The organism is Mycobacterium sp., from assembly GCF_035570115.1.
In the GTDB taxonomy this organism is placed as follows: Bacteria; Actinomycetota; Actinomycetes; order Mycobacteriales; family Mycobacteriaceae; genus Mycobacterium.
This window is the reverse complement of record NZ_DATMLH010000294.1, coordinates 1-47,652: the sequence shown is the minus strand read 5'-3', so window position 1 is coordinate 47,652 and position 47,652 is coordinate 1. Positions and strand designations below refer to the sequence as shown.

Genomic DNA, 47,652 nt, shown 5'->3' with positions numbered 1-47,652 from the left:
GCAGCACTGGCCACCGCCGAACCCGCCAAAGCCACCCAGGCCAACGCCCAGCGCCGGGTCAACAACGCCAACATCGAGAAGCCGACGCCGAAAACCAGGGCCAGCCAGGCGAATACCCTTGACGGCAGCGCCACCGCCGCCGCCGCGGAACCATTAGTGGAAAACAGCACATCCCATCCGCGGACGTGGCCGGTATGCGGCAGGATGAACGACGCAATCAGCACGAATACCAGGATGGCAACGACCAAAGCCCTTGCGCCCGGTTCGATTTCGCGGGCAATCCGTTGCTCTGCCGCCTCGATATCGGGCCGGAAAGCGTCGAACTCGCCGTCCTTGGGCTCGTTTTCGCTCATCGAGAGCATCCCGCGGGTTCCACCGCCGTCGCCGGTTGTCCGACGCCCGGCATGCCCAGCCCGACACCGCTGGGACGTTGCCCGCCGTCGTAAGCATCACCGGCGCGGGTGCGGCGATGGGTGATGACATCGCCGTCGGCGATGAGATGATGCGGCGCGGCATCGGTGATGATCGTTGTGACGATGTCGCCCGGACGTACCTGCTCCCCGCCGGGCGCGAAATGCACCAGGCGGCCGTCTCGCGCGCGCCCGCTCATCCGGGCGGTGCGGCTGTCCTTGCGGCCTTCCCCGGTGGCCACCAGCAACTCAACGCTGCGTCCGATCTGGTCGCGGTTCTCTTCCAGCGCGATCTGCTCTTGGAGCCCGACCAGTCGCTCGTAACGTTCCTGGACGACGGCTTTCGGCAACTGACCGTCCAGTTCCGCCGCGGGAGTACCGGGGCGCTTGGAGTACTGGAAGGTGAACGCGCCGGAGAACCGGGCCCGCCGCACGACGTCCAGCGTCGCGGCGAAGTCCTCCTCGGTCTCACCGGGGAAGCCGACGATCAGGTCGGTGGTGATGGCCGCGTGCGGCATGGCCGCCCGAACCCGGTCGATGATGCCGAGAAAACGCTCGGCCCGGTAAGACCGCCGCATCGCCCGCAACATCCGGTTCGACCCCGATTGCAGCGGCATGTGCAAGGCCGGGCAGACGTTGGGCGTCTGCGCCATCGCGTCGATGACGTCGTCGGTGAATTCGGCCGGATGCGGTGAGGTGAACCGCACCCGCTCCAACCCATCGATGCGTCCGCATTCGGTCAGTAGTTCGGCGAAGGCGCCACGATTGCGCGGTAACCGCGAATCGGCGAACGAGACCCCGTACGCGTTGACGTTCTGACCCAGGAGGGTGACCTCCAGCACGCCGGCCTGCACCAGCGACCGCACCTCGGCCAGGATGTCAGCCGGACTGCGGTCGACCTCCTTGCCGCGCAACGACGGCACGATGCAGAAGGTGCAGCTGTTATTGCAGCCGACCGAAATGGAAACCCAAGCAGCGTAAGCAGATTCGCGCGCGGCAGGCAGCGCCGATGGAAACTCCTGTAATGCCTCGGCGATTTCTACCTGGGCAACCTTGTTGTGGCGGGCCCGGTCAAGCAGCGCGGGCAACGATCCGATGTTGTGGGTGCCGAAAACGACGTCGACCCACGGCGCCTTGCGCAGCACCGCGTCTTTGTCCTTCTGAGCCAGACAGCCGCCGACCGCGATCTGCATGTCCGGGTCGCTGCGCTTACGCGGAGCCAGGTGGCTGAGGTTGCCGTAGAGCTTGTTGTCAGCGTTCTCGCGCACCGCACAGGTGTTGAAGACCACCACATCCGCGTCGGCGCCGTCGGGCGCGCGCCGGTAGCCCGCCGCCTCCAACAGGCCTGCCAGCCGCTCCGAATCATGGACGTTCATCTGACATCCGTAGGTGCGCACCTGATAGGTGCGCCGCGACGCCACCGGCGAGCGCTCAGCCGCCGCGTCCGATGCCACCGTCGAAGTCACGGGGCCATGGTACGGCGATCGGGCACAGCCTCGAACCGCAGGCGATCAGCCTCGACCGACCGAAGTGGTGAGTCGATTCTCGTCGGTGACCGACCGGGCATGCTTGATGGTCCGCGAGACGGTCGAAACCTCGACGTGTTCCACACCGTTGACTCGTCCGAGCGTGGCGGTGACGTACTCGTAGATCTCGGCCACGTCCCGGCACCGTATCGCGGCGACCATGTTGGCCGAACCTCCCACCGCGGCGACGAACGCGGTCGGCTGGTGGGCGGCAAGCAGCGCGCCGACCGCCGGCACTCTCGACGGGGTCACCTCCAGATACAAAGTCGCCCCGGCTGGATAGCCCAACATTTCTGGTGCGATGTCCACGTCGCTGTACAGGGCGCCCGAGCCCACCAGCAGCTCGACGCGTCGTGCCGCGGCGGATTCCGACATGCCGCCGACGTCGGCCAACCGTGCGTAAGTGGCCCGCCCGTCGGCGGCGAGCTCGTCGACCATTGGCTGATCGGCGCTTTCCGGGCGCATCGATGGCCGGTCGGGTACGTCGACCCGCAGTTGCGACCGCTGCTCCGCATCGAGCTGATCCGGAAACCCCGCCCAATCCGCCTCTCCCGGGGTGCGGAAATGGTGCAGCACGGAATAGACGGTCGTGCGTAATACCCTGCCGGTGCGTGGAAGCTGATCAAGCAGCAAGGAATCCCGCTCGGCTGGTGTGCGGGCACGGACACCGAACAGAAGCTCGGCACCCGCATTTATCAGCCGCAGCCACGACACGTCCGGCCGCCTGGCCAGCGCGTCGGCCACCGCGCGCACGGCCTGGGGTTGTACCTCGAGACGCACCAACTGCCCACGATCAGCGGGGTCCGGGGCCGGCAACATCAGCACCCGAACCACACCCGCATCTCGCAGACGACGGTAACGCCGCGCCGCGGTCTGCTCGGACACCCCGATCACCGAGGCGATCAGCCGAAATGATGCCCGGCCGTCGACTCCCAGAGCGTGCAGCAACCGGCGGTCAACCGCGTCGAGGGGAAATAGCGGAACGGTTGTTCTGACTATTTCCGTCATATCGCTCATTATTGCGCTAGTTTCCGTCGGATTCTCGCCGGTGCATAGCGCTTTCCAGGTCGCCGATCCAGTCTGGCGTCAACAGACAGTCACGGCGGAAGGAACTCCGATGCACGAATCAACCGGCGGCACTACGTATCTGGTCACCGGGGCGACCGGAAATATCGGTAGCCGGGTCGTCGAGCGTCTTCTTGCGCGCGACGAGCAAACGCGCGTTTTCGTGCGTAATGGCGACAAGGCGACCAGCCGTTACGGCGACCGGGTTGACGTGAGAGTTGGCGATCTCGCCGACCCGACCGCGCTGGCGCGCGCCGTCGACGGCGTCGACGTGGTCTTTCTGGTTACCACGGGCGTCGATCTCGCGGAGAAGGACAAGCTCGCGGCCAGCGTCGCGAAACTGGCAGGTGTCAGGTTGCTGGTGAAACTGTCGACCGACGACGTCGAACAAGGCGTCGGGACCGGCGTATGGCACCGGGAGGGCGAAGCCGCCGTCCGAAACAGCGGGATCGGGTTCGTTTTCGTGCGGCCATCCGGGTTCATGGACAACTTCCTGAATTGGGCCGACGCGATCAAAACCGATGGTGTGGTCCGCTGCGCCGCCGGCGACGGCACTATTCCGTTCATTCACTCCGACGACATCGCCGACGTGGCGATCGCGGCGATGACGAACCCCCAGTACGAGGGGCTATCGGTGCCGATCACCGGCCCCGAAGCGCTGAGCTTTGCCGACATGACCGCAAAAGTCGGTGCCGCCATCGGGCGGGAACTGCGCTTCCAGCCGGTGTCTGACGATGATGAGCGTCGACGGCAGGCCGCCTGGGGCAGTCCGGAACCCCTAATCGACGCCCGCCTGTCGATCTTCCGGGCAATGCGGGAGGGTCGGCTTGCCACCGTGACCAACAACGTCGCGTCAACCCTTGGCCGTGAACCGATTTCATTCGACCGTTGGGCACGACAGAACGCGGCCGCGTTTCGGTGATGCGCGCCTAGACGCGCCTGCGCTCCCGTTCGGCGGCCACCTCGGCGCTGACTACCTCGTAGGCCATCGTCTGACCGAACCCGCGGCGGGCCAGCATTGCCACCAGCCGACGGCTCACCCGAGCGTCATCGGCGTCGCCGAGGCTCTCCCGACGCAGCCTGGCCCGCACCAGCTGCTCGGCGCGGCCGCGCTCGGCAGCCGGGTTGATGCCGCCGAGCACCGAGGTGATGACGTCGTTGTCGACCCCTTTGGTGTGTAGCTCAGCGGCCAACGCGCGCTTGCCTTTTCCGGTGTTGGCCCGACGCGAATGCACCCACTGTTGGGCGAAGCCGGCGTCGTCCACCAACCCAACGTCCGTCAGCCGGTCTAGCACCCGAGCGCTGACATCGTCCGGATAACCGCGCTTGGCCAGCTGACCGGCCAACTCGGCGCGGGTGCGTGCCCGCGCGGTGAGCAGGCGCAGGCACAACGCCCGCGCCAGCTCCTCGCGAGACGGCTCAGAAATCGACGGGGGCGGGCAAGACGCTGTCATCGGTCAAACCATCGGTCACCACCGCGCCAATGCCGAGCTTTTCCTTGATCTTCTTCTCGATCTCGTTGGCCACCTCGGCGTTCTCCATCAAGAAGTTGCGGGCGTTCTCCTTGCCCTGACCCAGCTGCTCACCCTCGTAGGTGAACCAGGACCCGGACTTGCGGATGAAGCCCTGGTCCACGCCCATGTCGATCAGCGAGCCTTCCCTGCTGATGCCCTTGCCGTAGAGGATGTCGAACTCGGCCTGCTTGAACGGCGGCGACACCTTGTTCTTGACGACCTTGACCCGCGTGCGGTTACCCACCGCATCGGTGCCGTCCTTGAGCGTCTCGATCCGCCGCACGTCCAGTCGAATGGAGGCGTAAAATTTCAAAGCCTTTCCGCCCGTTGTTGTTTCAGGCGAGCCAAACATCACTCCGATCTTCTCACGCAGCTGGTTGATGAAGATCGCCGTGGTACCCGAATTGTTCAGTGCGCCGGTCATTTTCCGCAGCGCCTGACTCATCAGCCGGGCCTGCAGTCCGACATGGCTGTCGCCCATCTCGCCTTCGATCTCAGCCCGCGGCACCAGCGCGGCCACCGAGTCGATGACCAGAATGTCCAGCGCGCCGGAGCGGATCAGCATGTCAGCGATCTCGAGCGCCTGCTCGCCGGTGTCGGGCTGGCTGACCAGCAGCGAATCGGTGTCCACGCCAAGCTTGTTGGCGTAGTCGGGGTCCAGCGCGTGCTCCGCGTCGATGAACGCCGCGATGCCGCCGGCGGCCTGGGCGTTGGCCACCGCGTGCAGTGCGACGGTGGTCTTACCCGAGGACTCCGGACCGTAGATCTCCACGACGCGGCCACGGGGCAGGCCACCGATGCCCAGGGCAACGTCCAGTGCGATCGACCCGGTCGGGATGACCGAGATCGGCTGGCGCACCTCGTCGCCGAGGCGCATCACCGAACCTTTGCCGTAACTCTTCTCGATCTGGGCCATCGCCAGTTCGAGGGCCTTCTCGCGGTCGGGGGCTTGCGTCATGGTGCTACCTCTCGGTGTAGTCGTTGTTCGGTTGACCGGTATCGGTCAGTTGGCCGCGACGTTAAAGCAGCCCACCGACAAGTCGGCGCTGTCGAACGCTCACCACATTAGCGAACAGGTGTTCGAAAGCAAGCAGGCGCGCCGCGGCGTGTCTACGGCGGAATCCGCGAAGGCCAACCACTCATGCCTTGTTGATCTATTATCTACGCATGGACGCAGATAAGAGATCGTTGCCTGGCCTGCCCAGCGACGATGGCTCCGATCACGGCCACACCCATGGACACGACCATTCCCATTCCCACACCCATGACCATGACCATGACCATGACCACGACCACGACCATCCACGCGGATTGAGGGCTGCGGTCAAACAGATCTTCGTCCCCCACAGCCACGACGCGTCAGACAGCTACGACAGCGCCCTGGAGTCCAGCGCCAGCGGTATCCGAGCGGTCAAGATCAGCCTGGTCGCCCTGGGCATCACCGCATTGGCGCAGGTGGCGATCGTCATCATCTCCGGGTCGGTCGCCCTGGCCGCCGATACCATCCACAACTTCTCGGACGCCCTGACGGCGATCCCGCTGTGGATCGCATTCGCCCTGAGCAACCGCGCGCCCAGCCGCCGCTACACGTACGGATTCGGCCGCGTCGAAGACCTCGCGGGCCTGTTCGTGATCGCGATGATCACTTTGTCAGCGATCATCGCCGGTTACGAAGCCGTCATGCGCCTGATCCACCCGGTGCCGATCGAGCATCTCGGCTGGGTCGCCGCCGCGGGTCTGATGGGTTTCATCGGCAACGAACTCGTAGCCATCTACCGCATCAGCGTGGGACGCCGGATCGGCTCGGCCGCTCTGGTAGCCGACGGATTGCACGCCCGCACTGACGGATTCACCTCGCTCAGCGTGTTATTAAGCGCCGGCGGGGTGGCACTCGGCTTCCCGCTGGCCGACCCGATCATTGGCCTGCTGATCACCGTGGCGATCCTGGCGGTACTTCGCACCGCGGCGCGCGATATCTTCCGCCGCCTGTTAGACGGCGTGGACCCGGAGATCGTCGACGCCGCCGAAAGCTCGCTTGTTGCCAACCCCGGCGTCAAAGCGGTGCGCAGCATCAGGATGCGTTGGATCGGACACCGGCTGCACGCAGACGCCGAACTCGATGTCGACTCAGCAACCAGCCTCGCCGATGCGCACCGCATTGCTCACGACGCCGAACATGAGTTGATCCACCGCGTCCCGAGATTGAGCAGCGCGCTTATCCACGCGTATCCATCACACATCTGGCCAGCGTCCTAGCCGCGGACCACCCGCGCATCAGTGCCGGCTAGCCGCGATATAGGCCCGGGAACGTCGACTTGAGCGCGTCCAACTTGGGCAAGTCGTTTTGGACGATGTACGGGTTGTTCGGATGCAAGTCGAAGAAGTTCTGGTGGTAGGCCTCCGCAGGGAAGAACTGGGCTGCCGACGACACACTGGTGACGATCGGCGCGGGGAAAGCGCCCGCCTGGTTCAGCTGGGCGATGTACGCATCCGCAATGTTTCGTTGAGTCGGGTCCTGAGCAAAGATCACCGAACGGTACGAAGGGCCCACGTCGGGTCCCTGACGGTTGAGTTCGGTTGGATCTTGCACGACGGCGAAAAAGATCTGCAACAGCTGGCCGTAGGTAACCTGGGTCGGGTCATAGCTGATACGCACCGACTCGGCGTGCCCGGTGGTCTCGGTGCTGACTGCCTCGTAATTAGCTGTCGCCGCGTCTCCTCCCGCGTACCCGGACTCGGCCGCGTTCACCCCTTTGACGTGCTGGTAAACGCCCTGCACACCCCAGAAACAGCCGCCGGCCAGGACCGCGGTCTCGGCCTTGGGGCGTCCGGTCGCCGGTTCGTCGACCGCCGGTGCCGGAATTGCGCTCGACGCGCTCGCGGGCGGCATCATGGGATATCGGACGAGGAACACCGCCGCGGCGAGTCCCACCACTGCCAGTCCAGCCGCCAGGATCGCTCGCCAACGAAAAGTCGCAGTATTCACGCCAGCCTCCGCATTCGGTTGCACATCATGTTGCACATCATTGAGTACCTTTCGTGCACGAAATACCCGTAGAGAAGGTTCAGCAACCGGCGCCAAACTTCACCACTGTTCGCGGGGAACGTCGAAGTCGACGCAGAGCGCCCGCCACACGTCGCGCGGGTCGACGCCGTCCTCGATCGCCTGCGCGCCGGTGCGGCCGTCGAAGCCGGTCAGCACGTGATCGGACAACACCGAGGCGCCGTAGGTGGCCCCGAAACGCAACGTGACCCGCTCGTGAAATTCCGTCAGGCGCACGCCGACCAAGCTACCTGGGCCCAAGCCGCCCGGCGGGCGCGAGCGCATCGCGGCACACCCGTACCGGATCGGCGACATCGGTGACGCTGGCCGCGGCCCGCTGGGCGGCTTCGCGGTAGCTCGGCGTCGTAAGCACCTCATCGACGGCCTTGACCAACGCCTCGGCGGTCAACGGCCGAACCAGCCGTCCGCTGCCCTGGCGCGCCACCCGGTTGGCGATCTCCCACTGATCCGCGCCGCCGGGAACCACCACCAGCGGCACGCCGGCCAGCAGTGTCTTGGCCACCATTCCGTGCCCGCCGCCGCAGATCGCCAGGTCGGCATGCGCCAGCAGTTCGTCTTGACGCCCCAGCCCGGCCACCGCCCACGGCGGCACGGTCAGATCAGGACCGTTCAGCCGCGACACCACCACCCGTGCGCCGACGGGCAAACCGGTCCCGGGCGCCAGGCAGTCCAGCGCGGTCTGGGCCATCCCCTTCGTCCCGGTCAACGCCGTCGACGGCGCGACCACCACCACCGGGCCGGCGCCCGGCGGGATCGGCAGCAGTTGCTCGGTCGGCTCGAAGTGCAGCGGACCTACCAGCACGGCTTCGGCCGGCCAGTCCGGGCGGGGAACCTCCAGGGCGGGCAGCGTGGCGATCAGCCGTCGCAGGGGCCCGGGATCGGTGGCGGGCAAACCGATCTCGACGCGGACCCCCGCGCGCTGACGTATACCGGCGCGCCAGGATCGCGCGGTCAGCGCCCGCATCGCGGCGTCCCGCAGTCGGCCCTTGATACCGGTGCCCGGCGCAAGCCCGCTACCCAGCGGCGGCAGCCCCTTCGACGGCAGGTACAGCGGATGCGGGTTCAGTTCGATCCACGGAATCCCCAGCAGCTCGGCGGACATCCCGCCGCAGGCGGTGATGACATCCGACACCACGAGGGCCGGCGCCAGCTCCCGGAGCTGCGGAAGATTCAGCACCGCCATCCGCGCCGCGCGCTGGTGGATCTTGGCGCCGGCGTCCCGGTCGTCGTCGTCTGCGGTGGGGTCGAGCCCGGCCAGTTCGATGGCGTCGACGCCGGCGGCGCGGGCGGTTTCGAGCCATTCGGTGCCGGTGAGCAGGGTCGGCGCGTCGCCGGCTGCCGAAAAATGCCGGCACAGCGCGATGGCCGGAAACGAGTGCCCGGGGTCTGGTCCAGCGACCACGGCAACGCGCATCGCCCTACCCTGCCACAGCGCTCGGCGGCTCGAATCGCCGTTAGGCTGGTGATCATGACCGAGCAGACTGCTCAAGGCGACGGCACGGGGCCTGGTCGGGTTGGTGGTGCCGTCGCTCAGGGCGTCGTTCTGAGCCCCCGAGCCGAGAGGACAGTCCAGTGAGCGACAGCACACGGCCGAACGCGCTCCAGTATGTCCGGTACTGCTGCGGGCGGCGGCTACCCGACTCGATGCGGGACTGGGTGCGCAACGACCTGGCCGGCAAGGGCGCCGCCGCGCGGATGATGATCCGTGTCGCCATTCCGGCGGTGTTGGTGCTTGCCCCGTTCTGGCTGATTCCCACGACGCTGGACGTCCACCTGAGCATGACGCTGCCGATCCTCATCCCGTTCGTGTATTTCTCGCACGCGCTCAACAAGGTGTGGCGCCGCCACATGCTGCAGGTGCACAACCTCGACCCGGATCTCGTCGACGAACGACGTCGCCAGCGCGACGCGCACATCCATCAGGCCTACATCGAACGCTACGGCCCCAGGCCCGAGTCGACCCCAGACAGCCACAACAGCTAGCGGACGCGCGGCAACCCGCCGAGTTCGTCGAAAGCCTGCGACCAGCCGATCAGACGATCGGTCGCGCCGGCCAGCTCGTCGCGATAGCGCTGCCGTGAGGCCACCAACGCGACGCCGCGATCTGCGTTCGCCGACGAGACCAACTGCGCTGCGGCGGTGACCATTTCGTTGTACTGACGCACGCCGGCGCTCAACTGCGCGGTAAACGCGTTGATGGTGGGGGCCAGGTAGGACCGCGACTGCGGGGTGCCGTTGGCCGCCCGCTCCATCGACACCACCTCGGCGGCGGTAGCCGCCATGGCGGCCGAGCTCTTGTCAGCGGCTGCGGTCAGCTCACGAATCTCGTTGGCGGGCAGCATGTTTCCTCGTTGGATAACCCCGAGTAACGAGAAGAATCCCCGTTCGGAGGCTCCCAGCGCCGACATCGCCGATCGTGCCGCCGAACTAGGCGGTGGCAGGCGTCGGCCACCGGCCGGCCGCTGCGTGGGCAGTGGCTCGGCTCGCAGCCACCGGTAGCGAATCAGCAGCAGCGTCGCGATCATCGCCTGCCCGACCGCGATCCCACCGGTGATCTCGAGCAGCAACGCGAACCAGCCCCACGCCGCCAGGACCGCCGTCACCACACCCCAGAACACGCACCCGGCGGCGAATATCAGGCCCCACCGCAGTGCACGGCGGCGTCGGCGCAGCAGCTTTTCCCGCGGATCGGTGGCGGCGCTGATCTTCTGCGCCACCAACTCGGAGAGTGCGTCGGCCGTGTCGAGACCGCGCAGCAGCAATGCCCGCCACGGGGCGCTGCGACCGAACTCCACCGCCATTTCGCTCCGCTCGTTTACTGCTGGCCGATGGGCTTCTCGGCGTTGCCGGCTTGAGGGGCCGCCGCCGGTGTGGCCGAGGTAGACGTAGTGCCCGGGGTTGCCGCGCGGTCGCCGACCGCCCCTCCAGCCGGTAACGCCTCGCCGCGCATCGATGCGCGGATCTGCTCCAACCGCGAGTGGCCGGCCATCTCCACGCCGGCCTGCTCGACCTCGAGCATGCGGCCCTGCACCGAGTTCTGCGCCAACTCGGCCTCACCCATCGCGTTGGCGTAGCGGCGCTCGATCTTGTCGCGTACCTCGTCGAGGCTAGGAGTGGTGCCGGGTGCGGCGATCTCGCTCATCGACCGCAACGACTTGCTGACCTCCTCCTGCATCTTGGCCTGCTCGAGCTGGCTGAGCAGCTTGGTGCGCTCGGCGATCTTCTGCTGCAGCACCATCGCGTTTCGTTCGACGGCCTTCTTGGCTTGCGCGGCGGCGCCAAGCGCCTGGTCGTGCAATGCCTTGAGGTCTTCCACGCTCTGCTCGGCGGTCACCAGCTGGGCCGCGAAGGCCTCAGCGGCGTTGTTGTATTCGGTGGCTTTGGCGGTGTCTCCCGCGGCGGTGGCCTGGTCGGCGAGCGTCACCGCTTGCCGGACGTTGACCTGCAGCTTCTCGATATCGGCCAGCTGCCGGTTGAGCCGCATCTCGAGTTGGCGCTGATTGCCGATCACCTGGGCGGCTTGCTGGGTCAGCGCCTGGTGCTGACGCTGCGCTTCCTCGATGGCCTGCTGGATCTGAACTTTGGGGTCGGCGTGCTCGTCGATCTTCGCGTTGAACAGCGCCATGACGTACTTCCACGCTTTGACGAACGGATTGGCCATGGATTAGCTCCGCCTTCGTGTGTAGGTGTCTGCACTCGTGCTGAAGCTCAATTTATCGGTTCCACGCCGATTGCCACACCCTTGCGGTGCGGCTAGGCGCGGGCCGATAGGGCCAAAGCGACAGCCGGCGGGATGACGACCTTCGTGCTGACATCGATATTCGCCGCGCTGGCCGGAGCGACCGGGGCCTCGCGGCGTGCCAATTGTTCACCGGCCTCGACGAGCAGCTGTGCCAACGGGACATCCAGGGCAGTGCAGATCGCGCTCAGCAGCTCGCTGGACGCCTCTTTGCGACCTCGCTCGACCTCGGACAGGTAGCCCAAGCTGACCCGCGCAGCGTCCGACACTTCACGCAAGGTCCGGCCTTGTTTGGTTCGGGCGCGACGCAGCACGTCGCCGAGAACCTCGCGCAGCAATGACGCCATCGCGCTCTCCTTAAGTCCGCTCAGCCGAGATGGTTCATCAGATCAACGACCGCCGCGCGCCCATTGGTTCCCGCGCGCAGAACCTCGCTGGCGCCGGCCACTCCGGCGAGGGTGGCCGCGAGCAGCCCCGCGGTCAGCGACTCCGTGGTGGCGACAGCTTGCGGACGGTCAGATCCGCTACCAGTGCTCGGGCGTCGTCAGTCAGCAGCGGGTCGCGTACGGACATCCCGCACGGCGGAAGCGACATAGTCCACGCCGGTGACCAGGGTCAGCACGATCGCGGCCGCCATCACAACCGACGCGGCCACCGACCACGATCCCGACAGCGGCAGGATGAAGAGTCCGATCGCAACGGCCTGCACGAGGGTTTTGAGTTTGCCGCCGCGGCTGGCGGGGATGACGCCGCGGTGCAGCACCACAAAACGCAACACGGTGATGCCAACCTCGCGGGACAGGATCACCACCGTCACCCACCAGGGCAGGTCACCGAGCATCGACAGCCCGATCAACGCCGCGCCGACGAGTGTCTTGTCCGCGATCGGGTCGGCCAGTGTGCCGAATTCGGTCACCATGCCGTAATTGCGAGCCAACGAGCCGTCGAGGCGATCGGTGATAACGGCGACGGCGAAAACCACGAAAGCCGCAATTCGGCTGACGGTTTCGTGACCATTCCCGGCGAACAGCACCAGCAGAAACACCGGGACCAGCACCAGCCGCAAAAGCGTGAGCACGTTGGCGAGGTTGGTCACGCGGACGCGCGGGACCACCGGACCTGTTTGAGGCTGCCCCGACACGGCAACAGAATATCGGTTGCTGGTCCGATTAGCTGAAGCCATTACTGTGCAATTCGTGAACGCAGCAGGCGGACCACCGGCCAACCAGCCGGTTATCCGGCGCGCGCGGACCTCTGACGTACCGGCGATCAAGGGGTTGGTCGACACCTACGCCGGCCGGATCCTGCTGGAAAAGAACCTGGTCACGCTGTATGAAGCCGTCCAGGAATTCTGGGTGGCCGAACATCAGGACGAGGTGGTCGGCTGCGGCGCGTTGCACGTACTGTGGTCCGATCTCGGCGAGGTGCGGACCGTGGCCGTCGCCCCCACGATGACCGGGCGAGGCATCGGCCACGCCGTCGTCGACAAGCTTCTCGATGTCGCCCGCGAACTGCAGCTGCAGCGGTTGTTCGTGTTGACCTTCGAGACCGAGTTCTTCGGCCGGCACGGGTTCACCGAGATCGAAGGGACGCCGGTGACCGCAGAGGTGTACGACGAAATGTGCCGCTCCTACGACATCGGTGTCGCCGAGTTTCTCGATCTCAGCTACGTCAAGCCCAACATCCTGGGCAACTCGCGGATGCTGTTGGTGCTCTAGCCCAGCGAGTGTGCGGCTGGCCGCACGCTCGGCCCTAGTCGGCGTCTTCCTCGTCGTCGGCGCCGCTATCGGTGCCCCGGATGGACGCCAGGGTCACGGCCAGCTCATCGGGCTTGACCAGCACGTCGCGGGCTTTCGACCCTTCGCTGGGGCCGACGATTCCGCGAGTCTCCATCAGGTCCATCAACCGGCCGGCTTTGGCGAACCCGACCCGAAGCTTGCGCTGCAGCATCGACGTGGAGCCGAACTGGCTGGACACCACCAACTCGACGGCCTGCAGGAAGACGTCCATGTCGTCGCCGATATCGGGATCGACATCGGTGCGTTCCCCGGTGGGCTTGGCGGTGGTGACGCCATCGGTGTATTGGGGTTCGGCCTGTTCTTTGCAGGCGGCGACGACGGCGTGGATCTCCTCGTCGGTGATGAACGCTCCCTGTAGGCGGATCGGTTTGTTCGCGCCCATCGGAATGAACAGGCCGTCGCCCATGCCGATCAGCTTCTCGGCACCCGCCTGATCCAAGATCACCCGGCTGTCGATCAGCGACGACGTCGCGAACGCCAGTCTGGACGGGACATTGGTCTTGATCAGACCGGTGACGACGTCGACCGACGGCCGCTGGGTAGCCAGGACCAGGTGGATGCCGGCGGCGCGGGCCTTCTGGGTGATCCGCACGATGGCGTCTTCGACGTCGCGGGGCGCGGTCATCATCAGGTCAGCCAGCTCGTCGACGATCGCCACCACATATGGATAGGGCCGGTATTCACGCTGGCTGCCCAGCGGTGCGGTGATAGCGCCGGATCGCACCTTCTCGTTGAAGTCGTCGATGTGGCGCACCCGTGATGCCTGCATGTCCTGGTAGCGCTGTTCCATTTCCTCGACCAGCCACGCCAGCGCGGCGGCGGCCTTCTTCGGCTGGGTGATGATCGGGGTGATCAGATGCGGAATGCCTTCGTAGGGCGTCAGTTCCACCATTTTCGGGTCGATCAGGATCATCCGGACTTCTTCCGGGGTGGCCCGCGCCAGCAGCGACACCAGCATCGAGTTGACGAAGCTGGACTTGCCCGATCCGGTGGAGCCGGCGACCAGCAGGTGCGGCATCTTGGCGAGGTTGGCCGAGATGAAGTCGCCTTCGATGTCCTTGCCCAAAGCGATCACCAGCGGATGGTGGTCGCGACGGGTCGACGGCGCGGTCAGCACGTCGGCCAGCCGCACCATCTCGCGGTCGGTGTTAGGCACCTCGATGCCAACGGCGGACTTGCCCGGGATCGGCGCCAGCATCCGCACACTCTCGGTGGCCACCGCGTAGGCGATATTGCGTTGCAGCGCCGTGATTTTCTCTACCTTCACCCCGGGCCCAAGTTCCACCTCATAGCGGGTGACCGTCGGCCCGCGGGTGCAGCCGGTGACTGCCGCGTCGACCTTGAACTGCTCCAGCACCGACGTGATCGCTTCGGCCATGTGATCGTTTGCGGCACTGCGTTTCTTGGGCGGGTCCCCGGCCACCAGCAGGCTCAGCGACGGCAGCGTGTAGGGCCCCTCGACGACCCGGTCGAGCAGCACGGTGTCCTGCTTGCCGGCGGATTTGGCGCCCCGACGGCGGCCGCGCGAGACGGCGGGCTCCGGCACTGTCGGGCTGTCGTCCGCGGCGACGGGCGAGGGCCATGCCTGCGCCTCGTCGTCGCCGTAGGCCGACGGGTCGTCGTAGTAACCGTCGGAAAAGTCCTCGGCGACCGGGCTTTCCACATCTGCGTCGGCGTCGAAGGCCTCGGTCTCAGCTTCGGCGCCGTCGAACATCCGGGTACCGAACATGGACCGCAGCGTGTCCGGCACTTCCCGGATCGTGGTCCCGGTCAACAGCAGCAGTCCGAACAACGCGCCGATGAACAGCAGCGGTGCGCAGATCCATGCGGTCAACCCCTCCGAGAGCGGTCCCCCGATGGCGAAACCGATGAACCCGGCCGCGTGCGCGCGCCCGGCCGGGCTGTCCGGCGAGCCGGCCCACAGATGCCACAGGCCCAGCAGCGGCAGCGCCACCATCGCCGCACCCAGCACCAGCCGCGGACGGGCGTCCGGGTTGGGCTCGGTGCGCATCAACAGCAGCGCGATCGCCGCGGTGACCAACGGCAGCACCACGACCGCAGAGCCGATGAATATCCGCAGCACCGAGTCGACCCACGCGCCGACCGGGCGGGCGGCGTCGAACCAGGAACTGGCGGCGACGACGACGGCGAGCCCCAACAGGGCCAGGGCAATCCCATCCCGGCGGTGCCCCGGGTCGATGTCGCGGGCCCGCCCGACCGACCGCGCCGTGCTGCCGGTCCCCTTGGCGACCATCAGCCACGTCGCGCGCACAGCCCGCCCGCAGGTCAGACCGGCGCTGGTAACCAGCGAGTGATTGCGGCGTCTGGCGGGCCTGCGCGGTGCCTTGACGGGCCTTCTAGCAGGCTTCGGCCGAGGCTGCGCCGACCTGGACCCACTCCGCGAAGCGGCCTTTGACCTGCTCGTTCGAGCGCCGGACCGGGCGTCAGTCTTGCTAGCCATGTTGGCAAGCCTAATCGCAAATGCCTCATCTGCACCATCCGCCACACTGGTGAGCACCGTCTCGCGGCCCGACCGGGCGCTCAGGCCCTGCAACGGCGCAGTAGGGTGACAGCCGTCACGTAGCTATCCACTGCCTACCGGCCCACAAACCACCCAGGAGGCTCGCATGCCCGTCGTCGTTGTCGCCACCATCACCGCCAAGCCCGAATCCGTCGACGCCGTCCGCGAGATCCTCACCCACGCGGTCAGCGAAGTGCACGACGAGCCCGGTTGTCAGCTGTACGCCCTGCACGAATCGGGCGACAGCTTCGTCTTCGTCGAGCAGTGGGCCGATGCCGATGCGCTGCAGGCACACAGCACCGCGCCCGCCTTCACCACGCTGTTCAAAGAGGTCGGCGACCACCTGGCCGGCGCGCCCGACATCAAGACGCTCACACCCGTCGTCGCCGGCGATCCGGACAAGGGTCAGCTGCGCCACTGATGGGCCCGTCGCCGGACGGCAGCCTTAACGGAAAAGTCGCGCTGATCACCGGCGCGGCCCGCGGGCAGGGCCGCGCCCACGCGGTGCGACTGGCTTCCGAAGGCGCCGACATCATCGCCGTCGATCTCTGCGATCAGATCGCCAGCGTGCCGTATCCGCTGGCCACCCCCGACGATCTGGCCGCGACCGTCAAGCTCGTCGAGGACACCGGCGCGCACATCGTGGCCCGCCAAGCAGACGTCCGCGATCAGGCTGCGCTGGCGACTGCGCTGCAGGCCGGTCTCGACGCGTTCGGCCGGCTCGACATCGTGGTGGCCAACGCGGGAATCGCTCCGATGCAATCGGGCGCCGACGGTTGGCGCGACGTCATCGACGTCAACCTCACCGGCGTTCACCACACCGTGGAGGTGGCGATACCCACGATGATCACCCAAGGCGACGGCGGATCGATCGTCCTGATCAGTTCGGCCGCCGGCCTGGCCGGTGTCGGCAGCGCCGACGCCGGCTCCCTCGGTTACGCCGCGGCCAAACACGGCATGGTCGGGTTGATGCGCGTGTACGCCAATCTGCTTGCTCCACATAGCATCCGGGTCAATTCTGTGCATCCGGCGGGCGTCGATACGCCGATGATCAACAACGAGTTCACCCGCGGTTGGCTGGCCCGGCTGGTCGCCGAGTCCGCTTCGCCGCCGGACATGGGCAACGCGCTGCCGGTGCAGGTCCTCGCACCGGACGACGTCGCCAACGCGGTGGCGTGGCTGGTGTCCGATCAAGCGTGCTACATCACCGGCGTCACCCTGCCGGTCGACGCCGGCTTCCTGAACAAGGCCTAGCGTGGCGCGAAATCCCGCGGCGCAGACCGCGTTCGGCCCCATGATGCTGGCCGCCATGGAACAGCGCGAACCGCCGGGCCGGCGGCTGGTGGACGACGATCTGGCGGCGCGGTTTTTGCCGGCGCCGACCCGGTGGCTGGTCACCGCGACACCACCCGCCCTGATGCGACGTCTGATGATGGCGGCGATGGAGCGCGACGGTCCCGGGTTGTGGGCCAACTTGACCTGCCGTAAGCGCTATATCGCCGACAAGGTCACCGAAGCACTCGACAGCGTCGACGCGGTAGTCGTCCTGGGCGCGGGGTTGGACACCCTCGCTTACCGGTTGGCGCGAACAAGCGTCATCCCGATCTTCGAGGTGGACCAACCGGTCACCATCGAACGAAAGGCCGCTGCCGTGCGACGAGTGCTGGGCACGATACCGAGCTCGGTTCACTTGGTGCCGTTGGACTTTGAGCACGACGACGCCCTCGCTGCGCTGGCCGAACGAGGTTACCGCGCCGACTACCGCACGTTTTTCGTCTGGGAGGGCGTGACCCAGTACCTCACCGCCGACGCCGTCCACGCCACGCTCGAAAGCCTGCGGCCGGCGGCGCCGGGGAGCCGTCTGGTGTTCACTTATGTCCGGCGGGATTTCATCGACGGCGTCAACTTCTATCGCGCCAAGCAGCTGTATCGCAGGTTTCGGCAACGCCAACAGCTGTGGCGTTTCGGGTTGCAGCCCTCGGAGGTTGCGGCCTTTCTGGACGGACACGGTTGGCGGTTGGTGGAGCAGCTCGGACCTGAGCAGATCGTGCAGCGCTACGTCGAGCCGACGGGCCGCAACCTGACCGCATCGGAGGTTGAGTGGTCGGCGTACGCGGACAAGGCTTGACCATTTCACGCCACCGCGAGTCCGGGTCGGCGCAATCGCGACTCGCCACGACGTGAGCACTCCCAGGTCAGGCCTATAACGGTTTCATAATGACTATGTGGCCAGCAATGAGGCTGCCCGCTCGTACGGCCCGTCGGCGCCGCGTCTCGACACGAGGTGCTGGCTTCCGCCGACCCGCTCGGCTGACGCGACACGTAAACAGTTGCGACGACTCGCCGAGCGGAATCGCAATGGCTTAAGTCTCGGCGCAAAGGACTGGCCCTTGCGAGGCGCATGAAAGCTCAGACTTCGATGACGGTTGGCACAATCATCGGTTGCCGACGATAGGTCTCCCCCACCCACTTGCCGACCGTGCGGCGGACCGCCTGCGCGATCCGGATCGGGTCGGTGACGTTTTCGGCCGCCAACGATTCCAGCTCGGCCTCGACTTTGCGGACGGCCGGCTCCAACGCCTTGGGATCCTCGGAAAAGCCGCGCGAGTGCAGATGCGGCACCGCCGCCGGACGGCCGGTCCCGCGCCGCACTACCACGGTCACCGCGATGAAACCCGACGACAGGATGAGCCGTTCGCCCAACGTGATATCGCCGACGTCGCCGGTGATAAGCCCGTCGACGAACATCTTGCCGACCGGCACCGCACCGGCGATGGCGACCTTACCGCCAACCAGGTCGACGCTGACCCCGTTCTCCGCCAAGACAATCGAGGATTCCGGCACTCCGGTGCTGGCCGCAAGCTTGGCGTTTGCCCGCAGCATTCGCCAGGTGCCGTGCACCGGCATGACATTCCGGGGCCGAATCCCGTTGTACAGAAACAGCAGCTCGCCGGAATAGGCGTGACCCGAGACATGAACGCGGACTTGCTGATTGGTGACGACGCGGGCCCCAATTTTGGCCAGCGAGTCGATGACACCGTAGACGGCTTCCTCGTTGCCCGGTATCAGCGACGACGAAAGGATGATGAGGTCCTCGGCGGTCAGCGTGATGCTGCGGTGCTCGCCGCGGGACATCCGCGACAGCGCCGACATCGGCTCACCCTGAGTTCCCGTGGTGATCAGCACAATCTGGTCGGGCGCCATCATCTCCGCGGCGCCGATGTCGATCAAGTCGGAATCCGCCACCCGCAGAAAACCCAGCTCCCGCGCGATCCCCATGTTGCGCACCATCGACCGCCCGACGAACGACACCCGCCGGCCCAGCGCAACCGCGGCGTCGATGATCTGTTGCACCCGATCCACATTCGAGGCGAAACACGCCACGATAACGCGGCCGTGAGCACCCCGAATCAACCGATGCAAGGTCGGCCCGACCTCACTTTCCGACGGCCCGACACCGGGAATCTCGGCGTTGGTCGAGTCGCACAAGAACAGGTCCACGCCGGCGTCGCCGAGCCGGGACATCCCCGGCAAGTCGGTGGGACGCCCGTCCAACGGTGTTTGATCGAGCTTGATGTCGCCGGTGTGCAAAACGGTTCCGGCGGCGGTGCGCACCGCGATGGCCAGCGCGTCGGGAATGGAGTGGTTGACCGCGAAGTACTCGCATTCGAACACCCCGTGCGTGCTGAGCTGTCCCTCCGCCACCTCCACGAAGACCGGTTTGAGCCGGTGCTCACGGCATTTCGCGGCGACTAACGCCAAGGTGAACTTCGAGCCGACGACCGGAATATCGGGACGCAGCTTGAGCAGAAACGGAATCGCACCGATATGGTCCTCGTGCGCGTGGGTCAGCACCAGCGCCTCGACGTCGTCGAGCCGGTCCTCGATGTGACGTAAATCGGGCAGGATGAGGTCGACGCCCGGCTCGTCGTGGGTGGGAAACATCACACCGCAGTCGATGAACAACAACCGGCCCAGATGCTCGAAAACCGTCATGTTGCGGCCGATTTCGCTGATCCCGCCCAACGCGGTGATCCGCAGACCGCCAGTGGTCAGCGGACCCGGCGGCCGAAGGTCTACATCCACTGATGAGCCACTTTCCGACTTACCTGAGCACCGAGGCGGCACGCATGTCGACGGCCAGTGCGTCAATCTGCTCGGCAGTCGCGGCCACCTGCGGCAGCCGTGGGTCGCCGACCTCAACACCCTGTAGGCGCAACCCCGCCTTGGACAGCGTCACCCCGCCGAGGCGGCTCATGGCGTTGCACAGCGGGCTGATCGCGACGTTGATCTTGCGGGCAGTGGTGACATCTCCGGAGGCGAAGGCGGACAGCAGGTCCCGGAGCTGACCTGCCGCCAGATGGGAGACCACGCTGATGAATCCGGTGGCGCCCATCGCCAGCCAGGGCAGGTTCAAGGCATCGTCGCCGGAGTAGTAGACCAGACCGGTTTCCGCCATCAGCTGCGCCCCGGCGTGCAGATCACCCTTAGCGTCCTTGACCCCGACGATGTTCGGGTGCGCGGCCAGCGCACGGAGAGTCTCGGACTCGATCGGTACCACCGAGCGTGACGGGATGTCGTAGAGCAGCACCGGCAGCGGCGTTGCGTCGGCGACCGCGGTGAAGTGTGCGATCAGCCCGGCCTGCGGCGGTCTCGAGTAGTACGGCGTCACCACCAGCAACCCATGTGCGCCCTCGGCGGCGCACGCCTTGGCCAAATGGATGCTGTGCGCGGTGTCGTAGCTGCCCGCCCCGGCGATGATCCGGGCCCGGTCTCCCACCGCCTCCAGCACGGCCTGCAGCAGAGCGAGCTTCTCCGCATCCGTCGTGGTCGGCGACTCGCCGGTGGTGCCCGATAGCACCAGGCCATCGCAGCCCGCGTCGACGAGGTGATTCGCCAGTCGCACCGCGGCCGGGATATCCAGGGAGCCGTCGGGTCCAAACGGCGTCACCATGGCGGTCAACAGCGTGCCCAAGCGTGTATAGACGTCGAATCCGCTGGTGCTCACGACCCCAGATTACCTGGCGGCGCCAACCCTATTTGTCAGCGCAACACGCTTGGGTCACGCCTCGGTGGCCAACGGACTGGTCGCCACCTCGGTGCCGTCGGCCAGCGTGGCGATCTGGAAATCGCCGAAGACCGCGGGCGCCACGTCGACGAGCCGGCGCAGGCACTCGATCGCCAGCCGCCGGATTTCCACATCGGCGTGCTCGCTGGCCCGCATGGCGATGAAGTGCCGCCAGGCTCGGTAGTTCCCGGTGACCACGATGCGGGTCTCAGTCGCGTTGGGCAACACGGCGCGGGCGGCCTGACGGGCCTGTTTGCGCCGCAATATCGCGTTGGGTTGATCGGCGAACTTGGCTTCCAGCCTGCTCAGCAGCTCGGTGTAGCTGGCGCGGCTGGCGTCGGCGGCCTCGGCGAGGATCTGCTGCAATTCGGCGTCGTCTTCCATGCCCGGCGGCACGACGACCTGGGATTCTTTCTCCGGCACGTAGCGCTGCGACAGCTGCGAGTACGAGAAGTGCCGATGCCGGATCAGCTCATGCGTGCAGGAGCGCGAGATGCCGGTGATGTAGAACGACACACACGCGTGCTCGAGCACCGAAAAATGGCCGACGTCGATGATGTGGCGCAGATAGTCGGCGTTGGTCGCGGTCTTGGGGTTGGGCTTCGACCAGCTTTGGTAGCACGCCCGGCCGGCGAACTCGACCAGGGCCTGGCCGCCGTCGGCGTCGGTGGTCCACGGCACGTCCGGCGGCCCGAAGAACTGGGTCTTGGCGATGAGCTGCACATGCAGCGGCGCGGTCTCGGCCACGGCGATCACCCTAGCCCGGCGGTCAACGCCACCGCGCCCAGACGTAGGGCACCAGCGCTCGCAGGAAATCGAGGTCGGGGCCGGGTTCGGCGCCTTCGAAGGCGTGCTCGAAGTACTCCTCGGCGACCAGCAGGATGCCTTCGGCGTATTCACTGGTGAACGCGATACTGCCGTAGTCGTCCATCAAGGCGCGCACTCGCTGCACCAGCTCGGCAGAGCGCTCCGATCGTTTCAGGTGCAGATATTCGCGGACCAGCGCGTGGTCGGAGCCCTGCGCGACGCTGAGCAGATGCATGAGCGGCAGCGTGCGTTTGCCCTCGTAAAGATCACCAAGGATTTCCTTGCCGTACGTGCGCTCGTCACCGACCAGATTGAGCAAGTCGTCGCGGATCTGAAACGCCGCACCGAAGTGAAACCCGAACCGCACCAACGGACCGAGATCGGCGGTGCCGCCGGAGCCGACAATTGCGCCGACCCGCAGCGGATGGATGGTAGTGTACCAGCATGTCTTGTGCATGATGAGGTGCAGGTAGTCCTCTGGGCGGAGATCCTCCACTTCATCGAGCTGCCAACCGATCTCGGTCGCCTGACCCTCGAGAGTGCGCATAGCCATGGTGTCGAATTCGGCCCACACCAGCTCCGCGAGGTCGCGATCGAGTCGCCGAGTCGCCCGTCGCAACACCTGCCCGGCGACCACAGCCAACGCATCGCCGGCGTTGAGGGCCGCGGCCACTCCATGTGTTGCCGCCAAAGTCGGTCTGCCGCGGCGTATTTCGCTGCCATCGGCAATGTCGTCGTGCACCAGGAATGCGTTGTGCAGCATTTCGATCGCGACGGCCAACCCAAGCAGTTCATTCGGTTCCGCGCCGAAGGCCCGGCCCGCCGACAGGCACAACGCGGGCCGCAACGCCTTGCCCGGCCGCGTCGGGTACTCGCGCATCGGCGCATAGAGCCACTGGCTGGGTTCGCTGTCGGGTATCGCGTCGAGCATCGATCGGCGAACCAACTTGGCGACCTCACGCAGACGCTCGTCGACCACGGTCACCAACTCGGCGCGGTCAGCGGTACTGGTCATGTGCTTGGCGGTCGGACGGTGAGCATCACCGGGAGCCAAAGATCGGGATGCCCACTGGCCAACAAGGTGCCGCGGTAGACGCCGGGCCCAACCTCCGGCGCAATGTCGACGGTGACGGTCACCCCGCGACTGGACCGTGCAGGCATCGGCACCACGGCGGTGTCGATATGTACTGTCTCGGCACCGATCACCTCGCCCTCATGACTGAGCAGATCACTGCATCGCAGCCAGACGTCGCCGCGGTCGTCGGGTCCCCTATTGTGCAGCCACACCTCAGAATTGGCGGAACCGCCAACCGGCGCCTCGAGGTTTACGACACGCTTCGCGTCGGGATTGTTCACGTCCAGGCTCACCGCCTCGCTGCCGGCAGTCGCGGTGAGCGGCATTGACCGAAGGAGGAATTGCCCGGCCATCGACCACCAGGCCCGGGTTAACCGTTCGAGGTCTTGAATTCCTTCTATCGCACCGTCGCCGTTAACCGTGGCGTTGCCGTTGGCCGAATCGGCTGGTGTCGCAGTCGCTTCGCCGTTCGTGCTGGATCCCACCGCTCGGACGAATTGGTCGACGATCCGACTGGCGGCCCGAAATCCCTCAGCCTGAATTGCGCTGAGTGCCCGCGCGTTTGCGGCAGGGTCGAAAACCGATGCCCACGGCAGATCGTCGATCGTGCCGTCGTCGCGGAAACCCGGGTTAGTCAACGAAACCTCCCGCAAAATCTGCCGTATCGCCCGAAACGCAATAGCATTTGAGTTAACGCCGTAAATCAAACGGTGCGACGGTATGCTACCTGGGCAAACCCGTGATCGGAGGCGCAATGGCCACGACCGATGAACCGACACCTCTGCAAGCTCTCCTCGCGCTTTACGGCGCCCTCGACCAGGCGGTCATTCGCGGCGGTGCAGCCGTCGAAGCCACGGTCGAGCGCTACCTTCCCGGCAGCACCGGCCCAAACGCCGGATGGTACGACGAACTCCTCGGCTTTCTGGCGGCCCGCACCAATGTTGCCTCCCGCACGGCCGAAGAACCGCCTAGGCCCCCGAATCTGAATGACGCGCTGGCCATCCTGCAGAACCAAAGGCCGGGGCTAGGCGCCGAACGGCCGCCGTTGACGGAACTGCAGTTGTCGCGAATGGTCTATGCACTCGGGGCGCTCAGCCACCTGCCGGATGATTACTTGCCCCAGGAGTGGGAGACTCCGTTCTCGGAAACCCTCGCAATTGCCGGCCCCCTGGAGGCCGTGCAGTCAGCCCCGTTCGGCGGTACCCCGCCGGGCGGCGACGACTTGTTGGCATTGCTGCAGAGCCAATTCCACAGCCGTAACGATTTCCCGCAAGTGATGAAGTATGCGGCGCAGCAGGGATGGGTCGCCCAACTTGTGGCTGATATGCCCCAGTGCGAGACCAAGGCCATGTGGGTGTCCGGCCACCTGTGTGTCGTGGTGACCACCGAGTTCGGGAGCTCGCAGGTGTCGCTCGACCAACTAGAGAATGTCATCGACCCACTGAACTGGGCCAAATGCCTGCCGTTCTTTTGCGTGATGAACAAGTATCCCGACCGGCCGGACGGTTGGAGCCGGGTGCTCGAGCACTGGGGCATCACCTGCCCCATTCCCCAGATGGTGACGCCGCTGAAGTACTGGAAGGGGCAGGGCACCACCAACCCGCCGTCGTCGCAACCATCGGCCTGGGTCGACTATGCGCTCGATGACGATCCGGCCTCGGGCGAAGTGGGAGACGGCAAGATGGTGGTCGACCAGGGCTTCATCAGGATGACGTCGACCGCCGGGAATGCGGGCACCGCCGGGGTGCGCGTACGTACCAAGAAGGTGGCCGGCTTCCGCAATTTGGCATTTTTCCCCGCCGCGCTGTTTGCCTGCGTCATGGGATACGGCTACGAGGGAATACAGATGATGTTCGGCGGCGTGGCCAGCCGTGCGAGCAACCCAGCAGGCTGGACGAACTGGGACCCGTCGACCCCCACCGGGGTGAGCGGTATCACTCAACCGGGGCAGCCGGCCACGGACGGAGATCCCGCCAGTCTTGCGGTGGCACTGGCGGTCCAGATGGCCAACGAGTGCATCGACGAAATGTCCAAGAAGAGCGCGGCTATCGCCGCCAAATGGGCGAGCGGGGTGGTGCCGGTCGCCGAGACCATTACGTACACCGCCGACCTGGCGAACCGGCTGGCGACGGACCCGTGGCGTTATCTGGCGCGGCTGCGCGAACCGACTCAAGGGGCTGACAAATGATCGATCCCAGCACGCAAATCACCCGATACACCGAATCAATGCGAGGTGTCGTCAGCCAAGCGGGCTCGCTGGTGCTGCAAGCCAACGACCAGATCAACGACGGAACCTTCGACCACGCGCAGTGCGCGAAGTCAGCGAAGCAACTGGCAAATCTTGCTCTGACCGTCGGCCTCGACGTAGTGCCACAGCTGCTGTCGATTCCGTTCGGTCCGGCGGCAAGCGACCAGCTCAATCTCTCCGACTTCATCGAGGTTGCCCCCGACAACGAATGCCAAAGGTCGCTTTCCGTTTCCCAGTCGTTCGTCCAGGATGGTGCGCCGTCGAATGTGATCCCGGACCACTTGATCGTGTTCGTGCCCGGAACACTGCGCGTGTACGCCAAATGGTTCCGGCTGGGAACCCGCTCGTCTAACCTGCCAAGCGGAACCTACAAGGGCCAGGTTCGGCTGACCCGGCTCAACCCGCCCACTCCGAGTGCCGTCGAGTTCTTGGAAGTCATCGTCAATCTATGACCATGAGGCAACCGCACGCGATCGACGAACTGCTTGATCGCGCAGTACAAGCGATCAACAGCGGTGACCGCGCGACCGCCAGTGCGCTTGCCGAGCAGGTGCTGACGCTCGACAGCGCCAATCGCGATGCCGAAGACCTGCTCGCTGCCCCGGCGGCGGGAACGGACGAAATGCGGCGGTTGACAATCCTTTTCGCGGATGTGGTGGACTCCACTGCGCTGTCCACCCGGGTGGAGCCGGAGACGTATTACACGGTGATCGAGCGGTATCGCCGCCAGGTCAAGGAGATCGTGAACCGCTATGAGGGCCACATCTTCTCCACCAAGGGTGACGGGCTGCTCGCCGTGTTCGGCCATCCCAAAGCCCATGAGAACGACGTGCGACGAGCGGTGCAGGCCGGTCTCGACATCACCCGGGACGTGGCCGCACTCAGCGAACGGGTCCGGACGCGGTTCGGTTTTGACATCTCGGTGCGCGTTGGAGTCCACCGGGGTTTGGTCTATCTCGACGTCGCACATGACGACGTATACGGGCTCGGCGCCAACCTCGCATCGCGGGTGTCTGGGCTGGCACCGCCGGGTTCCGTTGTCGTTTCCGAAGCGATCGCTCCGCTGGTGCGGGATTACTTCGAACTCGAGTTTCGGCCCGCTCAGCCTGTCAAGGGAGTCGACGAGCCCGTCGAGCACTATCAAGTCGTCGGTGAACGCGTCATGCTTACGCGGATACCGTTGGGCCCCTTGGTCGGCCGCGATCGCGAGTTGGCATACCTGCGATCAGCGTGGACAGATGCGGAAAATGGCTCGCTGAGCACTCCGGGAGTCGGCTTCGTCGGCGAGGCCGGAATGGGCAAGAGCCGACTGGCCACCGTTGTGGCCGATTTGGCCGAACAGTCGGGCCGTCCGGTGCTTGCGTTGATCGGATCGCCGTTTCACACCGACGCCGGCCTATACCCCGTTCGCGCTCTGCTCGAGCAGCGTTGCGGGATTGAGCGGTCAACCGAGCAAGCCGAGCGGCTGCGCTTGCTGGAAAACGAAGTGCGGGCAAGGGGACTCGATCCGGAATCGACGGTCCCGTTGTTGGCGCCCGTGTTGGGCATTGCCGCCGAACATGGCTACCAACCGGCGAGAACCGAGGGCGCAAGACTCTACGAGCAGATCATCGACGCCATCGTCGGCTATCTATTTGCCCGCATCGGCGAGGGCACGGCAGTGGTGTTGGCCGAAGATCTGCAGTGGTTCGATCCATCAACGCTGAAAGTCGTCGAGTCGCTGCTCCGCACTAGCACCGGTCGGCTCCTTGTCGTGCTGACCGGACGCGACATCGCCTCGTTTCCAAACATCGCCGAGCTCAAGACTTTTCAACTTGCGCCGTTAACGACAGCCGAAACCGACGAGCTGATCACGGCACTCGACCCGACGCTGTCCGACGACGATCGCTCCGAAGTCGCTCGCCGCTGCGACGGCGTGCCACTCTATCTCGAAGAGGTGGTGACCAAGCTGCACGAGCAGCCCACCGATGCAGCACGATGGGTGCGCGTGCCCGACGCGCTCTACGAACCCTTGTTCTCGCGACTTCGAGCAAGTGACACCACGATTCAGGTCGTCGAGGCCGCGGCTACGATCGGCCGAGAATTCGACCGCGACACCTTATGCAGCGTCCTCGACATGACCGAAGCCGAGCTCGACGCTGCCATTCGCGGCCTTGAGGCCGTGCTGGTTTTCGAGCCCAGAGCCGTTGACAGCTGGCGTTTTCGGCATGAGCTACTCCGCGAGGTCGCCTACGAGCTGCCGCCGCCCAGCGTGGCCAGGATCCTGCACGGCCGGGTAGCCGATGTACTCGTCGGCAACTCGGATCATGCCGACTGGCATGTAGTCGCCCTCCATTACGAACATGCGGAACGCTTCGGCGAGGCCGCGAACGCCCACCAACAGGCAGCGCACGATGCCCGGTGCCGAGGCGCACTCGACGAAGCTCGTGAGTGCCTGACCCGTGCCATTGCACAGGTCGAACATGTGACACCCGGTCCGACGCGCGACCGGCGCGAGACCAGGCTCCGCCTCCGGCGAGGATTTCTCACCTACGCGGCGGAGGGCGCATCAAGCCCGAACGCCGCCGCGGATTTCGAGCGGTGTCTTGAGTTGTCCGGCCGCGATTTAGGTGACACCGATTTCTTTTCAACCCTGGTCGCTCTCTACGGGTACTACGCAATGCGGGCCGACCTTGATCGATTGGAGCGGCTGCTCAGTTCCCTTCGCGTCGCCCTTACCGGCACCCGTGAAGGGCTTCGACCGTCCAACGATGCCGCATTCGGCATGCTGGCGTGGTACCGCGGTGAATTTGACCGTGCGCGCGTGAATCTCGAATCTGCGGCGACGTTCTACGACGAGCCGGCGAAAGGGGCCCAAGAGCTGGAAGCGGTGTGGTTCATGCCCAACGATGCAACCGCATCCATCTACACCCATCTCGCCTTGGCCCGTTCCACACACGGTGATTTGGCCGGTGCAGACGCCGAGTTGCTGCGCACGAAACGCCGGTGCGGACAACTGCCCTTTCCGCAGGGGCCATTCAGCTTGGCCTATGCACATCAGATTGAGGTGTTGATACGTATCGAAGCCGGTCAGCTCGAGTGCGCGGCCGACGTCGCAAGCGATCTGGTTAGGCTCGGTGCACAGCACGGTTTCGATTCTTGGGCGCTGGTTGGGGCGGCACAGCAGGAAACGGTCAAGGCGCTGTCTGCGTTGACTGAGAACCCGGGCGACATGGCTGCGCTGCGGGCGCACATCGTGTCGATCACGGGATTCGTGGACATGTGGCGTGCGCTAGGCATGATATCGCTCATCACCTTTTACGACGCGGTACTGGTCCGCTTGCATTTGGCCACCAACCAAATTGAAGAAGCGCGTCAGCGGCTGAGGACGGCGCTGGGTCTGGCCGATGAGACCGGGATGCATTTCTACGACGCCGAGCTTCTGAGATTGCGTGCCTACACAGCCGGCGACATCGATTCGCAGCGTGCCGATTTGAGCTCAGCGATCGAGCTGGCTCACGGGCAGGACGCACATATCTTCGAATTACGCTCAGCTGCAGATAATTTCGAACTCAGCGGAGAGCGCGGCAGGCAGATGCTGGTCGACGCGATCAGTCGCTTCCCTGACGGTAGCACGTGGCCGGAACTGGCACGCGCCCGGGCATTGGTCGAGTGAAGCGCCCAAAGGGCAAGGTTGCCATCCTCGGCGGTGGTATGGCTGGGCTCAGCACCGCCTGGCGACTGAGTGAACCCGGTTGGCGCGACCGGTTCGATTCCATCACGGTCTACCAGCGCGGGTGGAGGCTCGGCGGCAAGGGCGCGTCCAGCCGCGGGGCGAACGGACGCATCGAAGAGCACGGCCTGCACATCTGGCTGGGCTCCTACGAGAACGCCTTTGGGCTGCTTCGCGAGTGTTACGGCGAACTGGACAGAGCGAGCACCGACCCGGCTACGCCGATCCAGACCTGGGACCAAGCGTTGATCGCCGGCGACAACCTCGGACTCGCCGACCTGATGGGCAACGACTGGCTGATTTGGCTGGGAACGTTCGCCCGCAACAGCGAGCGGCCCGGCGACCCCGATCGCACCGGACGCGAGATGTCGGTGCCTTATTTCCTTCGTCGCGCGGTGCAGTTGGTCTTCGACTTCATCGCCTCGCTGGACGCACCAGCGGTCGGATTGGTGCTGTCGTCCTCCCCCGACCCGCCGCGTGCGACCCCGTGGTATGAAACCGTCCAGCGAGCCATGCTCGCGGTTCTGGCCATGCTGGTTGATCCCCGCGCCAGCCCACCCACAAACCTGCTCGAGCAGGCCCTCGACGCGATCCGCGACAGCCTCGATTACGAACATCGCGCCGATCAAAAACGCGCCTGGCTGCTGATATCGCTGCTAACCGCGGTGATCCGCGGCGTCGTCGCCGACAATTTAATAACCAACCCACGGGGCTTCCGCGCGATCAACGGCGAGGATTTCCGGCGATGGATCACGCGCCATGGCGCCCACCCTGATGTCCTCGAATTCCCGCTCGTGCGCGCCGTTTACGACTTAGTCTTCGCCTACGAGGACGCCGACCCCGAGCAACCAGCGTTCAGCGCCGGCCTCGCCGTCTTCCTCACCGGTCTGGTGCTCTTCCAATACAAAGGCGCGATCTTTTGGAAGATGACCGCCGGGATGGGCGACATCGTGATCGCTCCGCTCTACCAAGTGCTAAGGCAGCGCGGTGTCGGGTTCGAGTTCTTCCACCGACTCGACGCACTGCATCTCGACGACCGGCGCCAAACGATCGACGCGATCACGATGGGTCGACAGGTCCACCTCGCCGACGGCGCCCGTGCGTACGAACCGTTGACCAAGGTGCGTGGGCTCCCGGTATTCCCGCACACACCGTTGACCGAACAGCTTGCCGAGCCCGACCAAATCCCTTGCGGCGGCTGGCATTCACTGGAGACCTATTGGTCTGAGCACGCCGATGTCGAGACCCGGGTGTTGCGCCACGGTGTCGACTTCGACCATGTCGTGCTCGCGGTGTCGTTGGGCATGCTTCCCGTCGTCGGCGGTGAACTCATCGAGGATCGAGTCGAGTGGCGGGAGATGACGTCGCTTATCAGCACGGTCGCGACCCAGGCGTTTCAGATCTGGCTGCGTCCGGACGAGCCATCGCTAGGCTGGGACGAGCCGGGGGTGACGATCAGCGCCTACCTTCGGCCGTTCGAGACTTGGGCGTCGATGCCGCAGACGCTGTGGAGCGAGGATTGGCCCGAGCACCATCGGCCGGGCACCGTCGCCTACTTCTGCGGCACGCTGAATGCGCCTTGGCCCACGACCGAAGTCGGCGCCGACTACCTGCGCCGCTACCAGCAGCACGCACGGGAGCAAGCCACCAACTACATCGACCGAAACCTCGGGCTGTACTTTCCGAACGCCGTCACCGAACAGGGCTTCGCCTGGCATCTGCTCAGCGGCGTGAACGGTCAACGAGGACGCGAGGCGTTGGCAACCCAGCACGTCAGCGTGAATATCGACCCTTCGGACCGCTACGTGCAGTCGTTGCCCGGCAGCGATCAATACCGATTGCGGCCGGACGAAAGTGGTTACGACAACCTGGTTCTGGCCGGCGACTGGACGGATTGCGGGATGAACGCGGGCTGCATCGAGGCAGCTGTGATGTCGGGGCTGCAGGCCGCCAACGCAGTACTCGGCCGGCACCGTTATCACCGCATCCGCGGGTTTTACATGCCGTAAGGCGGCTCCTCCGGCTGCCCGGTCAGCGGCTCGCCGCGGCGCAGCGAGCCAATCCAGCCGTCACGCCGCTCACAGCGCTGCTCGAGCAGCCCGCGGACCATCCCTTCCATCCGGAACCCACACCGTCCGGCTACCCGTCGCGACGCCCAGTTGCCCACTTGCGCCCGCCAGTACACCACCTCGATGCCCGGCAGTTCGAAACCCCAAGCCAATACCAGCCGCAGCGCGCGAGTCATCACGCCCCTGCCCCGCGCCCATGGTGCCAACCCGAAGCCCACCTCGGCGCCACCGAGGCCGTCGAACCGTAAATCCACGCTTCCAGCGAAGCGTCCGTCGTACGCGATCGCGAACCTCGCCACGTTGGTCCGCCAGCCCTCGGCGACCCGTCTCACAAAGTCCTGTGCGTCTGACTCGTGGTACGGCACCGGGACGGTCGTCCAACGCTGGAACTCCGGGTCACGGCACTGTGCAACGATGTCGCCCACATCGCCGGAAAGCGGAAGCCGCAACGAACGGACACAACAACGCCGTCCCGCGGTCACGCCGCGGAATCGTCTGCCCCGCAGGCAGATACGCCGGCGCCGACCAGCCGTCGACATCGACGCGCTCCAGCTCGCCGTCGGCCACCAGTTTGGCGATCGCCGGCTTGGCCTGTCCCGCGGCCAGCCGGAAGTAGTCGCGGAGGTCGGCCTCGGTGCCCACGCCCAGCGCGGTCGCCGCCCGCAGTGCCAGCTCGCGGACGGCGTCGTCCTCGTCGACCTCCCGCGCCAGCACGTCAGGCGGCAACACCCGCTCCGTCAGGTCGTAGTGCCGCGCGAACCCGACCCGCGTCGATGTGGTGAACACCCCGGCGACGAACAACGCCTCGGCGACCCACTTGGTGTCGCTGCGGCTCCCCCACGGGTGACCGACCCACCGGGCCGGGGCTCGCTAAATCCTTGGGCCGCAACGGCTATCCGCCGGGCCCGCGCGGCGGTCAGCCTAACGGGCAGGGTCACAGCGCCGTCTGACGACCGGAAGTAAGCGTTGGTTCGCTACTTCTGGCTAAGCGCAACCTCCTGCCCAGGGGTTATCTCACCTCTATCCATCGCGTCGCAGTGGGCCAGATGCAGTGCTGCGATCGGATCGTCTGGCAGCAACTGGCGGCATCGTTCGAAGGCGGCGCGCGCCAGTTCGGCGTCGCCCGCGTCGAACAGCCGAAAGGCCTCGTCGAAAGCGGGCTGCGCCGCCCGCTTCGCCGCCCGCACCGGCGCGGGATCCCCGTCGTAAACCTCATACATCGTGACCGCTCGGCGCCGGTTGACCACCATGACTCGTTCCATCCGGCGGATGTCGAACTGGTCGCGGTTTGACAGACGGGTGTACGTGGCGTCCGAGATGAGCAGGGCCGAGCCGTAGCGTTTGTTGGCGCTCTCGATACGCGCGGCCAGGTTCACGGCATCACCGATGATCGTGAGGACCATGCGGTTCACCCCACCGACCAACCCCACCCCGACGGCGCCGGTGTTGATACCGATTCCGACTCGCAGCTCTTCGGAGCCCAGTGCCAACCGTTCTTGGTTGTGCTTCCGCAAGGACCGCAGCATGGCGAGCCCGGCGCGGACGGCGTTGTCCGGCTCCGACTCGAAAACGGCAACGATTTCGTCCCCACGCACGTCTTGGATCATGCCGTTGCAGCTGATGATCGGCAGCTCGACCGCTCGCAGGAACCCCATCGCCAAATTGCTCGCCTCGAGCACGTCCATGTCCTCGATCATGGTTGTGAACCCGCGGATATCGGAGATGAGCACCGTCATCTGACGCCCGACCCGGTAGCCGCTGCGGACACGACGCAGATCGTCGATGTCGAGAATCCGCAGCAATTCGTTGGGCACAAATCTCGATTGCACGTCCATGAGGGACTGCCGATGCTCGTCGGCGGCCCGTAACCGGGCCTCGAGCTCGAAGTTCCACAACGGCGCGGCGGCCTGGGCGCACAAGAAGGCGACCGCCTCCTCGTCCCTGGCAGAGAAGCGTCTGCCCGGCTCGTGATGCTCGGCGTAGATCACCCCAATCGTCTTGTCTTGCACGAGTACCGGGACGGCGAGGAGGGCCGGGATCGCCGCTTGGCGCTCGTCTGGCCCGAGCGGATGATCACCGGGGCGGACCGGATCGGCCGCGACCATGACCGGACGGCCGCTGTCCACCACCCGCACCACAACGGAGTGGTCATGGGTCGTCGCGGTCCAGGGGCCTTCGATGATCGTGGTGGCACCGTGCTCCCGGACGGCCCGAACCGCAAGCTGTCCGCCTTCGCCGGTGAGAAGCAGAGCACGGGCCGCGCCGGTCGTGCTCGCAACCATTCCCAGCAGGATCTTGGCCAAGCCATCTGGGGTGCGCGCTGTCGGCAGCGCGCGCACCACCTGATGCGCGCTGACAGGGTCGATTCCTGCTGAGCCCGCCGGAATGAGGTCGCGGCTGAGCAGCCATGGATGAGCCTCCGCGAGCCGCTCCGCGCGCACCGCGATGCCCAGACTCAGGTAACCCTGGTATGCCGACCGCAGCATGTGGGCAGCGAGCCTCGGCCGATCGGTCTGGGCGCTGTGGGTGGCGGCCTCTTCGTGGGCGAGCGCGCCAATCAGCGGAAGCTGGTGCTCCGCTGCGAGCTCAATCGCCCGGGCGAGCAAGCGCTCCGCCTTGCTGTGCTGCCCGCGGGCCCGCGCCCACGCACCCTCGATCAGCGCATAAGGTGCCGCGTAGTTGGCCGGCGAGCTCGCTGCCCATTTGCGGTGCAGCGCTAGTGCCTGGCGCACCGATTGCCGGGTCGAGCGGTCACTCGGCGCGGCCCGAATCCTGCTCAGCGCGCTGAGCAGGTAATAGAGTTGCATGCCCGCCATGCCGGCCATACCGCCGATGTGCTCGACGGCCTCGTCCGCGACGCGGATCGCGCCGGCGTGGTCGCCACACCAGAAGTGCAGGCCCTGTTTCACGGCCAGGGCGGCGGCCAGGGCCACGCCGTCACCCTCACGGCGGGCCGCGGGCAACACCTCACGCTCGTCGTAGCCGCTCTCGCCGGCGAGCAGGAAGGGATTCTCGCTGCGGCCCATCAAATTGAGGCAAAGCTGCTGCACAGCTTGGCAAAGCGCAAGGGGCACCGGCTGGGAACGGATCTCGGGGACGAGGGATTGTGCGACGGCGTCGATCTCCGCCATTGGGCGGCCGACCCAGAACAACTGAGAGAGCAGGACCGCGGCCAGGAAACCCGCGTACTCCTGGTCACCTCGGTCGAGCGCCTCATCGACGGCTTCGCGAAGCTGGCCCAGGCCGTCGTGAACTGGGTGTCGCCAGTGGCGGATGAATGTCAGGTAATAGAACAGCGTCTCCGGGCGGGCGTCCCGGAACTCCTTCTGCTCCGTGAGCCGCAGGCCAACCTCGCCGAAGCGCTGGCTGCCGGCGTGGTCGCCCGTCAGGACGAGCAGCAGGCCGCAACTGGCGAGCACCGTGGGCGAGGTGAGGGTATGGCCGTGGGCCAACAGAAGCTCGAGCTGCTTACGCACGATCAACGGGAAGAGATTCGGCTTGAGGATGAAGGACATGCTGCGCAGTTCAGAGAGGATCCGCTGGATCTCGATGACACGCCGGTCCTGGCAATGCGGCAGCTCCAGCAGCCGTTCGGTGGTCCAGCGGCGCGTAGCGAACTTTATCCGCATCAGCGCGTTGGCCATCCGAGGTTTGCCCGCATTGCGTGGCAGCGGCTCGCCGAGTTCTTCAAGCGCCCGCAGTCCGGTTTCCAGCGCGTCTTGGAGGCGGTTCTGCGCTACCCGCCCCTTGAGCCTGAGGAAGGCGAGTCGGGCACGGTCGGCCGGCTCGTGCAGGACCTCCTCGGCCTCGTCGAGCAGCCCATGCAGCGCCACCGCGTCGCCCACCAGCAGGGCGGCCTCCGCGGCGTCAAGCTGCAGCTCCTTGGTCAACGAGAAGTGAACGGACCAGCGCGATGCACCGAGCAGGCCAAGACCGTCTCGGCAGTGCTCGAGGGCCAGTGGGAACGATGCCTGCGCACGAGCCTTCCGTGCCGCGCGGCGCAGCACGTCGACGAACTGGATACGCTCCTCGTCGGCCAGCTGGTAGCCACCTATGCCTAGGTGACGGGCGGCCTCGAACAGCCGATCGTCCCCCATCTCGGCCAACCGACGGCCGATCCGGAGGTGCGTCGCGCGCCGGGTGTCATCGGACATGCCCTCCCGCGCCGCCTCGGTCACCCGGTCGTGGCTGAAGCGATACCGCGCCTCGCGGCTGATCGCGTTGGCGATCCGCTGGCCGCGGCTGTCGACGGCCTCGAGCAGGCGAAGCTCTAGACCCGACCAGAGCGCATGGGCCACGACATCAGCCGGCTGGGCGGCCGCTGCCGTTGCGTCGGCGAGGTCGAACTCGCCACCGATACACGCCAGCGAACTCAACACCGACCGATCAAGCGTGCCCAGCTGATCGAGATACTGGCCGAGGAACTCGGCGGCCGTGGCGGTGATCTGGATCGACGCCAGGACGCGCAGGTCCCAGGTCGGCTGCCCCCCTGCGCCGACGGGGACGAGCGCGCCTTCTCGTTGCGCTTGGTACAGCAGCTGACGGACCTGCAACGGATTGCCCTGGGTTCGGTGATGAAACTCAGCGGCGACATCGCCTAGGTCGATCCCGTGGCCGCACACGGCCGCGAGCAACTCCTCCAGATGCTCGTGAGACAGCGGGGCGAGGTCCATCCGTCGGACGCCGACCGACGCGAGGCCCGCTGAAGCCGAATCGAACTCGCCGGCGCGATGCGCCCCGAGGACGAGCACATTGCGAACCGACACCGTCAACAATTCGGATAGCAGCAGCAAAGAATCCCGGTCCGCCCACTGCAAGTCATCGATTGCCAGCACGACCGTTCGGTAGGAGGCGGTGGTGGACAACAGGCGGATGGCGGCCCGCTGCAGCCGGCGCCGAGCATCCGCCGCATCCAGGTCAGCCACCGGCACAGCCGCGCCCAGCACTTGCGCCAACTCGGGCACCAGCGCCTCGAGGATGCCGGTGAGCGCCGACATCTCGCTGACCAGGTCGGCGCGCCAACGGTCACGCTCAGCGGTGCCGGTGGCCTCCATGCTGCGGACAAGCGAGCCAAGCGCGACTCCCAGCGCCGAGTACGGTGCCGCCGCACCGTCCTGGTACCTGCCGTAGGCAAACACGCAGTTGCGGCCGGAAACCTCTGCCCCCAAGGCGTGCATGAGCGTCGACTTGCCTACCCCCGGAGTGCCACTGAGCAGCGTGAATCCGCCGCCGGCGCGTCCAGCCTCGTCGACCGCGGCTCGAAGTTCGGCGAACTCATCCTTTCGGTCGACCATAAGACCTTCGAGGTCAAGAGTTGGACTGCTCACCGCTTACGCCCATCGCGGCGCCACGCCGTCCTACGGACGGCGTGGCAAGGGGATCGCAAGGTGGCGCGCAAAGCCAGGTCCCCTCCAACCGGACGAATTGTCCAACTAATCGTAGATACCGGTGGGGCGGACCGCGCGCGTTGACGCAAATCCGGTCGAGGGCACTAGAGGTCAGTACAGCGTTATCGGTTCGCCCGCGGACAGATGACCATTTGATTTAGGTAAATTCGATACACCGACCAGGTCGACACCGCGGCCACGAGGTTCCTCGATCAACATGTGCGGCTTTACTTCTCAAACGCGTCACCGAGCACGGCTTCCTGCGGTACCAACCCCGCGGGGCGCCGATATGGGCCGGAACGGCCCGCAAAGGAGGCGGGCAATCAAGCCCTAGCGGGCTCGGTTGGCGACTTCGGCCGCGGAAATTGCCCATCGCCTCGCCGGCGGCGCAAGTTGACGACGGCCACTCGGTAGACGAACACGGGGTGGAGCAGGCGAAGTGGGGAGTAGATGAGACCGTTGACTTTGAAGAAGCGCACGGCGACAACGAGATCGGACTCGCACGCGGTCAGCGCCCAGTCCAGAAGCCGCGTGGTAACGCCCATCCACCTCGACCGTCGCCCTGCCACCTCGGGGAAGGTTAGATCAGAACACGCTGCCATCTGCCAGGCCACGCCAATCGGTTTCGCCGACGCGCGAAAGTACCGCCGGGGCAGATGGGTGCCGCCATCACGCAGACACTTCCGCAGCGTGGCAGCCTCCAGCGCCGCCACAGTCATCCCTTGCCCGTAGATGGGGTTGAAGCTGCAGATTGCGTCGCCGCACACCAGCAGACCATCGGGTAGTTGGAGCATCTTGTCGTAGCGGCGCCACTGGCTGGACGGCATGTGGTGATGTGCCACCTCGCCAATGGGTTCAGCGGCCCGTATCGCCGCAATTAGGTGGGCGGGGCAGTACTCGCGGGCGAATGACAGCATGCCGGCCAGGTCGCGAGGCGGCTGGTGCCCCACCATCCCGAAGACCGTGAACATCCACGTGTCGTTCTCATAGCCGGTCAGAAACATTCCGGTTGGCCTGTCTGGCGCGGGGCCGATGTCGACCAGCATCTGCTTCAGCGTGCCCGGGGGGATTCGCAGCAGTTGGCTTACGTAGTTCGTGTGCATGACGATGTGGTCCTCGATCGGTCGGCCGTACCCGAGGCTCTCCAGAAAAGCCGGCGTGTGCGCACCGCGGCCCATCGCGTCCATGACGACATCGGCCCTCAACTCCCGTTCGGCACCGCCGTCGCGGTTAACCACCCGTACTCCGGTGACGCGACCGCGATCCGGTGTCGACGTCAACTCGCTCACATCGTGGCCACTGAGAATCGTCACGTTGCTCATCGCCTCTAGGCGCCGCCGGACATGGCATTCCAGAAACGGCCTGCTCGGCATGTAGACCGCCAGTGCCTTGGGCTCCCTCGCTATCTGGCCCGACCGGAGTATCTCGTGGCCGCCGAAAGACAAGTGCAGGTCGGACAGCTCTCCGTCGTCCCAAACGGGAGCACCGTCGGCTACGAGTTCGTTGAGAAAGCCGGGGAACAGCTCATCCAAGATCTGCGCGCCGCGGGCCAGCAGAACATGAACATGCCGACCCTGCGGTACCCCTCGTCGGACAGCGGGGTCATCCGGTAATACATCCCGCTCGACAACAGTGACGGTTCCAAAGAACTCGGCCAGGACCCTCGCCGCAAGCAGGCCACCCATGCTCGCCCCGAGAACGACCGCGCGCTCACCCAGTCCTGCCATGGCGGAACTCCTGTGCGGAAGTCGAACGCTCGTCACTGGACGGCCGAGTCATGTTGGGGCGCAATCACAGTCGCATCTGAGGAGGCCATGTGAGCGTCGAAGCCGGCGGCTGCTGCCTTGGCACGGTGTTGTTCCAAGAAGTTTCGATAGCTGTTCTCGTCGCCGCGCGCGTGCGCAAGCAGCGCCCGCGAGCGCAACAGTGGGAGTTCGTGGAGCACGAAGCCGGGATCTGTCGGCACGGCGTCCAGCCGGTCAATTGCCGCCTGCGCATTTTGTTGGTCACCAAAAGATCCGCGTCCAACCAGCAGTTGCACCAAAACCTCGGTGGCCCTTCCGCGCCAGATCATGTCACCGCTTTCGTAGGCGCCGTCCACGACCTCCCGCATCATCTCGATGGCACCATCGAGATCACCGGCGCGGGCCTTCTGCATCGCAAACTCGGGGTCGACGATGATCAGCGGGCTCAGCGAGAACCGCTCCGCCACGGCCATATCACGGGCTTGGGTGAACAAGTCGAGGCCGGCCTCGCGTTGCGGGCCCTCGCGAGTAACCAGAACGAGACCTCGACAGAGACGGCCCATTCCAAGCACGAAGTCGTCGCTGGAACTCTCTGCGATGCGCAGCGCCACGGAGGTTTCGCGATTCGCGGTGTCATCGGCCGGCAGCGCCCCGAACGGAATGGAGGCAACGTATTTCCAGAGCAGGGCGAAGACATAACTCGTCGGGTCCAGCGGAGCGGCCATCGCGATCGACGTGGCGGCGTCGTCTAACCATCCTGGCATTCCCAGGCACATCTTGACGTGCCCGCGCATCGCGACCGCCGTGCTCAACGGTGAGCCGAAGATCAAGTCGCCCTTGGTCGGGTCGCCGTCGGCCAAGTCGATCAGTCGATTCGACAATCGCAGCGCCTCGATCATCTCGCCCGCTTGGCATTTGGCGTAGATCGCCGCGAACAGCAGCGCCACGGTCAGCGTCGGATCTCCGATCGATTCGAGCAGCTCGCTCTGCTCCGAAGCCACTCGGGCCGCCTCGCGGAAGCGGTTGTGAAAGGTCAACGCCATGATGAACCCGGTCATGCCGATCGCCAGCGACACTTTGTCGTCAGCAGAGGTGCACAGGTCTCGCAGCTCGTCGAATCCGGTGTCGGCGATGCTGCCACCGGTTCGCCAGAGGGTGCCGCAGAGCAGGTTGCGCGGCGCGATCTGCAACGACGTCCTATATGGGGTGTCGGCAGGTAGCCGGTCGGCGACCTGGCGTCCCCGTTGCCAATTGGTGCGGGCCGCCCGAATGTCGCGGAAGGCCGACCAGGCGCCGGCGCGCATGTGCCAATCGAACGCCGCGCGCAAATCCCCTGCAGCCTCGAGGTTTTCGGCGATCAGAGCGGCGTTCTCGTCGGCCGCCCCGGGATCCTGCTGTTCTATCGCGACGGCCAAGCGCTGGTGCAGCTCGGTGCGCCCGGCCTTCAGCTGGGATTCATACGCGACGGTTCGGATCAACGGGTGCCGGAACGCGTACTGAGCCCGCGGGGTGAACATCACCTGGTCGATCAACTCCACCTCGAGCAGCTCGGCGATCGCCTCCCCTACTCCAATGTCATTCAGCAAGGCGGCCACCAGTTCAGCCCTGAACCGCGCACCGACGACCGCGGCGGCATACAAAAAGTGCTTGGCCGGCCTACCGAGGCGGTCGACGCGCGCGGCGATGGTGGCCTGCAGCGTGCCCGGCACTTTGATATCGGCGGCGTCATCTCGGCAAAGGTAGGCGCCGTGATCGCCGTCGAGCACACCGCGTTGAGCCAGATCACGCACCATCTCCTCGGCGAAGAACGGGTTTCCGGCGGCCCGCTCGGCGATCCGCGCGGCCAGAGCACGCACGGACGGGTCGGTACCGAGCAGCTCGGTGGTCAACGCCGCGGTCTGCGCCGCGTTGAGCGGCGCCAGTGAGATGGTCTGTGCGCCCGGTGTCCGCGACAACGCGCCCCGGTATTCCGGGCGGTAGGTGAGCAGCACGAGCGAATGGCTTTGCGGCAGAACGGTGACGAACTCGGCGAGCATGGCCTCGCTGACATCGTCGATCCAGTGCAAGTCCTCGATCACATATTGTGCCGGTGTGCGCCGGGCCAGGGCGACGGCATTCAGCAGGGCGGCTAACCGGCGCCGACGGGCATCGGCGGTAATGGCGGGCGGCACGGCGTCGGGGTCGCCGATTCCGAGCAGGTCGTCCAGTAACAGCAGGTCCTCGGGGTTGGCGTCGGGGATGCGGTCCCGGACCTGCGCCCGGCCCGCCTGCTCGTCGAGGCCGCTGACCCCGAACACGGTGCGCATCAGTCGAGCTACTAGACGGAACGGGACATCGCGAGTATGGGATTCGCACGCGACGGTAAATACCTCGAACCCGCGGCCGGTAGCCAGCGTCACAGCCTCGCGCATGATGCGGCTCTTGCCGATACCGGGTGGCCCGACCACCCCGACCACACAGCCGGCACCGTTGAGCGCCTGATCGAGGATGCCGGCGACCGTGTTCATCTCCCAGGCGCGTCCGACCAAGGTCGGCTCGCGGCGGCCGATCCCCATCCGCTCAGCAGCAGCTCCCAGCAGCCGCCGCGCGGCCAACGGCTCCTCGGCGCCCTTGACAATCACGGACTCGGGCGCCCCCAGCACGGTAACGTGTTCGACCAGCCGTGCGGTGGATTCACTAAGCATCACCCCGCCGGGCGGGGCAACCGATTCCATCCGCTGTGCTAGCCCGACCTGCTCGCCGACCGCGGTGTACGCCCTTGCGTCAGAGCTGATTTCGCCGGCAATCACTTGTCCCGAGTTCAGCCCGACCCGCAGCTCCAGCGCGACGCCGTCGCGGCGCTGCACTTCGTCAGCCAGCTGCGCGATCCTCTCTTGGATGTCCAACGCCGCCAAACAGGCCCGAAAAGCGTGGTCCTCCAGCGCGACTGGCGCGCCGAAGAGCGCCATAATGCCATCGCCGGTGAACTTATCGACGGTGCCACCATAACGCCGAGTAATCGTTGCCGCGCAGCCGAAGACGTCGGCCATGATCTCGCGCAACCGCTCCGCCCCGAGCGTCGAGGCGATCGCCAGGGAATTCACCACATCGGCGAACAAGACCGTCACCTGCTTGAACTCCGGCTGTTCTCCGGCTTGTGGCGCGGGCGCCCCGCAGGAGTCGCAGAACCGGGCGCCGTGGCGAAGGTCAGTGCCGCATGCTCGGCACACTGCGCCTGCTGGCCCCATCCACCTCTCCCCCCGCTGATCACTGGTGCGAACCGCCTGATGCACCAACCTTAAGGCTCCCAGGCGCAGCAGAGGAGATTATCGACCGCCGGCGTTAGGGACGACGCCATGTGGAACCTGCGACACACGCGGGCAGCCAACGCTTTAAGTCGGCAACTTCCGGGTCACTGCCCTATTCTTTTCACCGAATGAAACGAGAAAGCGAATTGAGGATAAGCGAGCTTCCCACTGGTGAATAGCGGGTTTCATGCCCACGTTTACGTGCGTCGAGTAAATTTTTGTTCCTGGTTTTGCCATGCAAGGAGCTCCGTATGTCAGAAGAGAGGGCGCGGGAAGCCCTGACACAGCGCGAATACAAAAAAGCCCTGACTCTTCTCAAACCTCTCCTCGCCGGCCCGCAGTCCGACGGCACGCTGCACGCGTTGGCGGGCCTGGCCCACTTCAAGCTCGAGCAATACGGCGCGGCTGAGGAAGAATACGACAAGGCAGGTCAAGCCGGCGGTTCGGACAGCGAGCTCCGCGAGTGGCGGGAAATGAGCAACCTTGCGAAGGCGAACCACGCCGCCCAGATCTACACCGAGGTGCCCAAACCGCATTACTTCAAGGATGACGACGACCTGCTCAAGCCTCCTTCAGTGCGCGACGGTGAGCTGATCTGCCCGACGGACCGACCCCGACGGTACGGCTGGGTGCGACGACTGCGCCTGTTCTTGGGCGAGTCCCTGGGTGCACTGGGCACGGTGGTGATAAACGCCGCCACCCGCTGGGTGGGCTGGAAATACGACTACCGTGCCCGGGTCTGGACCAATTGGGACGGTCGCCGGTGGCTGTCGGGAGTTCTGACGCTGGCCTACATACGCGAGGTGCTGAACGCCCACAACCTGGTAAGCACCTACCCGGCCGGGGAGCTGGTCGCCTTCCAGACGCGGGGCCAGTCAGCTCCCCCCAGCGTCGAGAACTTCCGCACCGCCGACGGGAGCTGGAACAATCTGGACGATCCCAAAGAGGGCGCCGCCGGCACGCGCTTCCTGCGCAACGTCGACCTTTCCGCCGCCAAACCCGAGGCAGACGAGCGATTGAAGACGCCAAACGCGCGCACAATCAGCCGCGAGCTCCTCAGGCGGCCAGACGATGACAACGGCCAACCCAAGGTAGAAGTAGTCCCCTTCCTCAATCTGCTGGCCGCGTCGTGGATCCAATTCATGATTCATGACTGGGTCAGCCACAGCGATACCCAGTCTGACGACTTCATCAGCGTGGATCTGCCCGAGAAAGATCCCGCACGGGACCGCTACCTGCAGACTGAGTTGGCGATCGGCAAGACGCAGGTCGACCCGACGCTCGGCGGTCCGACGCGCGCGGCCGAAGAGCCCGCCGCTACGAGTTTCATCAACGAAGTCACCCACTGGTGGGACGGCTCACAGATCTACGGCAGCGACCAGGACACTCAGGACAGCCTGCGCAGCAATGACTTTGGCAAGATGCGATTGAATGCCGACGGCACTCTGCCGGTTGACTCCGGCACGCGCGTGGAGGAAGCCGGATTCCTGCGGAACTGGTGGGTCGGCCTCAGCATGCTGCACACCCTTTTCGTGCGTGAACACAACGCCATCTGCGACATGTTGCATGACGCGTACCCCCATTGGGATGATGACTGCCTGTTCAATGTCGCGCGGCTCATCAACGCCGCGTTGATGGCCAAGATCCACTCCGTCGAGTGGACCCCGGCCATTCTGCCCAACCAGACGCTCGAGACGGGGCTGAACTCGAACTGGTACGGCTTGCTGACCTTCCTGTTGCGTAAAGGCAAGGAGCGCAAGACAGTTGCCGAGGTGAACATCCGCAACCCCGAACTCGGCGGCATCGTCGGCAACCCAATCAACAGGCACGGCTGCGTGTACGGGCTGTCTGAGGAGTTTGTTGAAGTTTACCGACTGCACTCACTGTTACCCGAGACATTGCGGCTGCGACGGCCCGGCGAAGACAAAAGCGATCCTGTGCCGTTACCCGCGACGCGCCAGCACGGCTCAGCCTGCATGACGCAGGATTGCACGGACAAGAAATGCCCAGGCTTCTCCACCGGAGGCACGAAGAAATACGCGATGTCGGACCTCTTCTACTCGTTCGGCAACCAGCACCCGGGAGCGCTGGTGCTCAACAACTTTCCGCGCTTCATGCAGGAACTCAGCGTCCCGGGCAATACGTTCCTCGATATGGGCACGGTCGATATCGTCCGCGCGCGGGAACGCGGCGTACCGCGCTATAACGAGTTCCGCCGCCAATTAGGGCTGAGCCCGATTCGCAGCTTCGACGACGTCACCGACGACCCGGACGTCACCAAGAAGCTTGAGTCGGTCTACGGCAGCGGCCGCAAGGGCGTCGAGGACCTCGACCTGCTGATCGGTACGCTAGCCGAAGCCCAGCGGCCCAACGGATTCGGCTTCGGCGAGACGGTGTTTCAGATCTTCATCCTCAGTGCCAGCCGCCGGCTGCAGGCAGATCGATTCTACACCGACTGCTACAACGAGGACGTCTACACCCCGGAAGGCCTGCGCTGGATCGACCAGACCGACCTCAAGACCGTGATTCTGCGCCACTATCCTGAGCTTGCTGATACCGGCCTCGCCAACATCAAGAACGCGTTCGAGCCTTGGGACGACGGTCCCGAGCTGAGGCCCGAGCAGCATCCGCTGCGCGCGTGGGACAGCGAAACGCAACCTGACCCTTGGCGTGGCGGCACGCACCGCCGTGGGTAAGCACTGTTGGCAGCCCAGAATGCTGATGTGGTTTCTGCGGCGCGCGTTTTGGGATTTCCTTGCCTTTGTGAAATTCCGGGCCGCGAAGCCGGACGACATCAAGTTGCCACCGACCGAACGGTGGTACATCGAACCGAAGCCGATGATCACAGCAATCCCCCAGATACCGCTGCGCAATGTGAAGGTGTGCACACGCGCCGACATCCCCCGGGATGAACGATCTTTACGAAATACGATATTCTTCGCCGTCCAGGTCTGGCTCTACACCACCCGGCTGTCCCCGATGCAGCCGGGCCTGCCATCAATCCACGAAGACCCGCATGTGGCGTTGAAGCGGGCTTACAGCGGGCTACGTTGTGACCTATTTGATCCACCCGACATGCCGGCCGAGTATTTGGGCAGTCCAGATCTCGGCTCACTGGCAGTGCGCGGACCGTTCGCCTGCTACACAAAGCAGGTAGAAAACAGCACCGACTGGGAGTGGGATCTGCTGTCGCTCAGGGACTACGAGCACCACGACGACCTCATCAACATCGGCTCGCGGGTGTTATTCCGCCTGGATAAGCGGCGACGTGCACTGGAGGCCTATCGCATCGAATGCGAACTGGGCAAGATCACGCCAAAAGATCCACTCTGGGACCGGGCCTGCAAAATCGCATTGTGCGCCGCCTCGACCCACCTTTCCCTTGTGCGCCACTTCAACTGGGTGCACTTGGCAGGCGGTGCACAGTTGGCTATCGCGACACGCAATTGCCTGTCGGCCGATCACCCGCTGTGCAGACTGCTATGGCCTTACATCTACGGGACCCAACAGAGCAACGACATGGTCACTCGCGGACAGATGGTCCCCGGTGGCGATTTCGAGACGACCTTCAGCCTCAGCTTCAAAGGCATGTGCGATTTGTTCGACGACTCCTACCTGCAGTATCACGACATCGTCAACGATCCTGAACGGGACGGCAATTCGCGCGGGGTGTGCGGTGCCGGCTTCGACACACCGACGCAGGACAACTTAGAGGCGCTGTTCGATACCATGCTTCAATTCGCGCTCAACTATGTGAAGATTTACTACTCATCGAGTGCCACCGGCGCCGGCAGCGTGCGCAGCGACCAACAGGTGATGGCCTGGCTCGAGGAACTCGACAAACGCGTCCCTCACGGAGTGGGCGTGACTCCCGCAAATGTCACTCGGGGCACGTTGGCGCGACTGCTGGCGAATCAGCTGTACCTGGTGACCGTGCAACACGAGATCCTCGGCAGCTTCATGTGGAACTATCAGCTCTGGACGCACCGCCAGCCGCCGCGAATATACAAAAACTATAAAGATCGCCCACGTGAACCGCTGGATGTCTACCAGCGGCTGGTCAACGCGAACTACATCCTGAATGTGCGCCGACGCGCACTGATGTATGACTTCAGTTACTTCGGGCTCGACCCGCTCGCCAAGGCGGCCATGTTCGAGTTCCAGAAAGATCTCGCCACGCTGCAGGCCAAGATGGATAGCCAACCGCGCGCGATATGGCTGGTCTACCCAAGCGCATTAAACGTCAACATCAACGCGTAAGTCACCGGCGCGCGACGGCCTTCCGCAGCGGGCCCACCAGATCGCCTCGTTCGCCAACCGTCACGCCGCCCAATCCCAGCCACCCGCCAACCGGACGAATTTTCGACCCAATCCTAGAGACCGGTGGGGCCGACCCCGCGCGTTGACGCAAATCCGGTCGAGGGCACTGGTTCCTCGATCAGCATGTGGGGCTTTACTTTCCGAACGCCGTCACCGAACAGGTCTTCGCATGGCGTCTGCTCAGCGGCGTTAACGGTTAACGAGGACGGGAGGCCCTGGCGACCCGTTAACACCGCATTCGCGGGCTCTAGGCGCCCTGAGCCGGTCCGTCTGGCTGCCCGGTCAGCGGCTCGCCACGGCGCAGCGAGCCAATCCAACCGTCGCGCCGCTCGCCGCGCTGTTCCAGCAGACCACGCACCGTCCCCTCCATGCGGAACCCGCACCGGCCGGCGACCCGTCGCGACGCCGAGTTGCCCACTTGCGCCCGCCAATACACCACCTCGATGCCCGGCAGCCCGAAACCCCAAGCCAATACCAGCCGTAGCGCGCGGGTCATCACACCCTTGCCCCGCGCCCACGGGACGAGCCCGAAGCCCACTTCGGCACCACCGATGCCGTCGAACCGCAAATCCACGGTTCCGGCGAAGCGTCCGTCGTACGCGATCGCGAACCTCGCCACGTTGGCCCGCCAGCCCTCAGCGACCCGATTCACAAACTCCTGTGCGTCTGACGCGTGGTATGGCACCGGGACCGTCGTCCAGCGCTGGAACTCCGGGTCGCGGCACTGCGCAACGATGTCGTCCACATCGCCGGAAATCGGAAGCCGCAACACCAGGTCCGGCCCGTCGGTCAGCTCGGGAGCAGGCGGCAGCTGCACGCGTTTGCCCGATGTCATGCCGAGCGCAATTCGCCGGCCAAATCGCCGCGGTCGCCGACGGTGACGCCACCCAATCCCAGCCACGACGCCATCGTCGCAAGCTCCGATGTCAGCGCTGCGGCCACCCGCGACGGCGAGCGACCCGGCTCGACGAACGCCCCCACGACGTGTAGGGCATCCGCGGCACGGTCGGCCTTGAGGTCGACCCGCCCGACCAGTTCTCCGTCCAGCAGAAACGGCCAGACGTAGTAACCGTATTGGCGCTTGTTGGCGGGCGTGTAGATCTCGATGCGGTAGTGGAATTCGAAAAGCCGCTCCACCCGCGGACGGAAAAAGATCAGTGGGTCGAACGGGCACAACAGCGCCGTGCCGCGATCGCGCCGCGGAATCACCTGCCCCGCAGGCAAATACGCCGGCGCCGACCAACCGTCGACATCGACGGGCTCCAGCTCGCCGTCGGCCACCAGTTTGGCGATCGCCGGCTTGGCCTGTCCCGCGGCCAGCCGGAAGTAGTCGCGGAGGTCGGCCTCGGTGCCCACGCCCAGTGCGGTGGCCGCCCGCAGTGCGAGCTCGCGGACGGCGTCGTCCTCGTCGACCTCCCGCGCCAGCACATCGGGTGGCAGCACCCGCTCGGTCAGGTCGTAGTGCCGCGCGAACCCGACCCGGGTCGCCGTGGTGAGCACTCCGGCGGCGAACAGCGCCTCGGCGACCCACTTGGTGTCGCTGCGGCTCCCCCACCAGGCTCCCCTCGGACCGCGGGGCTCGGCGGCCAGCTGCGCCTCGATTTGCCCCGCGGTACTCGGACCGAGTTCGGTGACGGCGGCGACGATCTTGTCGGCGAGCTGCGGGTTGGCCTTCACGATGTGGGTGCCCCACCGGCCGTGCCGGTATTGACGCATCCGCCAGCGCAGCAACGGCCAGTCGTCGACGGCCATCAGCGCGGCCTCGTGCGCCCAATACTCCACCAGCAGCCGCGGCGAGCGGGCGGAGTGATCCCAGGCCGCACGGTCCAGAACAGCCCGGTCATAGTCACCGAGCCGGCTGAACACCGGTGCGTAATGGGCACGCACCGCGACCGATACCGAGTCGAGCTGCAGCACCTGGATGCGCGAGATCAGCCGTCGCAGGTGCGCACGAGTGACCACGCCGGCGGGCCGCGGCTCGCTAAATCCTTGGGCTGCAACGGCTATCCGCCGGGCCTGCGCGGCGGTCAGCCTAACGGGCCCGGTCACAGCGCCGAGAACACCGCGAGCTCAGCCAGCGTTGACTGTCTCCTCCGACGGCGCTTCTGCACTCGCCTCCGTTGCATTCTTGACTTCATGGTAAGCGGACTCGAGGGTGGCCGGAACCGATTCCAGGTCGCGGTACACGCCCATCAGTTGCTCAAGGATCTCGATTCGCTGCCGACCCGCCTCGTCCACCGCCTGCCGGGCCTGCTCACGATAGTGATCAGCCTCCAGCTTCGCGTCGGCGAGAAGC

The 47,652-nt window shown here is 65.6% G+C and carries 36 protein-coding genes and 4 pseudogenes; 13 read left to right on the top strand and 27 right to left on the bottom strand.

All coding sequences use genetic code 11. The features are described from left to right. The 3 genes and pseudogenes from VNW74_RS28040 to VNW74_RS28030 form a co-directional block, all read right to left on the bottom strand. Nucleotides 1–353: pseudogene (locus VNW74_RS28040) on the bottom strand (hypothetical protein); the annotation flags it as partial. After that, nucleotides 350–1,876 carry a tRNA (N6-isopentenyl adenosine(37)-C2)-methylthiotransferase MiaB gene (miaB, locus tag VNW74_RS28035; RefSeq protein WP_325682954.1) on the bottom strand — a complete coding sequence of 509 codons (1,527 nt, stop codon included), beginning with the start codon at nucleotides 1,874–1,876 and terminating at the stop codon, nucleotides 350–352. The pseudogene VNW74_RS28040 and the gene miaB, both read right to left, overlap by 4 nt. 45 nt (nucleotides 1,877–1,921) lie before the next feature. Beyond that, the gene (locus VNW74_RS28030; protein WP_325682952.1) at nucleotides 1,922–2,944 is read right to left on the bottom strand and encodes an Lrp/AsnC family transcriptional regulator; all 1,023 of its coding nucleotides are present in this window, start codon (nucleotides 2,942–2,944) and stop codon (nucleotides 1,922–1,924) included. A gap of 109 nt (nucleotides 2,945–3,053) precedes the next feature. Between VNW74_RS28030 and VNW74_RS28025 the strand changes: the two genes are divergently transcribed. Further along, a complete protein-coding gene (locus VNW74_RS28025; protein ID WP_325682950.1) occupies nucleotides 3,054–3,923 on the top strand; it encodes an SDR family oxidoreductase in 870 nt (289 codons plus the stop codon). A gap of 7 nt (nucleotides 3,924–3,930) precedes the next feature. Here VNW74_RS28025 and recX read toward each other — a convergent pair whose 3' ends face one another. Then, nucleotides 3,931–4,455, bottom strand: a complete 525-nt coding sequence (gene recX, locus VNW74_RS28020; RefSeq protein WP_325682948.1) for a recombination regulator RecX — start codon at nucleotides 4,453–4,455, stop codon at nucleotides 3,931–3,933. After that, nucleotides 4,421–5,473, bottom strand: a complete 1,053-nt coding sequence (gene recA, locus VNW74_RS28015) for a recombinase RecA (RefSeq protein WP_325682946.1) — start codon at nucleotides 5,471–5,473, stop codon at nucleotides 4,421–4,423. Before recA ends, recX begins: the two co-directional genes overlap by 35 nt. Before the next feature lie 209 nt (nucleotides 5,474–5,682). Here recA and VNW74_RS28010 point away from each other — a divergent pair, with 209 nt between their 5' ends. Then, the gene (locus VNW74_RS28010) at nucleotides 5,683–6,771 is read left to right on the top strand and encodes a cation diffusion facilitator family transporter (protein ID WP_325682944.1); all 1,089 of its coding nucleotides are present in this window, start codon (nucleotides 5,683–5,685) and stop codon (nucleotides 6,769–6,771) included. Between the two features lie 28 nt (nucleotides 6,772–6,799). On the opposite strand, the gene msrA is transcribed toward VNW74_RS28010, so the two are convergent. The 3 genes from msrA to VNW74_RS27995 form a co-directional block, all read right to left on the bottom strand. Continuing rightward, the gene (gene msrA, locus VNW74_RS28005; protein WP_325682942.1) at nucleotides 6,800–7,501 is read right to left on the bottom strand and encodes a peptide-methionine (S)-S-oxide reductase MsrA; all 702 of its coding nucleotides are present in this window, start codon (nucleotides 7,499–7,501) and stop codon (nucleotides 6,800–6,802) included. A gap of 99 nt (nucleotides 7,502–7,600) precedes the next feature. Beyond that, nucleotides 7,601–7,795: a DUF3046 domain-containing protein gene (locus VNW74_RS28000; RefSeq protein ID WP_414686807.1), complete on the bottom strand. Its 195-nt coding sequence runs from the start codon at nucleotides 7,793–7,795 to the stop codon at nucleotides 7,601–7,603. A 10-nt stretch (nucleotides 7,796–7,805) separates the two neighbouring features. Next, nucleotides 7,806–8,993 (bottom strand): glycosyltransferase, encoded by a 1,188-nt coding sequence (locus tag VNW74_RS27995; RefSeq protein ID WP_325682938.1) that lies wholly within the window; start codon nucleotides 8,991–8,993, stop codon nucleotides 7,806–7,808. Between the two features lie 158 nt (nucleotides 8,994–9,151). Here VNW74_RS27995 and VNW74_RS27990 point away from each other — a divergent pair, with 158 nt between their 5' ends. Then, complete coding sequence (locus tag VNW74_RS27990) at nucleotides 9,152–9,562, top strand: DUF5313 domain-containing protein (protein ID WP_325682936.1); 411 nt, start codon at nucleotides 9,152–9,154, stop codon at nucleotides 9,560–9,562. Here the strand turns inward: VNW74_RS27990 and pspM are convergent. The 5 genes and pseudogenes from pspM to pgsA all read right to left on the bottom strand — a co-directional run bounded on the left by pspM (nucleotide 9,559) and on the right by pgsA (nucleotide 12,459). Beyond that, nucleotides 9,559–10,380 (bottom strand): phage shock envelope stress response protein PspM, encoded by an 822-nt coding sequence (pspM, locus tag VNW74_RS27985; protein WP_325682934.1) that lies wholly within the window; start codon nucleotides 10,378–10,380, stop codon nucleotides 9,559–9,561. The two genes, VNW74_RS27990 and pspM, sit on opposite strands and share 4 nt — an antisense overlap. Before the next feature lie 14 nt (nucleotides 10,381–10,394). Then, nucleotides 10,395–11,240, bottom strand: coding sequence for a phage shock protein PspA (gene pspA, locus VNW74_RS27980; protein WP_325682932.1), 846 nt, complete (start codon nucleotides 11,238–11,240; stop codon nucleotides 10,395–10,397). 92 nt (nucleotides 11,241–11,332) lie between these two features. After that, complete coding sequence (gene clgR, locus VNW74_RS27975) at nucleotides 11,333–11,665, bottom strand: transcriptional regulator ClgR (RefSeq protein WP_325682930.1); 333 nt, start codon at nucleotides 11,663–11,665, stop codon at nucleotides 11,333–11,335. 68 nt (nucleotides 11,666–11,733) lie between these two features. Next, a pseudogene (locus VNW74_RS27970) lies at nucleotides 11,734–11,891 on the bottom strand (CinA family protein); the annotation flags it as partial. Next, a complete protein-coding gene (gene pgsA, locus VNW74_RS27965; RefSeq protein WP_325682928.1) occupies nucleotides 11,863–12,459 on the bottom strand; it encodes a CDP-diacylglycerol--glycerol-3-phosphate 3-phosphatidyltransferase in 597 nt (198 codons plus the stop codon). The pseudogene VNW74_RS27970 and the gene pgsA, both read right to left, overlap by 29 nt. A gap of 55 nt (nucleotides 12,460–12,514) precedes the next feature. Between pgsA and VNW74_RS27960 the strand changes: the two genes are divergently transcribed. Continuing rightward, on the top strand, nucleotides 12,515–13,036 hold the full coding sequence (locus VNW74_RS27960; RefSeq protein WP_325682926.1) for an amino-acid N-acetyltransferase: 522 nt from the start codon (nucleotides 12,515–12,517) through the stop codon (nucleotides 13,034–13,036). Between the two features lie 34 nt (nucleotides 13,037–13,070). Here the strand turns inward: VNW74_RS27960 and VNW74_RS27955 are convergent, their stop codons facing one another. After that, nucleotides 13,071–15,578 carry a DNA translocase FtsK gene (locus tag VNW74_RS27955; RefSeq protein WP_325682924.1) on the bottom strand — a complete coding sequence of 836 codons (2,508 nt, stop codon included), beginning with the start codon at nucleotides 15,576–15,578 and terminating at the stop codon, nucleotides 13,071–13,073. Between the two features lie 166 nt (nucleotides 15,579–15,744). Between VNW74_RS27955 and VNW74_RS27950 the strand changes: the two genes are divergently transcribed. The 3 genes from VNW74_RS27950 to VNW74_RS27940 are packed head-to-tail and all read left to right on the top strand — an operon-like array spanning nucleotide 15,745 to nucleotide 17,766. Beyond that, nucleotides 15,745–16,059 carry a putative quinol monooxygenase gene (locus VNW74_RS27950; RefSeq protein ID WP_325682922.1) on the top strand — a complete coding sequence of 105 codons (315 nt, stop codon included), beginning with the start codon at nucleotides 15,745–15,747 and terminating at the stop codon, nucleotides 16,057–16,059. Continuing rightward, the gene (locus VNW74_RS27945; protein WP_325682920.1) at nucleotides 16,059–16,892 is read left to right on the top strand and encodes a mycofactocin-coupled SDR family oxidoreductase; all 834 of its coding nucleotides are present in this window, start codon (nucleotides 16,059–16,061) and stop codon (nucleotides 16,890–16,892) included. Before VNW74_RS27950 ends, VNW74_RS27945 begins: the two co-directional genes overlap by 1 nt. A 1-nt stretch (nucleotide 16,893) precedes the next feature. After that, entirely contained in the window at nucleotides 16,894–17,766 is an 873-nt protein-coding gene (locus VNW74_RS27940) for an SAM-dependent methyltransferase (RefSeq protein WP_325682918.1), read from the top strand. Between the two features lie 281 nt (nucleotides 17,767–18,047). On the opposite strand, the gene VNW74_RS27935 is transcribed toward VNW74_RS27940, so the two are convergent. The 5 genes from VNW74_RS27935 to VNW74_RS27915 are packed head-to-tail and all read right to left on the bottom strand — an operon-like array spanning nucleotide 18,048 to nucleotide 23,226. Then, nucleotides 18,048–19,724 carry a ribonuclease J gene (locus VNW74_RS27935; RefSeq protein WP_325682916.1) on the bottom strand — a complete coding sequence of 559 codons (1,677 nt, stop codon included), beginning with the start codon at nucleotides 19,722–19,724 and terminating at the stop codon, nucleotides 18,048–18,050. Between the two features lie 19 nt (nucleotides 19,725–19,743). Next, a complete protein-coding gene (dapA, locus tag VNW74_RS27930) occupies nucleotides 19,744–20,646 on the bottom strand; it encodes a 4-hydroxy-tetrahydrodipicolinate synthase (RefSeq protein ID WP_325682914.1) in 903 nt (300 codons plus the stop codon). A gap of 54 nt (nucleotides 20,647–20,700) precedes the next feature. Next, nucleotides 20,701–21,453 carry an FAD-dependent thymidylate synthase gene (gene thyX, locus VNW74_RS27925; RefSeq protein ID WP_325682912.1) on the bottom strand — a complete coding sequence of 251 codons (753 nt, stop codon included), beginning with the start codon at nucleotides 21,451–21,453 and terminating at the stop codon, nucleotides 20,701–20,703. 22 nt (nucleotides 21,454–21,475) lie between these two features. Next, nucleotides 21,476–22,528 carry a polyprenyl synthetase family protein gene (locus tag VNW74_RS27920; RefSeq protein ID WP_325682910.1) on the bottom strand — a complete coding sequence of 351 codons (1,053 nt, stop codon included), beginning with the start codon at nucleotides 22,526–22,528 and terminating at the stop codon, nucleotides 21,476–21,478. Next, on the bottom strand, nucleotides 22,525–23,226 hold the full coding sequence (locus tag VNW74_RS27915; RefSeq protein ID WP_325682908.1) for a hypothetical protein: 702 nt from the start codon (nucleotides 23,224–23,226) through the stop codon (nucleotides 22,525–22,527). Before VNW74_RS27915 ends, VNW74_RS27920 begins: the two co-directional genes overlap by 4 nt. Nucleotides 23,227–23,342: 116 nt before the next feature. Between VNW74_RS27915 and VNW74_RS27910 the strand changes: the two genes are divergently transcribed. From VNW74_RS27910 to VNW74_RS27895, 4 genes are read left to right on the top strand one after another with little or no spacing between them, the layout of a single operon-like run. Then, nucleotides 23,343–24,776 (top strand): hypothetical protein, encoded by a 1,434-nt coding sequence (locus VNW74_RS27910; protein ID WP_325682906.1) that lies wholly within the window; start codon nucleotides 23,343–23,345, stop codon nucleotides 24,774–24,776. Continuing rightward, on the top strand, nucleotides 24,773–25,288 hold the full coding sequence (locus VNW74_RS27905) for a hypothetical protein (protein ID WP_325682904.1): 516 nt from the start codon (nucleotides 24,773–24,775) through the stop codon (nucleotides 25,286–25,288). Before VNW74_RS27910 ends, VNW74_RS27905 begins: the two co-directional genes overlap by 4 nt. Continuing rightward, entirely contained in the window at nucleotides 25,285–28,491 is a 3,207-nt protein-coding gene (locus tag VNW74_RS27900; protein WP_325682902.1) for an ATP-binding protein, read from the top strand. The genes VNW74_RS27905 and VNW74_RS27900 overlap by 4 nt, the downstream gene beginning before the upstream one ends. Then, complete coding sequence (locus VNW74_RS27895) at nucleotides 28,488–30,557, top strand: FAD-dependent oxidoreductase (protein ID WP_325682900.1); 2,070 nt, start codon at nucleotides 28,488–28,490, stop codon at nucleotides 30,555–30,557. The genes VNW74_RS27900 and VNW74_RS27895 overlap by 4 nt, the downstream gene beginning before the upstream one ends. Here VNW74_RS27895 and VNW74_RS27890 read toward each other — a convergent pair. From VNW74_RS27890 to VNW74_RS27870, 5 genes and pseudogenes are all read right to left on the bottom strand, one after another. Continuing rightward, nucleotides 30,545–31,042 carry a GNAT family N-acetyltransferase gene (locus VNW74_RS27890; RefSeq protein WP_325682898.1) on the bottom strand — a complete coding sequence of 166 codons (498 nt, stop codon included), beginning with the start codon at nucleotides 31,040–31,042 and terminating at the stop codon, nucleotides 30,545–30,547. The genes VNW74_RS27895 and VNW74_RS27890 overlap by 13 nt on opposite strands. A gap of 4 nt (nucleotides 31,043–31,046) precedes the next feature. Beyond that, nucleotides 31,047–31,460, bottom strand: a pseudogene (locus VNW74_RS27885) (DNA glycosylase AlkZ-like family protein); the annotation flags it as partial. A gap of 131 nt (nucleotides 31,461–31,591) precedes the next feature. After that, nucleotides 31,592–35,911 carry an AAA family ATPase gene (locus VNW74_RS27880; protein ID WP_325682956.1) on the bottom strand — a complete coding sequence of 1,440 codons (4,320 nt, stop codon included), beginning with the start codon at nucleotides 35,909–35,911 and terminating at the stop codon, nucleotides 31,592–31,594. Between the two features lie 416 nt (nucleotides 35,912–36,327). Then, nucleotides 36,328–37,731 carry a 2-polyprenyl-6-methoxyphenol hydroxylase-like oxidoreductase gene (locus VNW74_RS27875; protein WP_325682896.1) on the bottom strand — a complete coding sequence of 468 codons (1,404 nt, stop codon included), beginning with the start codon at nucleotides 37,729–37,731 and terminating at the stop codon, nucleotides 36,328–36,330. Between the two features lie 32 nt (nucleotides 37,732–37,763). Beyond that, entirely contained in the window at nucleotides 37,764–40,976 is a 3,213-nt protein-coding gene (locus VNW74_RS27870) for an adenylate/guanylate cyclase domain-containing protein (RefSeq protein WP_325682894.1), read from the bottom strand. Nucleotides 40,977–41,287: 311 nt separating this feature from the next. Between VNW74_RS27870 and VNW74_RS27865 the strand changes: the two genes are divergently transcribed. Both VNW74_RS27865 and VNW74_RS27860 read left to right on the top strand, forming a co-directional pair. Next, nucleotides 41,288–43,732, top strand: coding sequence for a peroxidase family protein (locus VNW74_RS27865; protein WP_325682892.1), 2,445 nt, complete (start codon nucleotides 41,288–41,290; stop codon nucleotides 43,730–43,732). Continuing rightward, nucleotides 43,707–45,296: a hypothetical protein gene (locus VNW74_RS27860; protein WP_325682890.1), complete on the top strand. Its 1,590-nt coding sequence runs from the start codon at nucleotides 43,707–43,709 to the stop codon at nucleotides 45,294–45,296. Before VNW74_RS27865 ends, VNW74_RS27860 begins: the two co-directional genes overlap by 26 nt. A gap of 307 nt (nucleotides 45,297–45,603) precedes the next feature. Here VNW74_RS27860 and VNW74_RS27855 read toward each other — a convergent pair whose 3' ends face one another. The 3 genes and pseudogenes from VNW74_RS27855 to VNW74_RS27845 form a co-directional block, all read right to left on the bottom strand. Continuing rightward, entirely contained in the window at nucleotides 45,604–46,191 is a 588-nt protein-coding gene (locus VNW74_RS27855; RefSeq protein WP_325682888.1) for a GNAT family protein, read from the bottom strand. Then, the gene (locus VNW74_RS27850) at nucleotides 46,188–47,405 is read right to left on the bottom strand and encodes a winged helix-turn-helix domain-containing protein (protein ID WP_325682886.1); all 1,218 of its coding nucleotides are present in this window, start codon (nucleotides 47,403–47,405) and stop codon (nucleotides 46,188–46,190) included. Before VNW74_RS27850 ends, VNW74_RS27855 begins: the two co-directional genes overlap by 4 nt. Nucleotides 47,406–47,426: 21 nt before the next feature. After that, a pseudogene (locus VNW74_RS27845) lies at nucleotides 47,427–47,652 on the bottom strand (cell division protein DivIVA); the annotation flags it as partial.

Coding starts and splice junctions, on each gene's coding strand:
- VNW74_RS27950 (WP_325682922.1), top strand. CDS start 15,745: ATGCCCGTCGTCGTTGTCGCCACCATCACCGCCAAGCCCGAATCCGTC.
- VNW74_RS27905 (WP_325682904.1), top strand. CDS start 24,773: ATGATCGATCCCAGCACGCAAATCACCCGATACACCGAATCAATGCGA.
- VNW74_RS27920 (WP_325682910.1), bottom strand. CDS start 22,528: ATGACCAGTACCGCTGACCGCGCCGAGTTGGTGACCGTGGTCGACGAG.
- recX (WP_325682948.1), bottom strand. CDS start 4,455: ATGACAGCGTCTTGCCCGCCCCCGTCGATTTCTGAGCCGTCTCGCGAG.
- VNW74_RS27865 (WP_325682892.1), top strand. CDS start 41,288: ATGTCAGAAGAGAGGGCGCGGGAAGCCCTGACACAGCGCGAATACAAA.
- VNW74_RS28025 (WP_325682950.1), top strand. CDS start 3,054: ATGCACGAATCAACCGGCGGCACTACGTATCTGGTCACCGGGGCGACC.
- VNW74_RS27880 (WP_325682956.1), bottom strand. CDS start 35,911: ATGGTCGACCGAAAGGATGAGTTCGCCGAACTTCGAGCCGCGGTCGAC.
- VNW74_RS27945 (WP_325682920.1), top strand. CDS start 16,059: ATGGGCCCGTCGCCGGACGGCAGCCTTAACGGAAAAGTCGCGCTGATC.
- clgR (WP_325682930.1), bottom strand. CDS start 11,665: ATGGCGTCATTGCTGCGCGAGGTTCTCGGCGACGTGCTGCGTCGCGCC.
- pspM (WP_325682934.1), bottom strand. CDS start 10,380: ATGGCGGTGGAGTTCGGTCGCAGCGCCCCGTGGCGGGCATTGCTGCTG.
- recA (WP_325682946.1), bottom strand. CDS start 5,473: ATGACGCAAGCCCCCGACCGCGAGAAGGCCCTCGAACTGGCGATGGCC.
- VNW74_RS27995 (WP_325682938.1), bottom strand. CDS start 8,993: ATGCGCGTTGCCGTGGTCGCTGGACCAGACCCCGGGCACTCGTTTCCG.
- VNW74_RS28030 (WP_325682952.1), bottom strand. CDS start 2,944: ATGACGGAAATAGTCAGAACAACCGTTCCGCTATTTCCCCTCGACGCG.
- VNW74_RS27855 (WP_325682888.1), bottom strand. CDS start 46,191: ATGACATCGGGCAAACGCGTGCAGCTGCCGCCTGCTCCCGAGCTGACC.
- VNW74_RS28010 (WP_325682944.1), top strand. CDS start 5,683: ATGGACGCAGATAAGAGATCGTTGCCTGGCCTGCCCAGCGACGATGGC.
- VNW74_RS27955 (WP_325682924.1), bottom strand. CDS start 15,578: ATGGCTAGCAAGACTGACGCCCGGTCCGGCGCTCGAACGAGCAGGTCA.
- VNW74_RS27910 (WP_325682906.1), top strand. CDS start 23,343: ATGGCCACGACCGATGAACCGACACCTCTGCAAGCTCTCCTCGCGCTT.
- VNW74_RS27870 (WP_325682894.1), bottom strand. CDS start 40,976: ATGGGGCCAGCAGGCGCAGTGTGCCGAGCATGCGGCACTGACCTTCGC.
- pspA (WP_325682932.1), bottom strand. CDS start 11,240: ATGGCCAATCCGTTCGTCAAAGCGTGGAAGTACGTCATGGCGCTGTTC.
- VNW74_RS27875 (WP_325682896.1), bottom strand. CDS start 37,731: ATGGCAGGACTGGGTGAGCGCGCGGTCGTTCTCGGGGCGAGCATGGGT.
- VNW74_RS27900 (WP_325682902.1), top strand. CDS start 25,285: ATGACCATGAGGCAACCGCACGCGATCGACGAACTGCTTGATCGCGCA.